General features: G+C 69.8%; 65 protein-coding genes and 1 tRNA gene. 45 read left to right on the top strand and 21 right to left on the bottom strand.

Annotated features, from left to right (window positions below; genetic code table 11):
• Positions 1-90: 90 nt before the first annotated feature.
• Together ACFOYY_RS35775 and ACFOYY_RS35770 are read left to right on the top strand one after the other, a co-directional pair.
• Positions 91-408, top strand: a complete 318-nt coding sequence (locus ACFOYY_RS35775; RefSeq protein ID WP_352015875.1) for a hypothetical protein — start codon at positions 91-93, stop codon at positions 406-408.
• 174 nt (positions 409-582) lie between these two features.
• A complete protein-coding gene (locus tag ACFOYY_RS35770) occupies positions 583-963 on the top strand; it encodes a VOC family protein (protein ID WP_352015874.1) in 381 nt (126 codons plus the stop codon).
• Between the two features lie 198 nt (positions 964-1,161).
• On the opposite strand, the gene ACFOYY_RS35765 is transcribed toward ACFOYY_RS35770, so the two are convergent.
• Positions 1,162-3,648 (bottom strand): DNA gyrase/topoisomerase IV subunit A, encoded by a 2,487-nt coding sequence (locus ACFOYY_RS35765; protein ID WP_352015873.1) that lies wholly within the window; start codon positions 3,646-3,648, stop codon positions 1,162-1,164.
• A 292-nt stretch (positions 3,649-3,940) separates the two neighbouring features.
• Complete coding sequence (locus ACFOYY_RS35760) at positions 3,941-4,564, bottom strand: GNAT family N-acetyltransferase (RefSeq protein WP_352016366.1); 624 nt, start codon at positions 4,562-4,564, stop codon at positions 3,941-3,943.
• 174 nt (positions 4,565-4,738) lie between these two features.
• On the opposite strand from ACFOYY_RS35760, the gene ACFOYY_RS35755 reads away from it, so the two are divergent.
• On the top strand, positions 4,739-6,829 hold the full coding sequence (locus tag ACFOYY_RS35755) for a RecQ family ATP-dependent DNA helicase (RefSeq protein ID WP_386195659.1): 2,091 nt from the start codon (positions 4,739-4,741) through the stop codon (positions 6,827-6,829).
• Between the two features lie 48 nt (positions 6,830-6,877).
• On the opposite strand, the gene ACFOYY_RS35750 is transcribed toward ACFOYY_RS35755, so the two are convergent.
• On the bottom strand, positions 6,878-7,771 hold the full coding sequence (locus tag ACFOYY_RS35750) for a carbohydrate kinase family protein (RefSeq protein WP_352016367.1): 894 nt from the start codon (positions 7,769-7,771) through the stop codon (positions 6,878-6,880).
• A 185-nt stretch (positions 7,772-7,956) separates the two neighbouring features.
• Here ACFOYY_RS35750 and ACFOYY_RS35745 point away from each other — a divergent pair, with 185 nt between their 5' ends.
• From ACFOYY_RS35745 to ACFOYY_RS35730, 4 genes are all read left to right on the top strand, one after another.
• Positions 7,957-10,617, top strand: a complete 2,661-nt coding sequence (locus tag ACFOYY_RS35745; protein ID WP_386195649.1) for a bifunctional acetate--CoA ligase family protein/GNAT family N-acetyltransferase — start codon at positions 7,957-7,959, stop codon at positions 10,615-10,617.
• Between the two features lie 166 nt (positions 10,618-10,783).
• The gene (locus ACFOYY_RS35740; RefSeq protein WP_352016369.1) at positions 10,784-11,374 is read left to right on the top strand and encodes a DUF5998 family protein; all 591 of its coding nucleotides are present in this window, start codon (positions 10,784-10,786) and stop codon (positions 11,372-11,374) included.
• Complete coding sequence (locus ACFOYY_RS35735) at positions 11,371-12,504, top strand: alkaline phosphatase family protein (RefSeq protein ID WP_386195646.1); 1,134 nt, start codon at positions 11,371-11,373, stop codon at positions 12,502-12,504. Before ACFOYY_RS35740 ends, ACFOYY_RS35735 begins: the two co-directional genes overlap by 4 nt.
• Positions 12,501-13,313, top strand: coding sequence for a sulfurtransferase (locus ACFOYY_RS35730; protein WP_386195644.1), 813 nt, complete (start codon positions 12,501-12,503; stop codon positions 13,311-13,313). The genes ACFOYY_RS35735 and ACFOYY_RS35730 overlap by 4 nt, the downstream gene beginning before the upstream one ends.
• On the opposite strand, the gene ACFOYY_RS35725 is transcribed toward ACFOYY_RS35730, so the two are convergent.
• From ACFOYY_RS35725 to ACFOYY_RS35710, 4 genes are all read right to left on the bottom strand, one after another.
• The gene (locus ACFOYY_RS35725) at positions 13,253-15,676 is read right to left on the bottom strand and encodes a CHAT domain-containing protein (RefSeq protein WP_386195642.1); all 2,424 of its coding nucleotides are present in this window, start codon (positions 15,674-15,676) and stop codon (positions 13,253-13,255) included. The genes ACFOYY_RS35730 and ACFOYY_RS35725 overlap by 61 nt on opposite strands.
• Positions 15,677-16,144, bottom strand: coding sequence for a hypothetical protein (locus ACFOYY_RS35720; RefSeq protein WP_362781821.1), 468 nt, complete (start codon positions 16,142-16,144; stop codon positions 15,677-15,679). It abuts the gene before it with no gap.
• Positions 16,141-16,722, bottom strand: a complete 582-nt coding sequence (locus tag ACFOYY_RS35715; RefSeq protein WP_362781824.1) for an RNA polymerase sigma factor — start codon at positions 16,720-16,722, stop codon at positions 16,141-16,143. The genes ACFOYY_RS35720 and ACFOYY_RS35715 overlap by 4 nt, the downstream gene beginning before the upstream one ends.
• Positions 16,723-16,783: 61 nt before the next feature.
• Positions 16,784-17,836, bottom strand: a complete 1,053-nt coding sequence (locus ACFOYY_RS35710) for a S8 family peptidase (RefSeq protein ID WP_386195639.1) — start codon at positions 17,834-17,836, stop codon at positions 16,784-16,786.
• Between the two features lie 201 nt (positions 17,837-18,037).
• Between ACFOYY_RS35710 and ACFOYY_RS35705 the strand changes: the two genes are divergently transcribed.
• Positions 18,038-18,532: a DUF3145 domain-containing protein gene (locus ACFOYY_RS35705; RefSeq protein WP_352016376.1), complete on the top strand. Its 495-nt coding sequence runs from the start codon at positions 18,038-18,040 to the stop codon at positions 18,530-18,532.
• 248 nt (positions 18,533-18,780) lie between these two features.
• On the opposite strand, the gene ACFOYY_RS35700 is transcribed toward ACFOYY_RS35705, so the two are convergent.
• From ACFOYY_RS35700 to ACFOYY_RS35660, 9 genes are all read right to left on the bottom strand, one after another.
• Positions 18,781-20,202: an acyl-CoA carboxylase subunit beta gene (locus tag ACFOYY_RS35700; protein WP_352016377.1), complete on the bottom strand. Its 1,422-nt coding sequence runs from the start codon at positions 20,200-20,202 to the stop codon at positions 18,781-18,783.
• 12 nt (positions 20,203-20,214) lie between these two features.
• Positions 20,215-21,447, bottom strand: a complete 1,233-nt coding sequence (gene fabF / locus ACFOYY_RS35695) for a beta-ketoacyl-ACP synthase II (RefSeq protein WP_352016378.1) — start codon at positions 21,445-21,447, stop codon at positions 20,215-20,217.
• Between the two features lie 57 nt (positions 21,448-21,504).
• Positions 21,505-21,744, bottom strand: a complete 240-nt coding sequence (locus ACFOYY_RS35690; RefSeq protein ID WP_352016379.1) for an acyl carrier protein — start codon at positions 21,742-21,744, stop codon at positions 21,505-21,507.
• 75 nt (positions 21,745-21,819) lie between these two features.
• On the bottom strand, positions 21,820-22,776 hold the full coding sequence (locus ACFOYY_RS35685) for a beta-ketoacyl-ACP synthase III (RefSeq protein ID WP_386195636.1): 957 nt from the start codon (positions 22,774-22,776) through the stop codon (positions 21,820-21,822).
• Positions 22,773-23,669, bottom strand: a complete 897-nt coding sequence (locus ACFOYY_RS35680; protein ID WP_362781831.1) for an ACP S-malonyltransferase — start codon at positions 23,667-23,669, stop codon at positions 22,773-22,775. The genes ACFOYY_RS35685 and ACFOYY_RS35680 overlap by 4 nt, the downstream gene beginning before the upstream one ends.
• A gap of 117 nt (positions 23,670-23,786) precedes the next feature.
• Entirely contained in the window at positions 23,787-24,896 is a 1,110-nt protein-coding gene (locus ACFOYY_RS35675; protein WP_352016428.1) for a PucR family transcriptional regulator, read from the bottom strand.
• 189 nt (positions 24,897-25,085) lie between these two features.
• Positions 25,086-25,562, bottom strand: coding sequence for a DUF350 domain-containing protein (locus ACFOYY_RS35670; RefSeq protein ID WP_352016382.1), 477 nt, complete (start codon positions 25,560-25,562; stop codon positions 25,086-25,088).
• A gap of 51 nt (positions 25,563-25,613) precedes the next feature.
• On the bottom strand, positions 25,614-26,774 hold the full coding sequence (locus tag ACFOYY_RS35665) for a glutathionylspermidine synthase family protein (protein WP_352016383.1): 1,161 nt from the start codon (positions 26,772-26,774) through the stop codon (positions 25,614-25,616).
• Between the two features lie 9 nt (positions 26,775-26,783).
• Positions 26,784-27,218 carry a hypothetical protein gene (locus tag ACFOYY_RS35660; RefSeq protein WP_352016384.1) on the bottom strand — a complete coding sequence of 145 codons (435 nt, stop codon included), beginning with the start codon at positions 27,216-27,218 and terminating at the stop codon, positions 26,784-26,786.
• A gap of 114 nt (positions 27,219-27,332) precedes the next feature.
• Here ACFOYY_RS35660 and ACFOYY_RS35655 point away from each other — a divergent pair, with 114 nt between their 5' ends.
• The gene (locus ACFOYY_RS35655) at positions 27,333-27,998 is read left to right on the top strand and encodes a helix-turn-helix transcriptional regulator (RefSeq protein ID WP_386195632.1); all 666 of its coding nucleotides are present in this window, start codon (positions 27,333-27,335) and stop codon (positions 27,996-27,998) included.
• Here ACFOYY_RS35655 and ACFOYY_RS35650 read toward each other — a convergent pair.
• Positions 27,984-28,517, bottom strand: a complete 534-nt coding sequence (locus tag ACFOYY_RS35650) for a MarR family winged helix-turn-helix transcriptional regulator (RefSeq protein WP_352016386.1) — start codon at positions 28,515-28,517, stop codon at positions 27,984-27,986. The two genes, ACFOYY_RS35655 and ACFOYY_RS35650, sit on opposite strands and share 15 nt — an antisense overlap.
• Before the next feature lie 76 nt (positions 28,518-28,593).
• Between ACFOYY_RS35650 and ACFOYY_RS35645 the strand changes: the two genes are divergently transcribed.
• Positions 28,594-29,856: an amidohydrolase family protein gene (locus tag ACFOYY_RS35645; protein WP_386195630.1), complete on the top strand. Its 1,263-nt coding sequence runs from the start codon at positions 28,594-28,596 to the stop codon at positions 29,854-29,856.
• A gap of 40 nt (positions 29,857-29,896) precedes the next feature.
• Here ACFOYY_RS35645 and ACFOYY_RS35640 read toward each other — a convergent pair whose 3' ends face one another.
• The 3 genes from ACFOYY_RS35640 to aceE form a co-directional block, all read right to left on the bottom strand.
• The gene (locus tag ACFOYY_RS35640; protein ID WP_352016388.1) at positions 29,897-30,205 is read right to left on the bottom strand and encodes an ArsR/SmtB family transcription factor; all 309 of its coding nucleotides are present in this window, start codon (positions 30,203-30,205) and stop codon (positions 29,897-29,899) included.
• Positions 30,206-30,339: 134 nt separating this feature from the next.
• Complete coding sequence (locus tag ACFOYY_RS35635) at positions 30,340-31,926, bottom strand: alpha/beta hydrolase (protein WP_352016389.1); 1,587 nt, start codon at positions 31,924-31,926, stop codon at positions 30,340-30,342.
• A 100-nt stretch (positions 31,927-32,026) separates the two neighbouring features.
• Positions 32,027-34,774 (bottom strand): pyruvate dehydrogenase (acetyl-transferring), homodimeric type, encoded by a 2,748-nt coding sequence (gene aceE, locus ACFOYY_RS35630; RefSeq protein WP_352016390.1) that lies wholly within the window; start codon positions 34,772-34,774, stop codon positions 32,027-32,029.
• Positions 34,775-35,107: 333 nt separating this feature from the next.
• Here aceE and ACFOYY_RS35625 point away from each other — a divergent pair, with 333 nt between their 5' ends.
• The 7 genes from ACFOYY_RS35625 (at position 35,108) to ACFOYY_RS35595 (ending at position 39,209) form a co-directional block, all read left to right on the top strand.
• Positions 35,108-35,506 (top strand): secondary thiamine-phosphate synthase enzyme YjbQ, encoded by a 399-nt coding sequence (locus ACFOYY_RS35625; RefSeq protein WP_386195657.1) that lies wholly within the window; start codon positions 35,108-35,110, stop codon positions 35,504-35,506.
• A gap of 123 nt (positions 35,507-35,629) precedes the next feature.
• Positions 35,630-36,058 carry a DUF3052 domain-containing protein gene (locus ACFOYY_RS35620; RefSeq protein WP_352016392.1) on the top strand — a complete coding sequence of 143 codons (429 nt, stop codon included), beginning with the start codon at positions 35,630-35,632 and terminating at the stop codon, positions 36,056-36,058.
• Between the two features lie 83 nt (positions 36,059-36,141).
• Positions 36,142-36,600, top strand: coding sequence for a peroxiredoxin (locus ACFOYY_RS35615; RefSeq protein ID WP_352016393.1), 459 nt, complete (start codon positions 36,142-36,144; stop codon positions 36,598-36,600).
• Between the two features lie 58 nt (positions 36,601-36,658).
• Complete coding sequence (locus ACFOYY_RS35610; protein ID WP_362781858.1) at positions 36,659-36,982, top strand: hypothetical protein; 324 nt, start codon at positions 36,659-36,661, stop codon at positions 36,980-36,982.
• A 111-nt stretch (positions 36,983-37,093) separates the two neighbouring features.
• Positions 37,094-38,041: an ROK family protein gene (locus ACFOYY_RS35605; protein WP_362917812.1), complete on the top strand. Its 948-nt coding sequence runs from the start codon at positions 37,094-37,096 to the stop codon at positions 38,039-38,041.
• A 34-nt stretch (positions 38,042-38,075) separates the two neighbouring features.
• Positions 38,076-38,147 (top strand) — tRNA-Val (locus tag ACFOYY_RS35600).
• A 120-nt stretch (positions 38,148-38,267) separates the two neighbouring features.
• Positions 38,268-39,209: a tyrosine-type recombinase/integrase gene (locus ACFOYY_RS35595; protein ID WP_386195626.1), complete on the top strand. Its 942-nt coding sequence runs from the start codon at positions 38,268-38,270 to the stop codon at positions 39,207-39,209.
• A 625-nt stretch (positions 39,210-39,834) separates the two neighbouring features.
• Here the strand turns inward: ACFOYY_RS35595 and ACFOYY_RS35590 are convergent.
• The gene (locus ACFOYY_RS35590) at positions 39,835-40,431 is read right to left on the bottom strand and encodes a hypothetical protein (RefSeq protein ID WP_352016397.1); all 597 of its coding nucleotides are present in this window, start codon (positions 40,429-40,431) and stop codon (positions 39,835-39,837) included.
• Positions 40,432-40,607: 176 nt separating this feature from the next.
• Here ACFOYY_RS35590 and ACFOYY_RS35585 point away from each other — a divergent pair, with 176 nt between their 5' ends.
• From ACFOYY_RS35585 to ACFOYY_RS35450, 28 genes are all read left to right on the top strand, one after another.
• On the top strand, positions 40,608-40,877 hold the full coding sequence (locus ACFOYY_RS35585) for a helix-turn-helix domain-containing protein (protein WP_352016398.1): 270 nt from the start codon (positions 40,608-40,610) through the stop codon (positions 40,875-40,877).
• Positions 40,874-41,149, top strand: a complete 276-nt coding sequence (locus ACFOYY_RS35580; RefSeq protein ID WP_386195624.1) for a hypothetical protein — start codon at positions 40,874-40,876, stop codon at positions 41,147-41,149. Before ACFOYY_RS35585 ends, ACFOYY_RS35580 begins: the two co-directional genes overlap by 4 nt.
• Positions 41,150-41,369: 220 nt before the next feature.
• Positions 41,370-41,516 (top strand): hypothetical protein, encoded by a 147-nt coding sequence (locus ACFOYY_RS35575; protein WP_386195622.1) that lies wholly within the window; start codon positions 41,370-41,372, stop codon positions 41,514-41,516.
• Entirely contained in the window at positions 41,513-41,812 is a 300-nt protein-coding gene (locus ACFOYY_RS35570) for a hypothetical protein (protein ID WP_386195620.1), read from the top strand. Before ACFOYY_RS35575 ends, ACFOYY_RS35570 begins: the two co-directional genes overlap by 4 nt.
• Positions 41,809-42,192, top strand: coding sequence for a hypothetical protein (locus ACFOYY_RS35565; protein WP_386195618.1), 384 nt, complete (start codon positions 41,809-41,811; stop codon positions 42,190-42,192). The genes ACFOYY_RS35570 and ACFOYY_RS35565 overlap by 4 nt, the downstream gene beginning before the upstream one ends.
• The gene (locus tag ACFOYY_RS35560; RefSeq protein ID WP_386195616.1) at positions 42,189-42,557 is read left to right on the top strand and encodes a VVA0879 family protein; all 369 of its coding nucleotides are present in this window, start codon (positions 42,189-42,191) and stop codon (positions 42,555-42,557) included. The genes ACFOYY_RS35565 and ACFOYY_RS35560 overlap by 4 nt, the downstream gene beginning before the upstream one ends.
• Positions 42,550-42,870: a hypothetical protein gene (locus ACFOYY_RS35555; protein WP_386195614.1), complete on the top strand. Its 321-nt coding sequence runs from the start codon at positions 42,550-42,552 to the stop codon at positions 42,868-42,870. The genes ACFOYY_RS35560 and ACFOYY_RS35555 overlap by 8 nt, the downstream gene beginning before the upstream one ends.
• Positions 42,863-43,231 carry a helix-turn-helix domain-containing protein gene (locus ACFOYY_RS35550; protein WP_386195612.1) on the top strand — a complete coding sequence of 123 codons (369 nt, stop codon included), beginning with the start codon at positions 42,863-42,865 and terminating at the stop codon, positions 43,229-43,231. Before ACFOYY_RS35555 ends, ACFOYY_RS35550 begins: the two co-directional genes overlap by 8 nt.
• Positions 43,228-43,557: a hypothetical protein gene (locus ACFOYY_RS35545; RefSeq protein WP_386195610.1), complete on the top strand. Its 330-nt coding sequence runs from the start codon at positions 43,228-43,230 to the stop codon at positions 43,555-43,557. The genes ACFOYY_RS35550 and ACFOYY_RS35545 overlap by 4 nt, the downstream gene beginning before the upstream one ends.
• On the top strand, positions 43,557-44,234 hold the full coding sequence (locus tag ACFOYY_RS35540) for a hypothetical protein (RefSeq protein ID WP_386195608.1): 678 nt from the start codon (positions 43,557-43,559) through the stop codon (positions 44,232-44,234). Before ACFOYY_RS35545 ends, ACFOYY_RS35540 begins: the two co-directional genes overlap by 1 nt.
• Positions 44,218-44,823 (top strand): hypothetical protein, encoded by a 606-nt coding sequence (locus ACFOYY_RS35535; RefSeq protein ID WP_386195606.1) that lies wholly within the window; start codon positions 44,218-44,220, stop codon positions 44,821-44,823. The genes ACFOYY_RS35540 and ACFOYY_RS35535 overlap by 17 nt, the downstream gene beginning before the upstream one ends.
• On the top strand, positions 44,820-45,203 hold the full coding sequence (locus ACFOYY_RS35530; protein ID WP_352016409.1) for a hypothetical protein: 384 nt from the start codon (positions 44,820-44,822) through the stop codon (positions 45,201-45,203). Before ACFOYY_RS35535 ends, ACFOYY_RS35530 begins: the two co-directional genes overlap by 4 nt.
• A gap of 47 nt (positions 45,204-45,250) precedes the next feature.
• Entirely contained in the window at positions 45,251-45,802 is a 552-nt protein-coding gene (locus tag ACFOYY_RS35525; protein ID WP_386195603.1) for an HNH endonuclease, read from the top strand.
• 157 nt (positions 45,803-45,959) lie between these two features.
• On the top strand, positions 45,960-46,211 hold the full coding sequence (locus ACFOYY_RS35520; protein ID WP_386195601.1) for a hypothetical protein: 252 nt from the start codon (positions 45,960-45,962) through the stop codon (positions 46,209-46,211).
• Entirely contained in the window at positions 46,208-47,044 is an 837-nt protein-coding gene (locus tag ACFOYY_RS35515) for an SPFH domain-containing protein (protein WP_386195599.1), read from the top strand. The genes ACFOYY_RS35520 and ACFOYY_RS35515 overlap by 4 nt, the downstream gene beginning before the upstream one ends.
• Before the next feature lie 79 nt (positions 47,045-47,123).
• Positions 47,124-47,534 (top strand): hypothetical protein, encoded by a 411-nt coding sequence (locus ACFOYY_RS35510; RefSeq protein ID WP_386195597.1) that lies wholly within the window; start codon positions 47,124-47,126, stop codon positions 47,532-47,534.
• Positions 47,531-48,280, top strand: a complete 750-nt coding sequence (locus ACFOYY_RS35505) for a phage antirepressor N-terminal domain-containing protein (RefSeq protein WP_386195595.1) — start codon at positions 47,531-47,533, stop codon at positions 48,278-48,280. Before ACFOYY_RS35510 ends, ACFOYY_RS35505 begins: the two co-directional genes overlap by 4 nt.
• Entirely contained in the window at positions 48,277-48,873 is a 597-nt protein-coding gene (locus ACFOYY_RS35500; protein WP_386195593.1) for a hypothetical protein, read from the top strand. Before ACFOYY_RS35505 ends, ACFOYY_RS35500 begins: the two co-directional genes overlap by 4 nt.
• Complete coding sequence (locus ACFOYY_RS35495; RefSeq protein ID WP_386195591.1) at positions 48,873-49,763, top strand: DUF5131 family protein; 891 nt, start codon at positions 48,873-48,875, stop codon at positions 49,761-49,763. Before ACFOYY_RS35500 ends, ACFOYY_RS35495 begins: the two co-directional genes overlap by 1 nt.
• A gap of 90 nt (positions 49,764-49,853) precedes the next feature.
• Entirely contained in the window at positions 49,854-50,336 is a 483-nt protein-coding gene (locus ACFOYY_RS35490) for a hypothetical protein (protein WP_386195589.1), read from the top strand.
• 160 nt (positions 50,337-50,496) lie between these two features.
• Positions 50,497-50,745 carry a hypothetical protein gene (locus ACFOYY_RS35485; RefSeq protein WP_386195587.1) on the top strand — a complete coding sequence of 83 codons (249 nt, stop codon included), beginning with the start codon at positions 50,497-50,499 and terminating at the stop codon, positions 50,743-50,745.
• Positions 50,742-50,921, top strand: a complete 180-nt coding sequence (locus tag ACFOYY_RS35480) for a hypothetical protein (RefSeq protein WP_386195585.1) — start codon at positions 50,742-50,744, stop codon at positions 50,919-50,921. Before ACFOYY_RS35485 ends, ACFOYY_RS35480 begins: the two co-directional genes overlap by 4 nt.
• The gene (locus tag ACFOYY_RS35475) at positions 50,918-51,061 is read left to right on the top strand and encodes a hypothetical protein (protein WP_386195583.1); all 144 of its coding nucleotides are present in this window, start codon (positions 50,918-50,920) and stop codon (positions 51,059-51,061) included. The genes ACFOYY_RS35480 and ACFOYY_RS35475 overlap by 4 nt, the downstream gene beginning before the upstream one ends.
• Positions 51,058-51,348, top strand: a complete 291-nt coding sequence (locus ACFOYY_RS35470; protein ID WP_386195581.1) for a hypothetical protein — start codon at positions 51,058-51,060, stop codon at positions 51,346-51,348. Before ACFOYY_RS35475 ends, ACFOYY_RS35470 begins: the two co-directional genes overlap by 4 nt.
• Positions 51,345-51,851 (top strand): WhiB family transcriptional regulator, encoded by a 507-nt coding sequence (locus tag ACFOYY_RS35465; protein WP_386195579.1) that lies wholly within the window; start codon positions 51,345-51,347, stop codon positions 51,849-51,851. The genes ACFOYY_RS35470 and ACFOYY_RS35465 overlap by 4 nt, the downstream gene beginning before the upstream one ends.
• A gap of 1 nt (position 51,852) precedes the next feature.
• Entirely contained in the window at positions 51,853-52,266 is a 414-nt protein-coding gene (locus ACFOYY_RS35460) for a hypothetical protein (protein ID WP_386195577.1), read from the top strand.
• Entirely contained in the window at positions 52,263-53,006 is a 744-nt protein-coding gene (locus tag ACFOYY_RS35455; RefSeq protein ID WP_386195575.1) for a hypothetical protein, read from the top strand. The genes ACFOYY_RS35460 and ACFOYY_RS35455 overlap by 4 nt, the downstream gene beginning before the upstream one ends.
• 541 nt (positions 53,007-53,547) lie before the next feature.
• Entirely contained in the window at positions 53,548-54,009 is a 462-nt protein-coding gene (locus ACFOYY_RS35450) for a hypothetical protein (protein WP_386195573.1), read from the top strand.
• Positions 54,010-54,083 lie beyond the last annotated feature (74 nt).

Genomic DNA, 54,083 nt, shown 5'->3' with positions numbered 1-54,083 from the left:
TCTTCTTCGTTCGCTCAGGGAAGACTCCGCCATCTCCGCTCACGATGGGTGATGATGTCGTGACGCAAAGTTCGGGATTTTGGGGGGATCATGAGCAGGATCGCATCGATGGCCGAATACCTGCGTGCGCAGGCCAGGCGGAGGCTGGACCGGGTGGAGACCCATGACGAGGGCCGTAACGCGCGTTCGGCGCTGGCTCTGCTCGATGCGGCGGTCTACACAGAGTCCCTCGGCGACGACGACCCGCTGGTCGAGGTGCTCGTGGCGGCGGGGTGTTTCGGTCCCCACGGCTTCGGTGAATTTCAGCCCGGCGAGCAGGTCGCGCGGCTCATCCGCTCCTGGGAGTCGGGCGAGCCCTGGCAGCTGCTGATGGCGGTCAGGTTCGCTCTGCACACCTCGTCCGTCTGAGGTCCGGAGTCCGCCGACTCCGTCTGCGCGGGGGCGCGCTTCGCCGTACGACCGGGTGGGGGCCTGGCCGTACGGCTTCGGCCGGGCTGTGGTCCGTCGGGTGCCGGTGTGGCGCCGAAGCCCGGGGGAAGGACACTGGCGTAACTTCGTCGTTGGTGTCTCCTGAGAGGGATCATGGCAATCGCGCGCATGAGGTCGGTCGTCCTCGACTGTCCGGACCCGAAGATCCTGGCCGATTTCTACGGCGCCGTCCTGGGCTGGGAGGTGTCCTCGGTCGAGGACGACTGGGTGGTTCTGACCGACGGGCGGAGCCGGCTGTGTTTCCAGCTCGCGGAGGACTACCGGCCGCCCCGCTGGCCCGGTGCGGAGATCCCTCAGCAGTTCCACCTCGACTTCACCGTGGACGACATGGACGAGGGGGAGGCCGCCGTGCTCGCGGCGGGTGCGACCAAGCACGCCCACCAGCCGAGCGAGGACGACAGTTTCCGTGTCTTCCTCGACCCGGTGGGGCATCCGTTCTGCCTCTGTGTGGGAGAGCCCTCCCGCACCGGGTGACGGCCCGCGCAGGCGGGGCCGGGAAAACGAGGGGTGAGAACGGCCCTGACGGGCCCTCCAGGCTCGCAGAGGCGTTCACCGGGGGGAAAGGTCATCTTCTGGGAGAACCCCCGCCCTGCGGGCCGTGAGGGCGGGGGAGGGTTCCCGGAGGACGGGCGCGGGGCCCTCCTCTGGGAACGGTGGACCGGGATCGGGGGCTCAGTCCCCGGCGGTTTCGTCCTCGGACGGGTCGTCCGAGGCGCCGAGAGAGCCGCCGACGGCCGCCACGGTGTGTGTGAGACGCAGGCCCGATCCGTCGCGGCGGCCCAGTTCCTCGGGGAGCGGGACGGGCTTGCCGACGGTCGAGACGGCGCGCACGGGGGCGGGGCCCGCCCAGGCGAGCAGCAGGACGTCCTCACCCTTCAGGAAACGCTGGGCCCGCACGCCGCCGGTCGCCCTTCCCTTGGGGGGATACTCGGCGTAGTCGGAGATCTTCGCGCCACCGACCTGGGTCCCCGGCAGCGCGGTCGAGGAGCCCGCGATCGTCACGACCCTGGACTCACGGGCGGGGTCGACCACGCCGAACCAGATCACCCGGGCGTCCCCGTCGAGGCGGATGCCCGCCATACCGCCCGCGGGACGGCCCTGCGGGCGGACGCTCGTCGCGGGATAGCGCAGCAGCTGGGCGTCGGAGGTGATGAAGACCAGGTCGTGGTCCTCCGAGGTCAGCTCGGCCGCTCCCACCACGGTGTCGCCCTCCTTCAGCCCGATGACCTCGAAGTCGTCACGGTTGGCGGGATAGTCGGGAACGACCCGTTTGACCACGCCCTGAGCCGTGCCCAGGGCCAGGCCGGGACCTTCGGGGTCGAGTGAACCGATGCCGACGACGGTCTCACCCTGCTCAAGGGTGACGTACTCGGACACGGGATGGCCGCCGGACAGCGACGGCGGGCTGTTCGTCGGCGGCAGCGTCGGCAGGTCCACCACCTGGATCCGGATCATCCGGCCCTGGTTGGTGACCACGCCGACCTCGCCCCTGACCGTGCTGCGCACCACGGACACCAGCACGTCGTGCGCCGCGCGTTCGCCGTCGGCGGGCAGCGGGGAGGCGTCGGCCGTACGGGCCAGCAGGCCGGTGGAGGAGAACAGCACCAGGCACGGGTCGTCGGCGACCTCCAGCGGCACCGAGACGTTCCTGGCGACGCCGGAGGACTCCAGCAGAACTGTACGGCGCGGCGTACCGAAGGTCTTGGCGACCTGCGCCAACTCGTCGGAGACGACCTTGCGGAGTTTGGTCTCGGAGGCGAGGATCTCGCTCAGCTCGGCGATCTCCGCCTCCAGGGTCGCCTTCTCCCGGTCGAGCTCCAGCTTGTCGAAGCGCGTCAGGCGGCGCAGCGGGGTGTCCAGGATGTAGACGGCCTGGGTCTCCGACAGCGCGAAGGACTCGATCAGCCGCTGGCGGGCCTGGCCGGAGTCGTCGGAGGAACGGATGACCTGGATGACCCGGTCGATGTCGAGCAGGGCGATGATCAGGCCCTCGACGAGGTGCAGGCGCTCCTCCCGCTTGCGCCTGCGGTACAGGGAGCGGCGCCTGGTGACGTCGATGCGGTGGTCGACGTAGACCTGGAGCAGCTCGCGCAGGCCCAGCGTGCGCGGCTCGCCGTCGACCAGCGCCACGTTGTTGATGCCGAAGGTCTCCTCCATCGGCGTCAGCCGGTACAGCTCCTCAAGCACGGCCTCGGGGATGAAGCCGTTCTTGATCTCGATGACCAGGCGCAGGCCCTTGTGCCGGTCGCTGAGGTCCTTCAGATCGGAGATGCCCTGGAGCTTCTTGGCGGTGACCAGCTCCTTGATCTTGGTGACCACCCGCTCGGGGCCGACGTTGAAGGGCAGCTCGGTGACGACGATGCCCTTGCGCCTGGGGCTGACCTGCTCGACGGCGCACTTGGCGCGCATCCTGAAGGTGCCGCGGCCCTTGGCGTAGGCGTCGCGGATGCCGTCCAGGCCGATGATCGTGCCGCCGGTCGGCAGGTCGGGGCCGGGGACGAAACGCATCAGGTCGTCGAGCGTCGCGTCCGGCTTCTTGATCAGGTGGCGGGCGGCGGCGACGACCTCGACCAGGTTGTGCGGCGCCATGTTGGTCGCCATGCCGACCGCGATGCCGGTGGCGCCGTTGACCAGCAGGTTCGGGAACGCCGAGGGCATGACCGTCGGCTCGGTCTCCTGCCCGTCGTAGTTGGGCTTGAAGTCGACGGTGTCCTCGTCGATCGACTGCACCATCGACATGGCCGCGGCGGCCAGTCTCGCCTCGGTGTAACGCATCGCGGCGGGCAGGTCGTCGGGGGAGCCGAAGTTGCCGTGCCCGTCGACCAGGGGCAACCGCATCGAGAACGGCTGCGCCATACGGACCAGCGCGTCGTAGATGGCGCTGTCGCCGTGTGGATGCAGCTTGCCCATCACGTCACCGACGACCCGCGACGACTTCACGTGCCCTCGGTCAGGGCGCAGGCCCATCTCGCTCATGGAGTAGAGGATGCGGCGCTGGACCGGCTTGAGGCCGTCCCTGGCGTCCGGCAGCGCACGCTGGTAGATGACCGAGTAGGCGTACTCAAGGAAGCTGGTGCGCATCTCGGCGGAGACGTCGATGTCGACGATCCGCTCCTCGAAGTCACCGTCGGTCGGGGGTGTGGTCGTCCGTCGGGCCATCTGTTTTTCCTGCGCGGGCGCCTCGGTTTTCTGCCGAGGGAGAGCGCATCCTCCTTTTAGTCCTCGTGGTGTGACGGGTGGCTGGTTCAGGCCTGCGTGCCGGGGCGGGGCCGTCCTGCGCGCCCGTGACGGGCGGCACCTTGCGGAGTGCGGTGACACGCCCCTGCCGCCCGCGTGGGGGGCGAGATCATGAAGGCGCCTCCTCGGTGGTGGCGGGACCGGTCATCGGCGGGCATCGGGGCTTCGTCCCGATCGACGTGACCGTACATCGTGTGGAGTCTCGCCACCATACTCACCGTGGCCGACACTCCCGGCGGTCGCCGTCTCGCGGGCCCTCGGTCGTGGGGGAGCGGGGACCCGCTCCGGGCCAGGGGCCGGGGGTGACCCCCTCGTCCTCGTCCCCGGGAGCGCCGTGTATGACGTCGTAGACACGGAAGCCCCGTGCCCGGTAGTTGGCCAGGGCGTGCCGGCCGTCGAGGGAACAGGTGTGCAGCCACACCCGCCGGGTCGGCTCGCGGTCCTCGTGACGGTCGGCGAGGTCCCAGGCGCGGGCCGTGCCGACCTCAAGAAGACGACCACCCAGCCCCCTGCCCGTCGCCCAGGACATGAGGCCGAAACAGGTGATCTCGACTGACGCGTCCCGGCCGGGCGTGAGTTCGACGTAGCCCGCGGGTGTGCCCCTGTGGTAGGCGACCCAGGTCTCCACACCGCCCCCGAGCAGGTCCTCCCACTCCCGCCAGGTCCAGCGCAGCCTGTCCGTCCACTGCCAGTCGCCTCCGACGGCCGTGTAGAGGAACCTGCTGAACTCAGGGGAGACGACCTCGGCGCGCACGATGCCGGCCTCGATCGCGGGCCGTCCGGCGGGGAGCAGGTCCGAGCGCGAGGTCTGTTCGAGGTACCACGTTGTGACGTCCATAGCTGAGATGCATCAAACCACGACGTGGAACCGGGTCGGCCCGTTGAACGGAGACGGAGGCCACTCCGTGGGGAAAGGAGAAGGACGCTCCCAATGCTCGCTTCGCCGGTAAGGGCGGGCGGAGTGAAACGGTCACCCCGACCTGGTACCAATAGGCCGGTGAGCGAAGAGCAGATGCTGCGCGAAGAGGCAGAGGAGCGGCTGCGGGCCCTTGCCGGTGAGCACGCCCGGCTGCGTGAGGACCAGTGGGAGGCCATCAAGGCGCTGGTCGTGGACCGGCGCCGGGTGCTCGTGGTGCAGCGGACGGGCTGGGGCAAGTCAGCGGTCTACTTCATCGCGACCGCGCTCCTGCGTGAGCTCGGCGAGGGCCCCACGGTCATCGTCTCCCCCCTGCTGGCCCTGATGCGCAACCAGATCGCCGCCGCGGAGCGGGCCGGGATCAACGCGGTCACCGTCAACTCCGCCAACCCCGAGGAGTGGGAGCAGATCTACGGGCAGGTCGCCGAGGGCCTGGTCGACGTGCTCCTGGTCAGTCCGGAACGGCTCAACAACCCCGAGTTCCGTGACCGGGTCCTGCCCGAGCTGGCCGAGAGCGCGGGCCTGGTCGTCGTGGACGAGGCGCACTGCATCTCCGACTGGGGCCACGACTTCAGGCCCGACTACCGCAGGCTGCGCACGCTGTTCCAGGAGCTGCCCGAGGGCGTGCCGGTCCTGGCGACGACGGCGACGGCCAACGCCAGGGTGACCCACGACGTCGCCGAGCAGCTCAGCGCCGACGACGCGCACTCCGGCGGCGAGACCCTCGTCCTGCGCGGCGCCCTCGAACGTGAGAGCCTCCACCTGAGCGTCGTACGGCTGCGCGGCCCGGAGCAACGCCTGGCCTGGCTCGCCCAGACGCTGCACGAGCTGCCCGGCTCCGGCATCGTCTACACCCTCACCGTCGCCGCCGCCCAGGAGGTCGCGGCCTACCTGCGCGAGCAGGGGCACGAGGTGCTGTCCTACTCGGGGCAGACCGAGCAGGCGGAACGGCTCGCCGCCGAGCAGGCCCTGCTCGACAACAAGGTCAAGGCGCTGGTCGCGACCTCGGCCCTCGGCATGGGCTACGACAAGCCCGACCTCGGCTTCGTCGTCCACGTCGGCGCGCCGCAGTCCCCGGTCGCCTACTACCAGCAGGTCGGCAGGGCCGGTCGCGGGGTCGAGCGCGCCGAGGTGATCCTGCTTCCCGGCGCCGAGGACCGGGAGATCTGGGCCTACTTCGCCTCGCTGGCCTTTCCTCCCGAGCCCGTGGTCCGGGCCGTGCTCGACGCCCTGTCGGAGGGCGGGACGCTGTCGACCGCGGCCCTGGAGAACCGGGTCGATCTCAGCCGCAGCAGGCTGGAGACGATGCTCAAGGTCCTCGACGTGGACGGCGCGGTGCGCAGGGTCAAGGGAGGCTGGGAGGCGACCGGCGAGGAGTGGGCCTACGACGCGGGCCGCTACGCCCGCGTGGCGGCCGAACGCGAGGCCGAGCAGCGGGCCATGCTCGACTACCTGGAGACCACCGAGTGCCGTGAGCGGTTCCTGAGGCGGCGGCTCGACGACGAGACCGCCACGCCGTGCGGACGCTGCGACAACTGCACCGGCGCGCACCGTTCGCCCGAGGTCGACGCGCGGGCGGTCGAGCGGGCGGCGGAGAGCCTGAACCGCCCCGGAGTCGAGATCGAGGCGCGCAAGCAGTGGCCGAGCGGGCTGAGCGACCTCAAGGGGCGCATCAAACCCGAGCTGGGAGCCGAACCGGGCAGGGCGCTGGGCAGGCTGACCGACATCGGCTGGGGCAACAGGCTGCGCGGGCTGCTGGCCGACGGCGCTCCCGACGGCCCGATCCCCGACGACGTCTTCGCCGCCGTGGTCACGGTGCTGTCCCACTGGGAGTGGCGGCACCGCCCGGCCGCGGTCGTCGCGATCCCCTCCGCGAGCCGCCCCCAGCTTGTCGGGAGCCTGGCCGAGCGGCTGGCCCAGGTGGGGCGTCTGCCCTACCTGGGAGAGCTGGGATACCGCCGGGGGACCCCCGGCCGCCAGTTCAACAGCGCCCAGCGGGTCCAGGCGGTCCGTGCCACGCTGGCCATGCCCTCCGCGCTGACCGAGGCCGTCGCGCGTACGGGCGGGCCGGTGCTGCTGGTCGACGACCGTCTCGACACCGGCTGGACCCTGACCCTCGCGGCGGCCATGCTCCGCCACGCCGGGGCCCCCGCGGTGCTTCCGCTCACCCTCGCGGTCACGGCGTAGACGAACAGGGGTACGGCCCGTGCCGGGCCGTACCCCGAGAAGAAGGCGTCAGAGGCGGGGCCGGGCGCCCAGGTGGGAGATGGCCTTGGCGGCCAGGCGGCAGCCGGCGGCGAGAGACTCGGCGGGCGGCTTGTTCTCCAGCCAGGCGGGCAGGAACCCGGCGGTGAAGGCGTCACCGGCGCCGGTCCCGTCGACCACGCGCTCGACGGCCTCGGCGGGCACCTGGACAGGCTCCGCGCGGCCGTTGGTGTACCACAGCGCGCCCTCGTCGCTGAGCTTGACGACGACCTGCGGGAACCAGGCGGTCAGCACCTTGGCTGCGGCGGCGGGGTCGTCACGGCCCGTCAGGACCTTGGCCTGGTCGGCGTTGGCGAAGAGCAGCTTGACGTTCTGCGTCCATTCGAGGAACGGCTCGGCGCCGGTCCGCTCCAGCGGGGCGGAGGAGGAGCAGTCGACCGAGACCGACATCCCGGAGCGGCGGGCCATCTCCAGGGCGGCGAGACCGGCCTCGCGGGAACCCTCGTTGATCAGGGTGTAACCGGACAGGTGCAGATGAGCGCCCTGGGTGAACAGGTCACGGGGCAGGTCCTCGGGCGAGAGGGCGGCGTTGGCACCCGGGTCGGACAGCATGGTGCGCTCGCCCTTGTGGGTGACGAGCACGACGCAGGTGCCGGTAGGCCGTTCGGGGTCCATGACAAGGCGGGCGTCGACCCCGTAGCCCATCAGCTCCATGTCGCGGTTACGACCGGTGATGTCGGCACCCCTACGCCCGATGAAGGCCACCTCGGCGCCCTCGACCGCGAGCCAGGAGGCTATGTTGGCCCCGGAGCCGCCGCCGTGCATGGTGACGATCGCCGGTGTGTCGCTGGCTCGTGCCAATGGGTAGCGAGCTCGTGCGACCGCATCGGTCATCAGATCGCCCACCACGACCACCCGCGTCATGATGTCACCGCCTTGCTGCCTTCGATGCTGACGTGCCTCTAGCCGCGAAAAACTTAACAGCTTCCGGCCAGGGTATGGGGTCCGGACCGGATAGCGCGCCATAGTCGATGCACAAGCGTTGCGTGAACAGGACGCGAACCGCCCTGCTGATCTGGCATACGCGTCTGACGTTTACTCTCAGGACTGTGGAGGCTGCTCAGTATCCCGCTCACTGGGAGGCGGACGTCGTCCTTTCCGACGGCGGCACCGCCCACGTACGACCGATCAGGCCCGCCGACGCGGAACGGCTTCGCTCGTTCTACTCCCGGCTCTCCGAGGAGTCGATCTACTTCCGGTTCTTCGGCCCCAGACCCCGTCTTTCCGAGCGTGAGGTCACCCGGTTCACCAACGTCGACTACGTCGACCGTGTCGCGCTCATCGCGACGATCGGCGCCGACATGGTGGCGGTGATCCGCTACGACCGGATCGATCCCGGGGAGGCGGAGGTCGCCTTCCTCGTCGAGGACGCGCACCAGGGACGCGGAGTGGCCTCGGTGCTGCTCGAACACCTGGCGGAGACGGCCAGGGAACGGGGCATCACCCGCTTCGTCGCCGACGTGCTGCCCGCCAACCGCAAGATGACCGCCGTGCTCCAGCAGGCCGGATACACCGCGCAGAGCCGTTTCGCCGACGGCGTCGTACGGATGATCCTCGACCTGACCCCGACCGAGACCTCCCAGGAGGTGACCGCCTCACGTGAGCACCGGGCCGAGTCCCGCTCCATCGAACGACTGCTCTCGCCGGGGTCGATCGCGGTCGTCGGCGCGGGCAGGGAACCGGGCGGCGTCGGCCAGACCGTGCTGCGCAACCTGCTGGCCGCCGACTTCACCGGCCCCGTCTACCCGGTGCACCGCCAGGCGCGGGCGGTGGCCGGGGTGCGCGCCTACCCGAGCGTGACGGCCATCGACGGGGAGGTGGACCTCGCGGTGCTGGCCGTACCGGCGGACGGGGTGATCGAGGTGGTCAAGGAGTGCGCGGAGAAGGGGGTGCGCGGGCTGGTCGTGGTCTCCTCGGGATTCGGCGAGACCGGCCAGGAGGGGCGGGATCGGCAGGACGAACTGGTCCGCATCGCCCGCGCGTACGGCCTGCGCGTCGTCGGCCCCAACTGCCTGGGCATCGCCAACACCGACCCCGCGATCAGGCTGAACGCCACGCTGGCCGCGACCGTCCCCGGCCACGGCAGGGTCGGCTTCTTCAGCCAGTCCGGCGCCCTGGGCACCGCGCTGCTGCAGCGGGTCGCCCAGCGGGGCATGGGGATCTCCTCGTTCGTCTCGGCGGGAAACCGGGCCGACGTCTCCGGCAACGACCTGCTGCAGTACTGGGAGGAGGACCCCAGGACCGATGTGATCCTGCTCTACCTGGAGTCCCTGGGAAACCCCCGCAAGTTCGCCCGCCTGGCGCGGCGCATCTCCAGGCGCAAGCCGATCGTGGTCGTCAAGAGCGGCGGCACCACCCAGAACGTGCCCAGAGGGCACGCGGCGCCGGTGCTCGGCCTGCCGGACACCGCGCTCAGCTCGCTGTTCGAGCAGGCCGGGGTGATCCGGGTCGACGACCTGATCCAGCAGTTCGACGTCGCGCAGCTGCTGGCCTACCAGCCGCTGCCCAAGGGGCCGAGGGTCGGCCTGGTCGGCAACTCCGACGCGCTCGCGCTGCTCGCCGCGGACGCCTGCGTACAGGCCGGGCTCGACCCGGCGCCGCCGGTCAACCTCGGGGCCAGGGCCGGGGCGGCCGAGTTCGGCGCCGCGCTGACCTCGGTGCTCCAGGACGTGGACGCGGTCGTCGTCATCTACATGCCGCCGATCCCCGGCCCGGCGGACGAGGTCGCGGCCGAACTGCTCAGGGCCTCCCGCGACTGCGGCAAGCCGGTGCTGGCCACCTTCGAGGGCAGGATCGGCGTGCCGCCGGGGCTGCGGACCGGCGCGGTGCCCGAACGGGGCTCGATCCCGTCCTACGCCGCTCCCGAGGAGGCGGTCCGCGCCCTGGCCCACGCCGTACGGCACGCCCGCTGGCGCAAACGGTCCCCGGGCGTGCCCGAGGAGATCGAGGGCGTCGACACGGCCGCCGCGCGACGGCTGGTGCTGTCCAGGCTGGAGCGGGCCGGGAACGGCGAGGGGCCGGAGGAGGACGTCGAGATCGACCCCTCCGAACTGCTGGCCTGCTACGGCCTGACCGTGTGGCCCGCGGAGGTGGTCGACTCCCCCGAGGAGGCCGTCGAGGCGGCCGAACGGCTCGGCTGGCCGGTGGTGCTGAAGGCGGCAGACCCGGAGGCGGCCAAACGCGCCGGGACCGTACGGCTCGGCCTGACCGGTCCGGACGGGGTGCGCGAGGCCTTCGCGGGGCTGAAGGAGCAGCTCGGCCGGGGCGCGGTGCTCGCGGTGCAACGGATGGTCCCGCAGCCCGCGGTGCCGACCGTGGTCAGCGTCATCGAGGACTCCGCCTTCGGCGCCGTCGTCTCCTTCGGGCTCGGCGAGGTCACCGCGCGCCTGCTGCGCGACGAGGCCTACCGTCTGGCGCCGCTGACCTCGCAGGACGCCGCGGCGCTGGTCAGGTCGCCACACGCGGCCCCGCTGCTGTTCGGCGAGTACGGCTACCCGCCGGTCGCGGTCGAGGCGCTTGAGGAGCTGCTGGTCCGGGTCGGGCGGCTGGCCGACGACCTTCCCGAGGTGTCGAGGCTCGACCTCGATCCGGTGCTGGTCGGGGAGTCGGAGGTGATCGTTCTCGGGGCGCGCGCCGTACTGAGCAGTCAGCACGGACCGCGGGTGGACGCGGGGCCGCGCCGTCTCGGCTGGGCGGGGCGTGGGTGGTGATGAAAACCCCGCCACCGCCTTACCAATGCAATTAACGCCAAAAAACCGAATTAACCGCTTAGCTACTTCAGGGAAACCGCATTTCGCGGGGAGCGTCTTTCCGCCGATGGCCGAACCTCACGGGCTCCAGGTGAAAGCGCCGCCCGGGACAGGGCAGGATGGACCCATGAGGGAAACCCGACTCTCGGCCGCCGGTCTGCGCGAGGCAATCGATCGCAGCGGCTATTATCCCGACCTGGTCGCCGACGCGGTCGACTCCGCCCTGGGCAAGGAGCAGGTGAGCGCCTACGTGGTGCACCACGAGGCCACCTTCGACCCCGCCATGGAGGTGCGCAGACACGTCACCGTCCTGGTGCTCACCCCCACCCGCCTGCTGGTCTGCCACACCGACGAGCACTCGCCGGTCGAGGGGGTCTCGGTCTCGCACGCCTCGACGACCACCGAGGCCGTGCGCCTGAGCAGGATCCAGTCGGTCGCCGTGACCAGGGTCGTCCCCGACCCGGCCTCCTACGTGCCGGGTGTGCCGCCGAACGAGGTCACCCTCACCATCGGCTGGGGGGCCATCTCCCACGTGGACCTCGAGCCCGCGACCTGCGGCGACGAGAACTGCGAGGCCGACCACGGATACACCGGCGCCATCACGGCCGACGACCTGTCCCTGAGGGTGAGCGAGGCGGCCGACGGCCCCGAGGCCGTCTCACACGTGCTGGCCTTCGCCAAGGCGCTCTCCGAGGCCACCGCCCACGCCGCCTCATGACCGCCCCGCTGCTCCCCGTGTACGGCACGGCCTCCCTGGCCGACCTGTCCCGCTCACTGCTGGCCGTGCTCGGGGTGGACGGCCACGGCAACCCGCTGGGGCTCGAAGCCGCCCGGCACGTCCTGGTGTTCCTCGTCGACGGCCTGGGCGCCGAACTGCTCGACGCCCACCCGGAGGCGGCCCCGTTCCTGTCCGCGCGACGGGCCAGGGTGCTCACCGCGGGCTTTCCCGCGACCACCGCGACCAGCCTCGGCACGCTGGGCACCGGCCTGCCGCCGGGCGAGCACGGCATGCTCGGCTACCAGCTCGCCATGCCCGGCACGGGCCATCTGCTCAACTGCCTGCGCTGGACCTCGGCGGGCCCGACGGTCCCGCCCGACGAGTGGCAGCCGACCCCGACCGTCTTCGAACGCGCCGCGGCGGCCGGCGTCTCCGTGAGCTACGTCGCCCCGTCCGCGTTCGGGCCGACCGCGTTCAACCGGGCCGTCTACCGGGGCACGGACTTCTTCGGCGCCGACGCACTCGACGACCGGGTCGAGGGCGCGCGCGTGGCCCTGACCCGCCCCCGCTCCCACGTGACGGTCTACTACGGCGACCTCGACGCCGCGGGCCACCGGTTCGGCTGGGGCTCCCCGCAGTGGCTCGACCGGCTCGCCGTCGTCGACCAACTCGCCGAACGGCTCGCGGGCACCCTCCCGCAGGGGGCCGCGATGTACGTCACCGCCGACCACGGCATGGTCAACGTCACCGAGTTGATCGACGTGGACGGCCCGGAGGAACGCGGCGCCGCGCTGCGCGAGGGCGTCGCCCTGCTCGGCGGCGACACCCGGGTCAGGCACATCTACACCGCCCCAGGCGCCACACAGGCCGTGCTCGGCACCTGGCGTGAGCTCCTGGCGGGCAGGGCGTGGGTCGTCTCCCGGCAGGAAGCCGTCGAGTCGGGCTGGTTCGGGCCCCAGGTGCGGCCGGACTGGCTGCTCAGGATCGGCGACGTCCTGGCTGTGCCGTACACCGACTGCGCGATCACCGCCTCGGTCAGGGAGCCGTTCGAGTCGTCGTTCGTCGGCGTCCACGGCTCCCTGACCACCGCGGAGCAGCATGTTCCCTTGCTGGAGGTAAGCACCCGATGAGCCCGCTGATCACCCCGTCCGAGCTGTCCGCCCTGACCGGGGCGACGATCCTGGACGTCCGCTGGAAGCTGGGCGGCCCTCCGGGGGTCGACTCCTACCGCGAGGGGCACATCCCCGGCGCCGTCTTCTGCGACCTGAACGCCGACCTCGCCGCCCCCGCGGGGGAGGAGGGCCGTCACCCGCTGCCCTCCGCCGAGCACTTCCAGGAGGCCATGCGCCGCCTGGGCGTCTCCGGCTCCCGTACGGTCGTGGTCTACGACGAGGCCGACTCGACCGCCGCCGCCCGGGCCTGGTGGACGCTGCGCCACTTCGGCCATCCGGACGTCCGGGTCCTGGACGGTGGCCTGCGCGCGTGGACCGCCGAGGGGCTGCCTCTCGCCGAGGGCGACCAGGAGACGGCCCAGGGCGACTTCACCGCCCGCCCCGGCGGGATGCCCGTGCTCGACGCGGACCAGGCCGCCGAACTCGCCAAGGACGGGGTTCTGCTGGACGCCCGCGCCGCGGAGCGCTACCGGGGAGAGGTCGAACCGATCGATCCCGTCGCGGGGCACATTCCCGGCGCGGTCAGCGCCCCCACCGGAGAGAACGTCGACCCCTCCGGGCGTTTCCACCTGCCCGACTTCCTGCGCGAGCGGTTCAACACGCTCGGCGCGGTCCCCGGCGTGCGGGTCGGCGCCTACTGCGGGTCAGGCGTGACGGCCGCCCACGAGGTGCTGGCGCTCGACGTCGCGGGCATCCCGGCCGCCCTCTACGTCGGCTCCTGGTCCAACTGGGTCGCTGACCCCGCGCGGCCCGTCGCCACCGGCTGATCGCCGTACCCCAGGCAGACGAAACCGGCCACCCCCGTCTTCGCGTTCGCCGTGGCGAGTGCCTGGGCGGGGCAGTGGCCCGCGGCCAGCAGTTCGTGGAAGACCGTCATCAGGTCGAGGGTCTCCTCGTCGCGTACCGGCACCAGGCTGGCCACCACGCACTGCGTCCCCAGCGACAGGAAGGCACCCGCCAGCCCCAGCGGAGCTCCGTCCGCGGGGGCATGGGCCATCCCGGCGTCACACGCCGAAAGCACGACCAGCCTGGGTGGAACGCGCAGCCGAAGCAGGTCGTAGGCCATCAGTCTGCCATCCTCAAGATCGATGCCGGACAACAGCGGGCTGCGGGAGCAGAACGTGCCGTGCGCGGCCAGGTGCGCGACCCCGGTCCCGGGCAGTGCCGTGACCACCTCGGGACGCAGCGCCGGGATCCGCTCGGCACCGGGATGACGGGCGGCGACCATCTCCGCCTCCGCCTCGGCGTGCAGCAGCCCCGGTCCGGCGGCCACCACGATCCTCCCCGCCCCCGCGGCCCGCACCCGCCCGCCGGCCAGCCAGGAAGCGGCCGAGGAGGCCACCGAGACCCGGCGCCCGGAGTTCGACGGCAGGACCGGCCACGGCAGGGTGTGCAGCGCCCCGGTCGGTACGACCACCAGCGCCCTGTCACCCAGGACTCCCGACAGGGGACCGAGCAGCAGACGTTCGAGCAGGGCCGCCTCCCCGGCGACGTCTGCCGCCCGCCCATCGCGCAGATGCGCCCTGCGCAGGCCGTACCTGAGCCGCACAACGGCCTCCGCGACGGCGGAGAAGGAGCCGAGACGGCGTAGCGAGACCCGTTCTGGCGAGACCGCGACGGCGACCAGTTCGTCGCCGTTCCTGGCGAACTCGACCAGGACCGCGTCGCCGAGCGCCGCCCGGAGCTCCGCGACGCCGGGAACCCGTGACCGTTCAGAACCACCCGCGACGGCCCGCCATCGCTCGGCCCAGGCCAGGAGCGTACGGCCCCGCCCGGTGCGCAGGGCCAGTGTGAGCCCGAATTCGGCCAGCGGTTCACCGGCCTTGGCCGCGTGGGCGCGGACCCGAGGGTCCTCCGCGGTGGCCGTACGGGCGGCGACCGCGGACAGGCCGGCCCTGACCTCGGCGAATGCCCCACGCCTGTCTCCGGCGAGCTCCCGTTTCAGCGCCGAGGCGTGCCGGGAGACCACTCCGGGACCACGGGTGAGCCGGTCGAGCTGGCCGTCGGCGGCCGAGCGGTCGCCGACCAGCAGCGCGACCTCCGCGGCGGTGAGCCTCAGCTCCCCGGCGACCTCCGCGTGCCCGGTCTCGTCGAGGTCACCGGCACAGGCGAGCAACTCGGTGAGCAACTCCCGGGTCGGTGAGCCGAGAGCCAGCCGGGCCCTCAGGGCGATCTCCGTCGTGAGCGGCACCAGGGCGGCGCGTTCCTGCGCGGTCAGGGCGGCGCCCGCGCGCTCGGCGGTCTGCAGGGCGCGGTGCGGCTCACCCGTGCGCAACTCGGCCCTGGCCAGCAGCAGAAGGGCCTCGGCCAGGGCGCCCTGCGCGCCCGCCGCGATGAGTTCGGGCACCGCCAGGTCGAGCAGCACCCGCGCCTCGCCCGGCAGATGGGCGGCGACCAGTGCCTCGGCCAGGTCGCAACGCGTCGTGGCCAGCCGCTCCGGGTAGCCGAACAGGCTGTCCTCGGCACGCCGGTAGGCGGCGAAGGCGGCGGGCAGATCGCCGCGCCGCGCGGCGAGGAAGGGCAGGTTCCCCTCGGCGAGGGCGACCACATGGTCGAGACCGGCCCGGCCGGCCAGCTCGGCGCAGCGGGCCAGGTCGGACTCCGCCGCCTCGAACTCTCCCAGGAAGACCCGCGCCAGCCCCCGGTTCAGCAGGGCCCCGGCGAGGAACCTGGGGTCCTCCTCCAGCAGGCCGACGGCCCGGTCACACTGGTCGGCGGCCTCCGCGTAGCGGCCGAGCCTGGCCAGGGCCACCGCCCGATGGACCCCGAGCTTGGCCACCTCGACCGGCCTGAGGTACGGCTCGGCCGCGGCGGCGACGGTGAGGGCCTGTGTGGGACGGCCGAGCTCGGCGTTGACGTGGACCAGGGAGAGACGGGCCTGGGCCGCCCTGTGCCGCAACCCCGCCGCCAGCGCGATGCCGACGGCCCTGCTCAGATGGCTCTCGGCCAGTGGGAGATCTCCCAGCTCCCTGGCGGCCAGCGCCAGAGCCCGATGGGCGATCGTGGCGGCCTCGTCGGGGACCGTCATCGAGCGCAGCACCTCACGTGCCAGCTCTCCGGCTCGCGCGGGGTCACTGCCGGACGTCTCCAGCGCCAGCTCCGCGGCGGCGACCGCCTCGTCCGGCACCACCTAGGGACGGATCCGGGTCCAGCTGGTGACGACCGGGCCGTGGCCGGGACGCCTGCACACCACGCTGAACCAGCCGGGCGGCAACCCGGTGACGGCGAACTGGCCCGTCGCGGACAGCTCACGCGACGCGGTGAGGTGAGGGGTGCGCACCTCGACCGTCGTGCCGGCCTCGGGGAGGGGGGAGACCTGTCCCGCCAGGTCGACCAGGCCGTCGACGGGGACGATCTCCAGCTCGACGACGAGACCGGCGGCGCTGAAGCGCAGCAGCCGTGCCCCCTCGGCGGACCGCACGCCGGCCGGGGCGGGCGTGGACACCGGGATCGCGGTCGAGGCGCCGGGCACCCGAAGGCCGAAGGCCGCCCTGGACGCCGAGAGGACGTGTGCCGGGACGGGGTCCTTACCCGCGGCCAGACGGAGCGCCGCGACCAGGGACTCGTCGTCGATCGCGGGGGGACGGCGGGTGGTCACGGTTGCGCCTCCTGGGCGGTGAGCATGGTGCGTAGCCGGTTCAGGCAGCGCCCTCTGGTGGGGCCGTAGCTGCCGCTGGGCATGCCCAGCCGTACGGCGAGCTGGTGGACCCCCGCGTCCGGCGCGGTGGCCATCAGCAGGAGCAGCGAACGGCAGGGCTCGTGCATCGTCTCGACGGTGCGCCACAGCCGGCGGCCCTCGTCGGCGGAGAGCACGGTCAACGCCGGATCGGGGTGGACGGCGTGGTCGGCCCGCGAGGGGCCGGGCTCGGCCTCGGCCCGCTCGGCGGCGGCGGGGTCGGCGACGAGCCGCTCGCCCCGGGTGCGCCTGCTCAGGAGAGAGGCCTCACGTCTGGCCGTGGTGAGCAGCCAGGAACCGATCCGCTCGGGGTCGCGTATGGTGTGCAGGCTCTCGACCAGCCGCAGCCACGTGCCCTGCACCACGTCCGCGGCGTCCGCCGCGCTGAGGCCGTGGGCGCGGGCCACCGACCAGAGCCTGCCGGAGAAGCGGGTCACCAGCGCGTCCCACGCGGCCTGGTCGCCTGCCAGCGCGGCGTCGATCGTCTGCTGGTCACTCACCGGCGCCTCCGAGACCACGGCGAACACATTTCGTGATCGCGTGAAGACTTTGGGTGAGACTTTACCTTGGCGTGGGCACGACGACCCCCAGATCCGGAATTCGCCGGTTGCGGGTGGGATCGAGAACGTGGGCCGCCGCCTCCTTCGGGGTACGCTCCCCGGTCGCTGCGGCGATCGCTCCGCTGACCACGGCCGCGGCGAAGGAGGTCCCGCTCCATCCGGCGTAGCCGCGGAACGCTCCATGGCGCAGGAAGGCGCTGTGCAGCCACTCGCCGCGTGTCCAGGCGTCCACCCACGGGCCGTGCGCGGAGAACGGGGCTCTGGCCTGCTCGGCCGCGTCGAGCGCGCCCACCGCGACCACTCCGGGCAGGGCGGCGGGCCAGAACGGGCGGGTCGAGGCCGTGTTGCCCGCGCAGGCGACGACGGCGGTCGAGGACAATCCGGCCAGCGCGGTCTCGACCAGCGGGGAGGGCCTGTCGTCGAAGGTGTGGCAGCCGAGGGAGAGGTTGAGCACCTGCGGTGGATCGTTCGCGAGCCTGCCCAGGACGCGCAGCAGCGCCGCCTCGTCTCCCAGGCCCCGGCCGTCCAGCACCCGTAGCGGGCGGATCCGTGCCCCGGGGGCCGCGCGCAACACCAGGCCGGTGACGAAGGTGCCGTGCCCCGCCTGAGGGTCCAGCAGGCCGTCGCGGTCGGTGTCGGGAACCTCGGTCTCCTGCCGTCCCTCCCCGAACCAGGTCCGTTCCCGCCACCAGGGATGCGGGGCGAGGCCGGTGTCGGCGACCGCGACGGTCACCCCGCTTCCGGGGCTTCCTCCCGGCGCGGGGACGGGGTCGACGGGGAAGGGCCGTGAGGCGGGGCCGCCGAAGAAGAGGGGCTGGCCGACCAGCACGTGGTTGGGTGACGCACTGTGACCTTGGTCACGTAGCGTGGCCACCAGTTCGCAGACGTCCACGCCGGGCGAGAGCCGTACGCGGAAGACTCCGTCGGTCTCGGCGACCGCGATCGTCCACCGCTCGGCGGCCTCCGCGCCGAGGGCGTCGGTGAGCAACTGGCCGGGCCTGATCAGGGAGATCACTCCCGCGACGGGCTCCACACGGGTGATGTCGGCGTCCATCCGGTACTCCAGGGTTGATCACCAGGTCGATGGGTGTTTTCCTTTCAGAGGATGCCGCAGACGCGTCTGCGCGTCGCAACATCTCGGTATGACCCCCCTCTGGTGCGGCGTCACAACCGACGGTAGTCTTCCTTCAGTCACTTGTGATCATCCTGGCGAGGCCGTTGGGGAAGGCGCACCTCGTACGAAACGGGAGGTCCGGTGTCTGCTCGTGGCGTGCTCTACGTCCACTCAGCTCAGCCTGCGCTGTGCCCTCATATCGAATGGGCGGTCGCAGGTGTCCTTGGCGTGCCCGTAGACCTGACCTGGACTCCACAGCCCGCCGCGCCCGGTCACGTGCGCGCCCAGGCCGAGTGGGAGGGGCGGCCGGGAACCGCGGCGGCCATCACCTCGTCCTTGATGGGCTGGCAACGGATCCGATTCGAGATCACGGAGGACGCCACACCAGGCGCCGACGGGTCACGCAATGCCTACACCCCCTCACTCGGCGCCTTCACGGCGGTGATCGGGGCCGCGGGCGACATCCTGATCCCCGAGGACCGGCTGCGCTCGGCCATGCTGATGGCCCGCCAGGGCAGGGTGGTCCTTGAGGAGGAGCTGGATCGCATGCTCGGCAAACAGTGGGACGCCGAGCTTGAGTCCTTCCGCTACGCGGGCGAGGGCGCCCCGGTCCGCTGGCTGCACGCCGCGGTGTGACCCGGCGGCCCGTCACGGACGGTGACCGCCCCGGCGTCCCCCTCCTACGGCTTCGCCCCCCGGAGAGCGCTTCCCCGAACGGGCGGTGGAGCACCCGCCCGCGCTCCCTCCCGGGGTGAGGTCCTGCGCGGGCGCGGCACCGTCCGGGGCCGCCGCGGGCCTTCCCGGAACCGGGGAAAGCACGACGCCCCCGGCGGCGTGAGCCGCGCGGGGGCGTCGCAGAAGCGTGGTGTGACGGCGGGATCAGGTCACAGCGGGATGTTGCCGTGGGCGCCCCGGGCCGGAGTCGCCTGGGCGAGCACCTTGGCGATGGCTCCCCGGGTCTCCTCGGGCTTGATGACCTCGTCGATGACGCCGATCTCGATGGCCCTCTGGAGCCCGCCCGCGAGGAGTTCGTGCTCCTCGGCGAGCCTGGTCTCAAGCGCGGCGCGCTCGTCCTCAGGGGCGGCGGCCAGTTCGCGCCGCTTCAGGATGCGTACCGCGGCGACCGCGCCCATGACCGCGATCTGGGCGGTCGGCCAGCCGAAGACCTTGGTCGCGCCCAGGGAGCGGGAGTTCATCGCGATGTAGGCGCCGCCGTACGCCTTGCGGGTTATCAGGGTGACGCGCGGGACCGAGGCCTCGGCGAAGGCGTGCAGGAGCTTGGCGCCGCGGCGGACCACACCGTCGTGCTCCTGACCGACGCCGGGCAGGTAACCGGGGACGTCGACCAGGACGACCAGCGGCACCCCGAAGGCATCGCACATACGGACGAACCGTGCGGCCTTCTCCGCCGAGGTGGCGTCGAGACAGCCGCCGAGACGCATCGGGTTGTTGGCGACGACGCCGACGGTCCGGCCGCCGAGACGGCCGAGCGTGGTGACGACGTTCGGCGCCCACTTGGCGTGCAACTCGACTCCGGGCTCGTCCAGGAGTCCCTTGACCAGCGGCTTGATGTCGTAGGCGCGGCGGGGGTTGTCCGGCAGCAGGTCGGAGAAGTCGACCTCGTCGAGGTCGGTGCGGACCCTGCCCTGGTGGCCCAGCAGCACCGCCAGGCGGCGGGCCTGCAGGTAGGCGTCGGTCTCGGTCTTGGTGACGATGTGGACCACGCCGCTGCGCTTGCTGTGCGGCTCTGGGCCGCCGAGGGCGGCCATGTCGATCTGCTCGCCGGTGACGCTGCGCACCACGTCGGGGCCGGTGACGAAGATGCGGCCCTCGTCGGCCAGGATCACGATGTCGGTCAGCGCGGGCCCGTAGGCGGCGCCGCCCGCCGCGGGGCCGACGACCACGGAGAGCTGCGGGACGACTCCGGAGGCCCGGGTCATGGCGGCGAAGACACGGCCGACCGCGTGCAGCGACTCGGCGCCCTCGGCGAGCCGAGCGCCGCCGGAGTGCCACACGCCGATGATCGGGACCCGCTCGCGGACCGCTACGTCGTAGGCGTGCACGATGTGCTCGCACCCCTGGCTGCCCATCGCGCCGCCCTGCATCCGGGCGTCGCTGACGAAGACCACGACGGGGACGCCCTCAACGCGACCCATCGCCGCCAGCGCCCCGCTGCGGTCCACAGGAGAGATCAGCCTGATCGATCCCTCGTCGAGGAGGGCGGCCAGACGCACCTGGGGGTCGCGGGGATCGTCGGCCTCCTTGTCGGAGGCGTCGTTCACCACCCTGTTGTCGAGCACAGTCATCACGGGCTCCTGTCAGATGCTGGTGAAGGCCACGGCGACGTCGTGTCCGCCGAACCCGAAGGAGTTGTTGATCGCGGCGATCTGGCCGTCGGGCAGCGCGCGCGGCTTGTCACGCACGATGTCCACCTCGACGCCCTCGTCGAGCTCGTCGATGTTGATCGTGGCGGGGGCGATCCGCTCGTGCAGCGCCAGGATGGTGAAGACCGACTCGATGCCACCGGCGCCGCCGAGCAGGTGCCCGGTCATCGACTTGGTGCTGGTGACCAGCGGGTGGTTGCCGATGACCTCGCTGATCGCAACCGTCTCGACCACGTCACCCGCGGGGGTGGAGGTCGCGTGCGCGTTGATGTGCTTGATGTCGGCACCGGTCAGGCCGGAGTTCTCCAGGACGCGGCGCATGGCCAGCATGACGCCCGCGCCGAGGGGCTCGGGCTGGGCGATGTGGTGCGCGTCGGCTGAGTAACCGACGCCCGCCGCCACCGCGTAGATCTTGGCGCCACGCGCGAGGGCGTGCTCCTCGGACTCCAGCACCACGATGCCGGCGCCCTCACCGAGCACGAATCCGTCACGGCTCTTGTCCCAGGGCCGTGAGGCGAGGTGGGGCGCGTCGTTGCGGGTGGACATCGCGCGCATGGCGGCGAAGGAACCGATGTTCAGCGGGTGGATGGCCGCCTCGGTGCCGCCCGCGACCACCACGTCGGCACGTCCGGAGCGGATCATCTCGATGCCGTATCCGATCGACTCGGCACCGGTGGCGCAGGCGCTCACGGTCGCGTGCACGCCGGCGCGGGCGCCGATCTCGATGCCGATCCAGCCTGCGGCGCCGTTGGGCATCAGCATCGGCACGGTGAAGGGCGACAGTCGCTGCCAGCCCCTCTCCTTGAAGGTGTCGTAGGCGGCCAGGACCGTGGTGATGCCGCCGATGCCGCTGCCGACGACCACGCCGAGACGCTCGGGGTCGACCTTGTCGATCGCGGCGTGCGCCCAGGCCTCACGGGCCGCGACCAGCGCGAACTGCTCCGCGCGGTCCAGCCGCCGTGCCTCCGGCCGGGGCAGAACCTCGGTCGGGTCCACGGCGGCCGCGGCTGCGAACTTCACCGGGACTGAGTCGACCCAGTCCTCGGTGAGGTTGCGAACCCCCGACTGACCGGCGAGAAGCGCCGACCAGGACGAGGCGACGTTCCCACCGAGGGGCGTGGTCGCGCCGAGCCCGGTGACGACGACGCGTACCTGGTCTGTGTTCACTGTCTTGCGCTCCTTGTGATTCGCGGGCCGAAGCCGGTAGGTGTCCAGAGACCTTTCTCAGTTCTGGATGAAACCGATGACGTCCTTGACGGTCTTGAGGTTCTTGAGCTGCTCGTCGGGGATCTCGACGCCGAACTCGTCCTGGGCGGCGACGGCGATCTCGACCATGGACAGCGAGTCGATGTCGAGGTCGTCAACGAAGCTCTTCTCCGGGCTGACCTCGGAGGCCGGAATCCCGGTGATCTCGTTGATGATCTTGCCGATACCAGCGAGGATCTCCTGCTCGGTCAGGGCCATGTCGAGTGTTCTCCTTGGGATTGGGTGGTGATGTTGGGTCTTCTTGGGTTTTGCACGGCCGGAGCCGTACAAGCTCTAGGGGATCTCGACGACCTGGCCGGCATAGGTGAGGCCGGCGCCGAAACCGAGTAGCAGGGCGAGTCCGCCCGACTGGACCTCGCCGCGCTCGACCATCCGGGACAGGGCCAGCGGGACCGAGGCGGCGGAGGTGTTGCCCGCCAGGACGATGTCCCTGGCGATGACGGCGTTCTCCGCGCCGATCTTGCGGGCGATGGCTTCGATGATGCGCAGGTTGGCCTGGTGGGGCACGAAGGCCGCGAGGTCGGCGGGGTCGACTCCGGCGGCCTCGCAGACCTGCTTGGCCACCGGGTGCAGGGCCGTGGTGGCCCAGCGGAAGACCGTCTGGCCCTCCTGTGTCAGGTGGGAGGCGCGGTCCTTGATCATGATCGCCTCGGACTTGTCGCCCGCGCTGCCCCACACGACGGGGCCGATGCCCGGTGTCTGCGAAGGGCCGACGACCGCGGCTCCCGCACCGTCGGCGAAGATCACCGCGGTGCTCCTGTCGGTCCAGTCGATCCACTGGGAGAGCTTCTCGGTGCCGATGACCAGGACGTTGGTCGCCGAGCCCGAGCGGATGGCGTCGTCGGCGACGGCCAGGGCGTAGCAGAAACCGGAGCAGGCGGTGTTCACGTCGAACGCGCCCGGAGACTCGATGCCGAGGCGGGTGGCGACCCTGGCGGCGGCGTTGGGGATCTGGGCTTCGAGCGTGCAGGTGGCGACGATCACCAGGTCGATGTCGGAGGCCGAGAGCCCGCTGGTGGCCAGGGCCTTGCCGCCCGCCTGCACGGCGAGGTCGATCTCGGACTCGGAGGCGAGAGCGATCCGGCGCTCCTTGATGCCGACCCGGCTCTGGATCCACTCGTCGTTGGTCTCCATGGTCGCCGCGAGATCGTCGTTGGTGACCACGTTGGACGGCTGGTAGTGGCCCAGTGCCAGGATCTTCGCGCCCGGAGCGCCCTGCCGTACTTTCACTTGAGGGCCTCTCGTGCCGCGTCCAGGTCGTCGGGGGTCTTCAGGGGGACGGCCTTCACGCCGCGCAGGGCGCGCTTGGCCAGGCCGGTCAGGGTGCCGCCGGGGGTCAGCTCGATCATCGTGGTGACGCCCATGTCGGCCATGGTCGTCATGCAGGCGTTCCAGCGGACCGGGTTGGCGATCTGGTTGACCAGGCGCTCGACGAACTCGGCGCCGCCGGCGACCGCGGCGCCGTCGGCGTTGGACAGCAGCGTGACGGCGGGGTCGTTCGGGGTGATGGCGGCGGCGGCCGTACGCAGACGGTCGACGGCGGGGGCCATGTGCTCGGTGTGGAAGGCGCCCGCGACCGACAGGGCGATCAGCCTGGCACGGGCGGGCGGGTCGGCCTTGAACTCCTCGATCTGGGCCAGGGTGCCGCCCGCGACGATCTGCCCGGCACCGTTGACGTTGGCGGGGGTGAGACCGTGCTTGTCGATGGCGGCGAGCACGTCCTCCTCCTCGCCGCCGAGGACGGCGATCATGCCGGTCTCGGTGACCGCGGCGGCCTCGGCCATGGCCAGGCCGCGCTCGCGCACGAGGGTCAGGGACTGCTCGGGGGTCAGCACCCCGGCCAGCGCGGCGGCGGTCAGCTCGCCCACGCTGTGCCCGGCGACGACGTCGGGGGAGGCCCCGAGGACCTCGGCGACGGCCAGCCCGGCGGCTACGAGCAGTGGCTGAGCCACCGCGGTGTCACGGATCTCGTCCGCTCCCGCGGTGGTCCCGTAGGAGATCAGGTCGAGACCGATCAGGTCGGACCACGCGGACAGGCGGTCCGCCAGACCCGGTAGCTCAAGCCACGGGGTCAGGAAGCCTGGAGTCTGGGCGCCTTGGCCCGGCGCGACGAGTACGAGCACGAACCCCAGCGTGCCCTGTAGAACTTCGCTACACGGATAGGGATTCTGACGAACTTTGTGTTCACTCTCTTGTAGGAAGCCTACAACGGAGGTTTCTTGGAGATTACCGGCAAACCACTATGTGACGTCCGTCTCGGACAAGCGGCCGAGAATGAGCCCGACCTGCAGCGTGAAGGCAGAGCGGCCCTCGGTCGGCTGGTAGCCCGTCAGCTCGGTGATCTTCCGCAGGCGGTAGCGAACCGTGTTCGGGTGCACGAACAGTAACCGGGCCGTGGCTTCCAGGGAAGTGCCCTGCTCCAGATAGGTCGCCAGGGTGTCGAGGAGGGGCGTGCCCGCGAGCGGGACGTAGACGTTCTCGATCAGCTGGCCCCTCGCGTCGGCGTCACCGTCGATGGCCCGCTCGGCCAGCAGGTCCTCCGCGTGGACGGGCCGGGGGGCGTCCGGCCAGCCGGCCGCCGCCCGCAGCCCGGCTATCGCGGCCCTGGCCGAACTGGCGGCCGCCTGCAGGTCGTTCACCTCGGGGCCGATCACGACGGGGCCGGGGCCGAAACGCGGCACCACGTGCCTGGCCGCCGCGCCGACGCTGTCCGCGCCGCCGACGATCACGATCAGGCGGCCGCCCTGGACACCGGCCAGCATGTCGAGGCCGGATCTGCGGCCCCGGTCGCGCAGCCCGTCGATCACCGCCTGCGGGTCGTCGTCCGGCGTCTGCCCGGCCAGCACGACGACGGGGGAGGAGGTCCAGCCGAGCGCCGCGGCCCACGAGTGCAGGCCGTCGTCGACCTCGCCCCTGACCAGGGCGTCCACGATCAACGCCTCAAGGCGCGCGTCCCAGGCGCCGCGCGCCTCCGCCTCGCGCGCGTAGACCTGCGCGGCGGCGAAGGCGACGTCACGGGTGTAGCGGAGCATCGCCTGCTGGAGCTGCGCCTCCCCGCCCGGCGCGGCCAGCTCCCCGGTCTGCGCCTCGACGACCTCGACGACCATGCGGACGATGTCGACCGTCTGCTGCAGCGAGATGGAGCGCTTCAGCTCTCTCGGCGCGGTGCCGAAGAACTCGATGCTGGGGGTCAGGCGGCCCTCTCCGGCGTGCTGGAACCACTCGACGAACGCGGCGATGCCCGCCTGGGCGACCAGCCCGACCCACGACCTGTCCTCGGCGGACAGGGCGCGGAACCACATCAGCCGCTCGTCCATCCTCGACATGGCGGCCGTTCCCAGCGTTCCCATGGCCCGCTCCAGCCTGCGGGTGGTGTCCTGCCGTATCCGGTCCGAGGCGAGATCCCCCTGCCCGGCCCCTGCCACGGCGTCGCTGTGTCTGCTGGCTCTCTCGCTCCGCTCCCTCACGTGATAAGAGTGCCAGGTCGCGAGGGATGCGCCAGCCGCGGCCGGAGGCCCGGGCGCCGATCCCGGGGGCGGTCAGATGACGGCGACGGCCGTGATCAGCCCGATGACCACGTGGGTAACCGCGAGAAGACGTGTGCCCGGCTGCAGGTCGGACTCCGTGACGAGTTCGCGGACGGAGATCCCGACCACCCTGTCGAAGGCGAGCATCGCCACCGTCTGCACGGCGATGCCGGCCAGCCCGAAGACCAGGGTGGCCAGCAGTCCCTCGTGCAGGGCTCCGCCGGAGGACCAGATGGAGGCCGCGACGATCAGTCCGACGGCGGTCAGGCCGGAGGCGGTGAGCATCGTGGCGTTGGGATTGCGGTCGACCCTGATCAACCTGCTGAGCTTGCCGGGGATGGCGAGGTCGATCACATAGAAGCCGATGATCAGCAGGATCACGCCGAGCACGGCGTAGGAGGCGATGGCGAGGGCGCCGCGGCCGAGGGTCTCGGCGAGCGAGACGGTCTCCGTGCCCGCGATGGCGAGCGGCTGAGGGGTGGGGATCATGGTTCTCTCTTTTCGGGCTCTTCTGGGCTTTCAGGCGGAGCCGAGGGGGCCTCAGAGTTCGATGCGGTGCGGGACGAAGGATGAGGTGTCGTCGGTGACGAGCCCGGATGTCTCGCGGATGCCGACCCCGGCCGCCTCGTCGTGGACGACCCAGGCGCCGAGCACCGGACGCCAGCCGTCGAAGAGCGGCAGCGCCTGGAACTCCTGGTGGACGTGCCCCTCGGCGCCGTAGTCGCCCGGGGTCTCGACGCTCGTGCCGGGGGTGACGATCCGCATGCCCGCGCCCTCCCTGCCGAGCAGTGGCTTGACGATGTAGGAGGTCAGGTCGCGGGGGCCGTCGAGGTAGGCGGGCAGCAGGTTGGGATGGCCGGGGTACAGCTCCCAGAGCACCGCGAGCAGCGCCTTGTTCGACAGCAGCATCTTCCACAGCGGCTCGATCCAGGTCGAGGAGACCTGCTGGCGCACCGCCCTGGCGCCGAAGGGGTCGGCGACGGCCCACTCCCAGGGGTACAGCTTGCACAGGGAGCGGATCACCCGGCGTTCCATGTCGACGAAGCGCAGGTTGAGGCCGTCCCAGCCGATGTCCTCCATGGCCACGGCGATCGTGCTCAGCCCCGCCTGCTCGGCGGTCTCCTGGAGGTAGGCGATCGTCATCGCCTCCTCACCGGTCTCGTCCATCCTGGTCCAGGCGAAGTGTGAGGGCCCGGTCGGCAGCCCCTCGGCTATCTGCCGCCACCGGTCGATGAGCCGTTCGTGGATGGAGTTCCACTGGTCGTCGCCCGGATGGCGGTCACGCAGCCAGAACCACTGCACGACCGAGCTCTCCAGCAGGCTGGTCGGGGTGTCGGCGTTGTACTCGAGCAGCTTGGCCGGGCCGGTTCCGTCGTAACGCAGGTCGAAGCGGCCGAACAGGTGGGGGTCGCCGCGCCGCCAGGAGTCGGCGATCTCCTGCCCCGCCCACTCCGGCACGGCGAAGTCGGCGTAGCGGCCCCGCTCGACGACGTGCTCGACGACGTGCAGGCACATCCGGTGCAGTTCCTCCACCTGGGCCTCAAGGCTGAGCACCTCGTCCATGGAGAAGACGTAGTGCGCGCCCTCGTCCCAGTAGGGGCGATCCAGGCCGCCGGGATGGGCCGTGCGGTGATAGGCCAGCCCCTGGCTCTCGATGATGGCCTCCCAGCCGTCGCGGGGAGGCGAGGTCTCGCGTCTCATCCGCCCGGGTCAGCTTCCGCCGCTGCCCCAGCGGCTCCCGAAGCCGCCTCGCTGGATGACCGTTCCCTTGCGGGTCGTGATCCGCACGTCGGAGGGACGCACCGTGGTGCCGTGGCCGATCCGGGTCCCCGTCCTCACGCCGCCGTAGTACCACCGGTAGGCACCGTGGGAGCCGTGGTAGCTGCTCTCGTCGTCATCGTCGCAGTAGTCCTCGTCGACGACCGTGTACGAGCCGTCCGGCTGGTAGCTGTTGAGGTCGACGCACTCGGCCCCGACCTCCTCGTAGTCGTCCTGCGCCGAGCAGTAGCCGATCAGGAGCAGCGAGACGACACCGATCCCGGTGAGGGTGATGACCTTCGTCGCCTTGGACCCCGAGGGGGTGACGTCGTGCTTTCCGCCGGAGTTCCGGCCGGCGGCCAGGGGGTGTTTCGGACTTGCGGCCATCGGGCTCCAATGAGATACGTCGACACAGGGTATCGGTGCTGTTTTGTGTGTTCAACTGCCCAACTGGGGCGGGAAAAGTGGGGAGTGTCGGTATCGACGCGTAACGTGACAAGTGTGAACCGTACCGACCGGCTGCACGCTCTGCTCGGGGAACTCCGCGCCGCCTCGCCCGAGGCCCTGTCGGTGGGCGAGCTCGCCGCCAGGCTCGGGGTGAGCGCCCGTACGGTCGAACGTGACGTCTCCGACCTGCGAAGATCCGGTGTGCCGGTGCGCGCGCGGACGGACGGGGACGGTGGCTACCTTCTCGGTGAGGGCATGACCCTGGGTCCGCTCGGCCTGACCCGGGAGGAGGCGGCGGCGGTCGTGGCCGCGCTCTCCCGGGAGGAGGAGGGGCCGGCCCGGGACGCCCTGCGCAAGCTGGAGGCCGCGCTGCCCGCGCAGGGGGCGCGGGAGCCGGCCGTACGGCCGGGCACGGCCGCCGAGGCGGAGCCGTATCCCCGGGTTTCGGCGGTGGTCGAGCGGGCGCTGCTGCACGGGCGGGTGCTCAGGATCGAGTACGAGGACCGGCGTGGACGGGTGAGCGTCCGCGAGGTCGAACCGACGGTCCTGGTCGGCGGGCGTGGCGGGCACTGGTATCTCGTGGGTGTGTGCAGGCTCAGGCAGGACGTCCGCGCCTTCAGGCTCGACCGGGTCGGCAGGGCCGAGGAGACCGGTGAGGCGGCGCCCGGGCACCCGGCCGACTGGGCCGAGGGTCTGGGATGGGGGTCAGCCCCGGCGTGAGGCGCCCGCCCGGTCGCCGAGCGTGAGAAGCACCTCGCGCAGCAGGTCGGCCAGGGTCCGCGCGCTCTCCTCGGAGACGCCCGCCAGGAGGTTGTCGTGCGCCTCGGTCGTGGCCAGGGCGAGCTCCTCGGCCCGCCGGACGCCCAGCGGCGTCAGGCACACCCAGGAGCTGCGGCCGTCCGCCGGGTCCGGCTCGCGCTCGACGAGCCCGGCGGCGGTCAGCCGCTGCAGAATGTTGCTCGTCCCGCCGGTGGTCAGCGAGGAACGGGAGGCGAGCATGCTGGGCTTGAGGCGATGGGGGGCGCCCGCCCGGCGCAACGTCGCCAGCACGTCGAACTCGGCGTAGGTCAGGCCGTACTCGCCGAGCACGGTCTGGGTGACCTCCTCGACCATGGACTTCAGCCGCCCGACACGCTTGACGATCTCCAGTTGGACGGTCGCGGCCTCGGGCAGCTCCGCTCGCCACCCCTCCATCATCTCGTCGACGTGGTCCCGTCCGGCGCTGTCTCCCGGTGCCATGGATTGAGGATAGCTCTCTCCCCTGATAGCTTTTGAGAAAGCTTTTCCGATTGCTTTCTTGGTAGGGAGATGTTCCATGCGCATGCTCATCGCCGGCGGAACCGTCGTCGACACCGACCCCGAGGTGCGCGTCCTGCCGGACGCGGACGTCCTCATCGAGGACGGGGTGATAGCCGCCGTCGGGGCGAACCTGGCAGCGGAGGACGCCCAGGTCCTCGACGCGACGGGCATGATCGTGCTGCCCGGCCTCGTCGACACGCACCGGCACATGTGGCAGAGCGTCCTGCGTTCGATCGCGGCCGACACCACGCTGGGGGACTACCTCGACCTCGTGCTGGGCAGGCTCGGCCCCGTGTTCCTGGCCGAGGACGTCCACGCGGCCAACCTGTGGGGCGCGCTTGAGGCGCTCGACTCCGGGACCACCACCGTCTACGACTGGTCGCACATCCAGATCACCCCCGGTCACACCGACGCCGCGCTCGACGCCCTGGCCGGGTCGGGAATCCGCTGCGTCTTCGGCTACGCCCCTCCCGGAGCCGGGAGCGACCCGCGCCGGCGGGCGGAGGTGCGGCGGATCGCCGGGCTGAGCCTGCCCGCCCTGGTGACCCCGGCCCTGGCGGCGCTCGGGCCCGTCTACGGCCCCGCGGAGGCGGCCAGGGCCGACTGGCTGCTGGCCCGCGAACTCGGCCTCCAGATCAGTGTGCACGCCACCGGGACCGGGACCGTCGAGTGGCTGCACCGCGAGGGGCTCCTCGGGCCCGACGTGATGTTCGTGCACGGCAACGGCTTCACCGACGAGGCGATGGGGCTCATCGCGGACAGCGGCGGCGTCGCCTCCGTCGCCCCGGCCGTCGAGTCCCAGATGGGGCACGGCCTGCCGGAGACAGGCAGGTTCCGCGGCTTCGGCGTCACGACCGGGCTGGGCGTCGACACGGTCACCGCAACGCCGGGCGACATGTTCGCCGTGATGCGCGCCGCGTTCGCCGCCGAGCGGGCCAGGGGAGGATCGCTCACCGCCGCCGAGGTGCTGCGGATGGCCACCGTCGAGGGGGCCGCCGTACTCGGCATGGACGGCCTGATCGGCTCGCTGCGGCCGGGGAGGCAGGCCGACGTCGTCATGCTCCGCGCCGGGGACCTCGGCCTCGCGCCGGTCCACGACCCGGTCGGCGCCGTGGTGACCGCCGCGGGGCCGGCCAACGTGGACACCGTGATCGTGGCGGGCCGCGTCGTGAAGCGGGACGGGCGGCTGCTGCGCGCCGGCACGCGCGGGGCGCTCGACGCGGTGTCCCGCTCGGCGGCGCGGATCGCGCGGGCCGCGGGCACCCCGACCCCGGCCTGAAACGCTTCCGGCCTGGGACCCCGGGCGCCCGGCCGACCGCTCAGCGCAGCGCGTTCAGCACCGAGTCGAGCAGGCCGGGGAAGCGCGTGTTCAGGTCGTCACGCCGCAACCTGACCAGGCGTGAGCGGCCGTCCATGGTGGTCAGGGTGACCCCGGCCTCCCGCAGGACCCGATAGTGGTGGGACATCGTGGACTTGTGCACGTCGATGCCACTGCCGATCTCCCCGCAGTTCTCACCCTCGCTCCTGGCGAGTCTCGCCAGGATCTCAAGCCGCACCGGATCGGCCAGCGCGTGCATGACCTCGGCCAGCTTGATGTCATCCGCAGCGGGATGCCATGGCTCGCGCATCAGTTCACCCGCACCTTCACGGATCCATCCTAGTGCCGAGATAGCACAGTTGAGGGAATGTCAAACCATTTGTCACCTACAGAATCCTTCCGGTAACTCCGTAGGGGTTTTCCCGGTCGATGTCCCTTCTGGGATCACGAAGAGGGGCAGGTGGTGCCGTTCTCGGGGACCTTCCCGTCGAGCAGGTAGCCGTCGGTGACCCGCTTGACGCACGAGTCGCCGGACAGGTAGGCGCCGTGCCCCTCGCCCTTGTAGGTGACCAGCACACCGGTCTTGAGCTGGGAGACCAGCTTCGGTGCCCACTCGTACGGCGTCGCGGGGTCCCCGGTGCCGCCGACGACCACGATCGGGGCCGAGCCCGTGGCGTCCACCCGCCTGGCCTCGTCGCTGCCGGGCACGGGCCACGCCGCGCACAGGGCGCCCATTCCCGAGCCGCCGAACAGCGGGGAGATCTCCAGGGAGGCCTTCTCGGTCCTGTCGAGCTGCTCCCGGGTCGGCCGCTCGGAGGTGTCCACGCAGGTGATGGCGGGGAAGCTGCTCATGATCGTCGAGTAGGAGCCGTCGGGCATGCGGGCGTTGTAGGCGTCCGCCAGATACAGCAGGATCCGGCCGTCGCCCTTGAAGCCACGGCCGAATCCCTGTTCGAGCAGCGGCCAGGTCAGGTCGGAGTACAGCGCCGCGGCGATGCCGGTCACGGCCAGGCCCTGGGTGAGCTTGCGGTCGCCGACGGGCAGCGGGTTGATCCGCAGGTCGTCGAGGAAGGCCTTGACGTTCTTGTTCGCGCCCGCGACGTCCGGCCCCGCCTCGCATTCGCCGGGTCCCTTGATGCAGTTCCTCAGGAAGGAGTCGTAGGAGTGCTGGAAGGCGGTCGTCTGGGCCAGTGAGCGCTGTTCCAGGGTGACGCTCGGGTCGAGCGGCCCGTCGAGGATGAAGCGGTGCACCTTCTTGGGGAACAGCGTCGCGTAGACCGCGCCGAGCTGCGTGCCGTACGAGATGCCGAAGTAGTCGAGTTGCCTCTCGCCGAGGGCCGCGCGGAGCCTGTCCATGTCGCGGGCGGCGTTGACCGTGCCGACGTACGGCAGAACCTTGCCCGAGGTCCGTTCGCAGGCGTTCACGAAGGCCTTGATGGTCTCGTTCTGCCTGGTCCGCTCCGCCTGGTTGGTGGCCACGGTGTCCATGGCCAGGTAGTGGTCCATGTCCCTGTCGGTGCCGCACCTGACGCCCCCGGTGCGCTCGACCCCCCGTGGGTCGAAGCTGACCAGGTCGTATCTGGTGTTCAGGCTGCTGAAGATCTTGTACGACTGGGCCATGGTGTCGATGCCGGACGCGCCGGGACCACCGAAGTTGAACACCAGGGAGCCGAGCCGCCTGCCGGGTTCGGTCGCCTGGACGCGGATCACCGCCATGTCCAGCTTGTCGCCGTCCGGTTTGCCATAGTCCAGCGGGATCTGCAGCCGTCCGCACTGGAACCTGGGGTCGGGCCGGGGGGTCGCGCCGTCCGGGCGCCTGATGTCGGTGCAGGGGCCCCAGGCGATTCCGGTGGGGTTCGCCGTGCCGGACGGTGAGCTCGTGCCGGGCGACCAGGGCGGGACCGGGCTGGGACTCGGGTCGGAGATGTTCGCCACGGCCCCGTAGCCGCCGGGCCCGTTGGCGCTGCCGCAGGCGGTCAGCGCGGCGGAAAGGGCCGTCGCCGCAGTGGCGGCGGTCAGAATTCTTCGCATTGGGCGCCCCCCTCGGGTCAGATCGTTCGCCGGGGGAAGCGATTCCACCCTAACCGGGCGAGGCCCTCCGAAGAAGGACCCGCCCGGCGGGGTGATCAGGTCACAGTCCCATGGACTGCGTGTCGTTGCTCTCGACGCCACCGGCCTCGGTGACGCCGTTCCTCAGGTGGTACTTGGCGACGGCCTCCTTCAGCACCCGCCCGTCGAGCTCGCCACGCTTGACCAGCTGGGTGAGAACGGCCAGCGTGATCGAGGCGGCGTCCACGTGGAAGTGGCGGCGCAGCGCGGAACGGGTGTCCGACAGGCCGAAGCCGTCGGTGCCGAGCGAGGCCCAGTCACCGGGGACCCACTGGGCGATCTGGTCGGGCACCGCCCGCATGTAGTCGCTGACGCCGACGAACGGCCCCTCGACCGCGGAGAGCACCTTGGTGACGTACGGCACGCGCTGCTCGGAGTCGGGGTTGAGCAGGTTGTGCTCCTCGACGGACAGCGCCTCGCGGCGCAGCTCCGTCCAGGAGGTCGCGGACCAGACCTCGGCCGCGACGCCCCACTCCTCGGCCAGCATCCGCTGGGCCTCCAGCGCCCACGGGCCCGCGACACCGGAGGCCAGGATGTTGGCCTTCGGGCCGTTGGAGGCCGGGGCCGGGGCGAAGCGGTACAGACCCTTGAGCAGACCCTGGACGTCCACCCCCGCGGGCTCCGCGGGCTGGGCGTAGGGCTCGTTGTAGACGGTCAGGTAGTAGAAGATGTTCTCCGGCTGCTCGCCGTACATCCTGCGCAGGCCGTCCTGGACGATGTGGGCGACCTCGAAGGCCCACGACGGGTCGTAGGAGACCGCAGCCGGGTTCGTCGAGGCGGTCAGCGGGGTGTGGCCGTCCTCGTGCTGCAGGCCCTCGCCGTTCAGGGTGGTACGGCCCGCGGTCGCGCCGAGCAGGAAGCCCCGGCCCATCTGGTCGCCCAGCTGCCACATCTGGTCGGCGGTGCGCTGCCAGCCGAACATCGAGTAGAAGATGTAGATCGGGATCATGTGCTCGCCGTGCGTGGCGTACGCCGTGCTGACGGCGAGGGTCGAGGCCATCGACCCCGACTCGCTGATGCCCTCGTGCAGGATCTGACCCTCGGTCGACTCCTTGTAGGACAGCAGCAGCTCGCGGTCGACCGGGTCGTAGGTCTGGCCGTGCGGCGAGTAGATCTTGGCGGTCGGGAAGATCGCGTCGAGACCGAAGGTGCGGGCCTCGTCCGGGATGATCGGCACGAACCGGTGGCCGATCTCCTTGTCGCGCATCAGGTCCTTGAGCAGCCGGACGAACGCCATGGTCGTGGCGACGTTCTGTTTGCCGGAGCCCTTCTTGAGCTGCGCGTAGGCCGCGTCGCCCGGCAGGGTGATCGGCTTGGCGCGGACGACGCGCTTGGGCAGGAAGCCGCCCAGGGCCGCGCGCCGCTCCATCATGTACTGGATCTCGGGGTCGTTCTCGCCCGGGTGGAAGTAGGGCGGAAGGTCGCCTTCGAGCGCGGAGTCCGGGATCGGCAGGTAGAGCCGGTCGCGGAACTCCTTCAGGTCGGCCTTGGACATCTTCTTCATCTGGTGCGTGGCGTTACGCGCCTCGAAGTCCTTGCCGAGCGTCCAGCCCTTGATGGTCTGGGCGAGGATGACCGTCGGCTGGCCGACGTGCTCACGCGCCGCCTTGTAGGCCGCGTACACCTTGCGGTAGTCGTGGCCGCCGCGGGACAGCTTGCGGATGTCCTCGTCGGACAGGTGCTCGACCATCTTGCGCAGGCGCGGGTCGCCGCCGAAGAAGTCCTCGCGGATGTACTCGCCGCTCTCGACGGAGTAGGTCTGGAACTGGCCGTCGGGGACGGTGTTCATCTTGTTGACCAGCACGCCGTCGACGTCGGCGGCCAGCAGCGGGTCCCAGTCACGGCCCCACACGACCTTGATGACGTTCCAGCCGGCGCCCCTGAAGTAGGACTCCAGCTCCTGGATGATCTTGCCGTTGCCGCGTACCGGGCCGTCGAGGCGCTGCAGGTTGCAGTTGATGACGAAGGTGAGGTTGTCCAGCTCCTCACGGGCGGCCAGACCGATCGCGCCGAGCGACTCGGGCTCGTCCATCTCGCCGTCGCCGAGATAACACCACACGTGGCTGCGGCTGGTGTCCTTGATCTTCCGGTTCAGAAGATAGCGGTTGAACCGGGCCTGGTAGATCGCGGCGATCGGGCCGAGACCCATGGAGACCGTCGGGAACTCCCAGAAGTCCGGCATCAGGCGCGGATGAGGATAGGAGGGCAGGCCCCTGAAGCCGTGCGAGCGCTCCTGCCTGAAGGCGTCGAGCTGGGCCTCGTTGAGGCGGCCCTCAAGGAAGGCGCGGGCGTAGATGCCGGGCGCGGCGTGGCCCTGGATGAAGACCTGGTCGCCGGACTCGCCGTGGTCCTTGCCACGGAAGAAGTGGTTGAAGCCCACCTCGTACAGCGAGGCCGCGGAGGCGTAGGTGGCGATGTGCCCGCCGACGTTGGTCCGGGCGTTCGCGCGCGTCACCATGACGGCCGCGTTCCATCGGATGTATGCGCGGATTCTGCGCTCGACGTACTCGTCGCCGGGGAACCACGGCTCCCGCTCGGGAGGAATGGTGTTGATGTAGTCGGTGCTGCGCAGGCCGGGCACCCCGACCTGATGTTCGCGGGCCCGCTCCAGTAGGCGAAGCATCAGATAACGGGCACGAGTGCGACCTTCCGTCTTGACGACGTTGTCGAGCGACTCGAGCCACTCCTGGGTCTCGCTTGGGTCGACATCAGGGAGCTGGCTGGGTAGGCCGTCGCTGATAACCGAGAAACGCTGGCGTCCGGAAGCCACTGGGTCTCGCCTTCCGAGGATGGACTTTTGTCTGGTGTAGGTCGTCTTCCATCCTGGTCGCTTACCCCGGAAAGTGCATCTCTACTGACCGGTAACCAGGAAGACCCTGCTGGCAGGGGCCCATAAGTGGAGTAGACCACCGATGGTAGGACGAATTGTCCCCAAAGGGTACATGGGCCTGGGGCCGCCGTAACGGTCCGGGAGACGCGGAACACACCGTTCTTTCGAGGGATGGGCAGACGGGGACGTTCGCGCTAGGCGATACGCCCCCTTCCCGGGCGTTCGACCGTCGTCGCAGCTCAGCGTGGATCGTAGGATCGGTATGTGAGATCCATGACGATCGAGGTGGTGACGGGTTCCCGGCAGAGGGTGCACGACATCACCCAGGAATGCGAGGGCTTCGTCCGCTCGTGCGGGGGTGACGGGCTGCTGCACGTCTTCGTCCCGCACGCGACCGCCGGTGTCGCGCTGATCGAGCTCGGCTCCGGCAGCGACGACGACCTGCTCGCCGCGTTGGAGGACCTGCTCCCCGCCGACGACAGGTGGAGGCATGCGCACGGCTCGAAGGGGCATGGACGTTCACATGTCATGCCCGCTCTCATTCCGCCGTACGCGACCGTCCCGGTCCTGGCCGGACGGCTCGCGCTGGGCACCTGGCAGTCCATCGCTCTGGTGGACCTCAACGTCGACAATCGGGAACGCCAGGTCCGTTTGTCATTTTTGTCGGACTAATTCATACGTAGCCCAGTCGTTGCCGTGGCGACCGTTGACGACCGAGGGTCACAGCGTGTGGACTGTGCCGAAGCACTCTGAGCGCCGTGTAGCTGCGGGGCCATTCAAGTAGGAGGGAAAAACGTGAGCGCGACCGCTGGTCAGGCGCAGGGCGAACGCAGCCTGGCCGAACGGCTCGGTCTCAAGCAGGGTCAGGTGGTGCAGGAGGTCGGCTGGGACGAGGACGCCGACGACGATCTGCGCGACTCCATCGAGGAGCTGACCGGCAACGAGCTGGTTGATGAAGACTTCGAGGACGTCGTCGACGTCGTGCTGCTGTGGTGGCGCGACGGTGACGGCGATCTGTTCGACGCCCTGAGCGGTGTGGTGACCAATCTGAGCGACGGCGGCCAGATCTGGCTGCTCACTCCCAAAGCCGGTCGTGACGGGCATGTGGAGCCCAGCGACATCGGGGAGGACGCCACGACGGCGGGCCTGTCGCAGACGAGCAGCATCAGCGCTGCTCCCGACTGGTCGGGGACGAGGCTGGTCACACCGAAGGCGCGTCGATAGGGTTCGCCCTGCCGTACGGCTCGCGGCGAGCCGTACGGCAGGATGATGGTCCTGATTGTCATCCGATGAAAGGACCTTTGGCCATGACGGTGGATGTGGGCTCCCCGGCTCCGGACTTCGAGCTGAAGGACCAGCACGGCACCCCGGTCAAGCTTTCGGATCACCGGGGTAAAAAGGTCGTGCTGATCTTCTACCCCCTCGCGTTCAGCGGTGTCTGCCACGGCGAGCTCTGCGCCCTCCGTGACGAGTTCATCGCCAACGCGCCCGAGGACGTCCAGGTGCTCACGATCTCGGTCGACTCCGTGTTCACCCACCGGGCCTGGGCCGACCAGGAGGGGTACACCTTCCCGCTGCTCTCCGATTTCTGGCCGCACGGGCAGGTCGCGCAGGCGTACGGTGTGTTCGACGAGGAGAAGGGCATCGCGACGCGTGGCACCTTCGTCATCGACGGCGAGGGCGTGGTCCGCTGGAGCGTCGTGAACCCCATCCCTCAGGCGCGAGACATCGCCGAGTACCTCAGGGTGCTCGCCGACCTTTCCTAAGCGGTGAGCCCGCGGGCGTCCATGTGGCGCCCGCGGTCCACGACCCTCGGAGGCGATCATGCCCTGCTTCTCCTGCGGGGCCAGGCAGACCGACCCCGTCCGCGGCGCCAGTCCGTGGAAGCGCGGGGTGCGCGGGGAGGCCCAGGTCCTCGTCTGCCCGGACTGTCAGCGTACGCACGACCTCGAACTCGACACGTGCTCCTCATGTGGCTCCGCCGCGCTCATCTGCAGGCTCGGCGAGGTCGAGTGCCGCTCCTGCGGGGCGGTGCGTCCGGCCGCGGCCGGGGAAGGAGCGCTCCCGCCCCGCCCGTCCGGCCTGTCGAAGGAACTGGCCGACGAGGTCGAGGCCGCGCTCAACCGGGTCCTGGGGCGAGTTCATTAGTGCTCATAAATCTGCTTTAAGCGCATTTGTGGGCATCTGTAGTCATGTGGCGTTATTGCCATGCACTATGGTCAGGCTCGGACCCCTTCCTTCGACCTGCTGGATGCGCGCATGAGCTCCTTCGTTGTGGCCCTTGACGTCGGTGGCACGTCCATGAAGGGAGGCGTCGTCACCCGCTCGGGCGAGATCGCCTTCAGCGAGCGGCGTGACACCCCGCGTGAGAGGGGCCCGGCGGCGGTCGTCCAGTCGATCCGCTCCTTCATCGACGACCTCGCCGTCGCGGGCGGCGGCGAGCCCGCCGGGGTCGGCCTGGCCGTACCGGGGCTGGTCACCCCGCAGAAGGCGCTCTACTCGGCGAACATCGGCTGGCGCGACGTCAGCGCCGAGGACTTCGTCCCGCTCGACGTGCCGGTGATGCTCGGGCACGACGTGCGCACCGGTGGCCTCGGGGAGAGCGTTCTCGGCGCGGGCCGTGAGATCTCCGACTTCCTGTTCCTGCCCATCGGGACCGGCATCGCGGGAGCGGTCGTCCTGCACGGCGAGCCGTACGGCGGCAGCGTGGGGTGGGGCGGCGAGATCGGGCACATCCCGGTCTTCCCCGACGGGGAGCCCTGCGCCTGCGGCCAGATCGGCTGCCTGGAGACCTACGCCTCCGCCTCGGCCATCGGCCGCCGCTACTCGGCCAGGTCCGGTTCGCAGACGACCGCCAAGCAGGTGGCCGCGCTGATCGCCTCGGGCGACCCGGTGGCGGTCGCGGTGTGGGACGACGCCGTCGAGGCGCTGTCCCTGGCCCTGGCCACCTACACCCTCCTGCTCGACCCCGAGGCGATCGTCCTCGGCGGCGGCCTGGCCGAATCCGGGGACCTGCTGGCCGTACCGCTGGCCGAACGGCTCGGCAAACGCCTGGCCTTCCGCGCCGCGCCCCCGCTGCGCTCGGCCACCCTCGGGGTCAACGCGGGCATGCTCGGCGCGGCCCTGCTCGGCTGGCGCGCGGCCGGGTGGGCTGAGGCGGGCACCACGTGGTCGCTTGATGTGCTGAAGTCCCCTCCGGTGGCGTAAGGTGTTATCCCGTCCATCCGGACGGGATTTCCCGGGGCGCTTAGCTCAGCGGTAGAGCGCTCGCCTTACAAGCGAGATGTCACTGGTTCGAACCCAGTAGTGCCCACAACAAGCCCCTGACCTGCAATAACAGGTCAGGGGCTTCCTGTTGCGCCGACTAACGCTTTGGCTACATTGCTCAGACACACCTCGCCTGGACGATGTCGCTTCTCTATGGTGAGCCGCCATGGCCACCTTGACCCCCGGCGCCGCCGACGCCTTCGGATCGGAGATCACCTCGTTCCGTCGAGCCCTGAAGGCGGAGAACAAGTCGGACAACACTGTCCGGATCTACACGGATGCGGCCGAACGGTTTGCCAACTGGGTGATTGACCTGCCCGGGGACGCCGAAGGCGATGGTGCCGACCCTGCCGAGGCATGGGACGAGGTCACTAAGCGGCACATCCAAGCATGGATGATCCATCTGCTGAGTGAGGGGGCGGCGGGGTACGCCAACAACCAGTACCGGGCCCTGCAGCAGTTCTTCAAGTGGTGGGCGGCCGAAGAGGAGGTCTACAGCCCAATGCTCACCCTGAAGCCTCCTACGGTGCCTGAGAAGCTCGTGGACGTCCTCCGGGCCGAGCAGCTCGGCCTGCTGCTGAAGAACTGTCAGGGGCGCGACTTCCTGTCCCGGCGCGACCTTGCGATCTTCTACGTTTTCATGGACTCCGGGGTGCGCCGTGCGGAGTGTGCGGGCCTCGAAGTCGAGCACTTGGATCTGGACATGCGGGAGATCACCGTCCTGGGCAAAGGGCGGCGCAACCGAGTGGTCACCATCGGCCGCAAGGCGACGATCACACTGGACCGATACCTGCGTGCGCGAGCCAAGCACGCCCAAGCGCACCTGCCGGCCCTGTGGCTGGGAGAGAAGGGCAAGGGGCCGCTAACAGGAAACGGGATCTACCAGATGATCGAGCGCCGCGGCGACGAGGCGGGCATCCAGGGGCTGCATCCACACCAGCTGCGGCACACGTGGGCGCACTTCGCGAAGCAGAACATGTCGGAGGAGGAGCTCATGCGACTGGCGGGCTGGCGGTCGCGGCAGATGGTAGACCGGTATGCCGCGTCTACTGCTGATGAGCGGGCGCGTGAGGCCGGGAAGCGCAAGGCGTTGGGGGACGGCCTGTAACCCGGTTGCCGGGCAGGTATAAAAGGCTGCCCTAAGTAAGGGTTGGCTATGTCGACCAGTTCGGACATTTGGTGTCGAACTGGTGTTTGTGCGACTACTCAGAGTTGATGATCGGCTACTGTCTGCGCCTTCTCTGGAATGTGCAACAAAGTTAAAATTTCACACCTTATAGTCCCTTTCCTTCTACCTCTCGTCCCGCATAGAGTGAAACAAATTTCGCCCGGGGGAGACGGGTCGCACGGTACAAGGGGGCACAATGGCGTGCCCCTGGGAGGTATGAATGGGGCTGTACGCGCGGCGCGCAATCCAGGCTGTAGCCCTGATTCTCGCAGGAGTAAGTATCTACTTCGCCAAAGCCGAGGTTGGGTCGGACCGGGCTTTTCAGGTCCTGCTCTGCGCGGCCGTTGTCGCAGGTCTATGGGCCATAGGGGCGGAACTGTCTCGGGGTGACAAAGTGATCATGGCTGCGACCCGTCTGCTTGCCGAAGCCATGCAAGAAAAGCGGGAACGTGGAGAGGGCGACGCAGACGAGTAGTGCCCTGGGTGCTGATTGAGGAAACGCTGCGATAGTGCGTCTCGCAAGTGCGGGGCGCACTATGCGTATGCCCGATTTGCCCTTCTTGAATTATATAAGATTCAGGGCCTCTCGTAGCTTCTTGAGGCTTGTAATCAAGTCCCGTTTCTGGCCTCGTGAGAGATTCGGGTCGTCCATGATCTGCTTCACCTGCGCCTCGTAGCGTTCTGTAGGTGACGCCGCCCTCCGGATGGCAAGGTCCGCCACTGTGGCGAGGCCGGCCTCCACAAGGGTCTCTCCGAGTGTGTAGCCCGACCGGCGCCCCAGTTCTCGTAGTGCTTCGATCAGGGGGCGGAAGTTGTCGACGCTGCTTCCCTCGCCTTCCAATGCTGTCGTGATCCATGGGGCTGCGAGGTTGTCGGCGGGAGCTTCGGGCGCCCTCGCAGATGGCGGCACCTCTTCTGGGGTGCCGCCAGCCAGGATCGCGTCAACGCTTCCTTGCTGCCAAGCAAGGGCGACTTCGATGCCCCCCTTGGTGAGGGGCATGATCTTGCGAGTTCCTGTCCGTACGGTTCGCAGGCCTTCTTTGGTGAGGTTTGCCCGGTCGGCTACTTGATTCCAAGTCAGCCCCAGCTGTACGCGACGCTCGTCCATCAGCTGGGCGAGGCGGCTGCGCGCCGCCGCATCGGTCTCTCGTGTGGGGTGCACGCACGCATCATGCCTGACAAGTGAAGGCAGGTCTAGGCAGATCGAAGCAAGGTTTTGCTGTTCAGCGCCAATTTTTGGCCTGACTGTTGGCCCGACTAGGACGGATTTGGGAAGTTAAAGGCAGAACATCGGGCAGATGCCTTGCGATCTGCCTCTATCTGCCCTAAGTTCTGTCCATGGCGCAACTCACACAGGCCGACGGACTCAAGATCCGACGCGAACGTGAGCGGCAGGAGCTCACGGTTGACGAGCTCGTCGCCCGCCTCGCCGCCGAGGAGGACATCCGTCGGCACCCCGACTACATCCGCAACATCGAACTGGGCTACAAGCAGCCCTCGCCGAGACTTCTGGGTTCCATCGCCCGGGTGCTTGGCGTGGAACGTGACACCCTGCTCGGCCCAGAAAACCCCCGCCTCACCCGCCGGCGTCGGGTGGTCAAGAAATGAACGTCCATCAGACGAACGGCCGCATCGGCGCCCTGGAGTCGTGGGCCCGCACCATCGATCGGACCGCGCGTACCAAGCCTGCGCACTCCAAGTCCCCTGCCTCGCTTGATTATTGGCGGGCGACCGTGGACCCCAAGGGTGAGATGAGCATCCCTGACCGGGAGAAGGCGGCGGATAACGCTCACCGGGCTCACATGCTCAGGCTCGCCAAGGCGTCCGCCGATGCGCGTCGCATCAGGAAGGCCCTCAAGAAGCCGAGACCGGCAGCGTGAAAGGCCTCATCCCCGGCCGGGTCTACCCCCTGACTCCGCAGCTGTACGTGGAGGTCGGTTTTCTCCGGCAACTCGCCCTTGCGGCGGCGACGGACAGGCGCCGCGCTGGCGGCGTCGCGCCGACCTGCACCCCCAACTAAGTGCGGGCCCAGCCGCTGGAACGGCCGGGACCCGCTGACCCACCCGCTCCGAGATCTCACAAGAGAGAGCAGGCAAGCCAATGACCAAGAGTAAGCCCAGCGTCGCCGACGAGGCGAACGCCTGGCAGGCCGTCAAGGCCGAGTACCCCGAGACGACCCGAGCGGTCCTCGACGAGATCGAGCTGGGCGCCCGCGCGGCTGACGCCCTGAACGGGGGCCAGAAGTGACCGTCGTTGTCGAGCAGGCCGCACCCCAGACCACCCCGATCGCTGACGCGCTGCGTATGGCGGCCGACACCATCGAGGCGTTGCCGTACGCCCGCGTCACCGGCCAGGTGACCGTGCTGCCCGCCCTGCAGGCCCACGCTGGGTCGTTCGCGGGGTTCGCCCTGGACCTGCTGGTCGCCCACCTGCGTTCCATCGGCCAGGACCCGGTCGTGCTGTACCGGTGGTCTACCCCGCTGGCTACCGCCCAGGTGGCTGAGTGGCTGCGCGACGCGGCCGGTCAGGCGGTGGAGTCGTGACGACCATGACGCTCGCCTCCCTGGTGGAGGCCCGCCCCAGCGCTACCGAGGTCGCCGTCGTCTTCGTCCCGGCCGGGTGCGTGGTGCGTGTGCACCATCCGGCCGGGGTGCGGGAGTACGTCCCGCCGACGACGGGGGATTCCTGGTACGTGGCCGTCCCGGGAGACCGGGACGCGATCGGGTGGGGTGCGTCCCCGTGCTGGTACGGGTCCCTGGCCGGGATCCGCAACAAGAAGCACGCGCTGGACCGGGAGGCATGGCACGCCACCGCACGGGAGCTGGCCACCGCTGACGTGGCCTACGTCCAGTTCGAGCAGCGCGACCACTTCGGCGCCCAGCGGTGGACCGCCGTCGCACACCGGGCGGAGGTGCTGGCGTGAGCGCTGCCCTGACCAACGCGGAGTGGCGAACCGAAGGCTCCCGGATCTTCGGCACCGAAGACATCATGCAGTGGCGCTTCGGCTGCGTCTCCTGCGGAAACGTCGCCAGTCCGGCCGACTTCGAGGCGCTCGGCGCCAACCCGCGCCGCGCCCCGCACGAGTGCATCGGCCGCGTCCACAAGGAACAGGGCGCCGACACGGTGATCGACGGCAACAGCAAGCCCTGCAACTGGACGGCGGGCGGCATGTTCCGCCTCTCCACGCTGATCGAGGTCGAGAGCGTCAACGGCGAGCCGACCCTGGTCTTCCCCTTCGCTGAGGCTGCTCTGTCCTCTCCCACTCCGGGAGGTGAGGGCCGTGACTGAGACCCCGATGGAGCCGGTCTTCCAGGACCCTCCTCCGGTCCGTCAGCGGGGGGATGAGTGGCAGCCGACCGTGGACGCGCTGATCCGCCGCACCGGCCAGTGGGCGCTCATCATGGACGCGCCCGCCGACCAGGCAGGAGCGGGCGTCCTCTCCGGACGCATCCGCGAGCGCCGCGGCGTGTGGGCTGGCGAGCACTGGGAGGTGGCGACCCGCACGGTCAGGTCGGGACCCGAGAAGCGCACCCACGTCTATGCTCGCCACCTCATTCCTGAAGCAGCTGCTGCTTCGCTGGGAGGTGAGGGCCGTGACTGAACTGCCGGACCTCCTCACCTCCCGCGAGGCCGCCGACGCGTTGGGCATCACCCTGGACGCGGTGCTCGCCAGGATCGAGGAGGACCGCCTTGACGCGGTGCGCCTTCCCAGCGGCCGATACCGCATCCAGCGCGACTGCCTGAAGGGGCGCCCGCCCGTGCGGGTGTCCCTGGCTGGTTTGCCCGACTGGTTGAGGCCCGGCCAGGTCGCGGAGCTGTGCCGTGTGAATCGCGGCACCCCTTCCGAGTGGGCCAAGGCCGGGCTGGTGCCCCACGCAGTCACCCCCAAGGGAGGCCATGTCCGCATCTCCCGATTGGTCGTGGAGCGGCTGCTTAACGGCGAGTTGGGTGGTGACCGGTGACTCCCATCACCTGGTTGGCGCCCTCCGTCGCTGCGGCCCGGCTTCACACGTCGATCGCCGAGGTTCAGCGGCTGGTCGACGCGGGGCGGCTAACCGGTCGGCTCCTGCACGACCACAACGTGATCTCCGAGGAGTCGGTGGAGGCCTTCCTGAAGGCCGCAGACGAGGAAGACGCCATGTCCGCCCACCTGTCCCGCCTCCCCTTCTGGGAGCCCCACACCCGAGCTGACGACCCCGAGTACTGGGCCGAACGGGACGACCACGTCGCAGGCGAAGACCGGCCCGTCGAGGGCGACGAAGACGAGCACCAAGGAGAGACCACCTGATGGGGCGCAACCCTGCTGACGATGGCTACAACGAGGTAGCTGCACGAATCGTTGAGGCCCGAAAGAAGTACCCCGACGGCATCCTGCAGCCCCTCAACCCGGACGAGCCGTACAAGGTCGAAACGATCGGCGACAAGACGTTCATCGTCTACGCGGCGGCGTTCTACCGCACCCCCGACGACCCCCGGCCGGGTATCGGCGTCGCGTGGGAGCCCTTCCCCGGCGCCACGAACTTCACCCGTAACTCCGAGCTGATGAACGCCGAGACCTCGGCATGGGGTCGCGCCCTGGTGGCGGCGTTCGCTGCGGACGCAAAGAAGGGCATCGCGACCTCTTTGGAGGTGCGTAACCGCAACGCCGAACGGCAGCAGGCCGACCCGAGCGAGCAGCGGTGGCCGGAGCCGGGCGAGCAGCTCGTCACGAAGGCCCTCCTGACTCGGCTCGCCGCCCAGTTCGCCACGCTCGGCGTTGCCGGCCGGGACGAAGGGCTGATGACGATCGCCGCCCTGATCGGCGTACGGGTGTCCAGCACCAAGGAGCTGACCAACGCTCAGGCGTCCCAGCTCATCGAGGCCCTGGCGCCGCTGACGCAGGCCACCGACCCTGTTGCCGCCCTCGACGGGGCACTGCGTCAGGCCATGGCCGGCGAGGAGGACAGCGATGGCCACGCCGCGTGAAGCCGCTTTCAAGGTCGCTGTCCTGGACGCACTCTCCAAGAGGGTGAACAAGGCGCTCGCCGACGCCCGCGGCGAAGCTGAGCCGCTGTTCGCTGACGCCCGAAAGGCAGGGTCGACTCAGATCGAGGTGGCTCTCCCGGCGGGGACCGCAGTTGGCAAGGTCTCGATCAAGGCGGGCCAGGAAACGACCCGCGTGGACGAGGACGCGCTGCTGGCCTGGGTGCTGGCGAACACGCCCGAGGAGATCGAGCCTGCGATCTCCCCGGCCGCCCTGTCCAGGCCAGATGTAGTTGCGTACATCCGCAAACTCCACCCGGACCTGGTCGGCCAGAAGGTCCGGCCCGCCTACCGGGCCAAGCTTCTCGCCGAAGCTGGCGAGGCCGGTGAGCTCATCAACGAGACGACCGGCGAGGTCGTGAAGGTCTCCGAAACGGTCACGGGCGAGCCGACCGGTGCGTTCGCCTTGACGTTCGAAGCGGCGAAGAAGGGCAAGCCGAACGGCCGCGACCGGATCGCCGCCGCTTGGCAGTCCGGCGAGATCTCCATCACCGATCTGATCCGCCCTGCCCTTGAGGCGGGTGAGTCATGACCGACCACTGGGACAGCGTCCACCCGGCAGTTGACCTCAGCATCGGCCAGGTCAACGGGATCCTCATCGCCCTCAGCCGTGAGGGCCGAGACCGGATCAAGGAGTTGAAGGCCCTCAACAAGCAGGCCGCCGAGGCGAAAGCGAACGCCGAGGTCACCTTCGCCCGGGCGTTCATGAACGCCGAAGGCCGACCCATGGACGAGCGCAGGCAGATCGCGATGCTCGCCGCGGCCGATGCCCGCTTCCAGGCGGATTTGGCTGAGCGTGAGGTGGCCGCCTTCAAGAAGGCCATCGACGCCGCCCGGGACGACCTGGAGGTCGCCCGCACGATCTCAGCGAACGTCCGTGACGAACTGAAGACGCTCGGGGGGCAGCCGTGAACCCTGGCCGACTCCGCCGCACCGCGGAACTGAAGACGAAGACGCCCATGAAGCGGAGCACGCTGAAGTCCAGCGGGACGACCCGCAAGACGGTAACCAAGTCGTCGTCCACCGGCCCCACCCCGGCGGTGCGGCACACGGTCCGTGAGCGGGACCGGAACACCTGTGTCGTGTGCGGCGTCATCGTGACCGGTCGGCCGGCGTCGATCCATCACCGCCGCAACCGCGGCATGGGCGGGTCGTCGGACCCGCGCATCAACGACGTCACCAACCTCGTAATTGCATGTGGTGACGGGACGAGCGGCTGTCACGGCATCCTCACGAACCGGCCCTGGGAGATCGACGCCGAAAAGCACGGCTGGATCATCGGCCGCAACTCCGTCGCCGACCCCGCCCTCGTGCCGGTCCTGGTGGCGTGGCTCGGCTGGTGCCTGCCCACCCCAGACGGCCGATGGGAGCCCACCGACTCGCCCCTGCTGCCTGCGTGCCTCCAGCCGAAGGACGACGGCGGCCGGTGCGGCATCTGCCGCGTAGACCTCGCTCTGCAGGCGGCTGACCCGCGGTACGGGTCGCCGTCGGATCTGTGGGAGAGCCCGTGAACGACAGCAACTTCCTCCTGGTCCTGGGCGCGGTCTTCCTCGGCCTGATGGTCCTCCTGCTTCTGCTCTGACCTTCCCCTGGTGTCTTTCTCAGCCCGCTGTATCGGGGGCGGGCTGAGAGAGACACCACCTCACCCCCTGAAAGGAGGCGAGCCCCATGAGGGCGCTGATCATCCTCGGCGTAGTCGCCCTGATCGTCCTCGGCCTCGTCGCCCTATCCCTGATCCACAAGCGCGCCGACCGGGCCCGCGCTAACCGGCTACGAGCCCACCTGCACGAGTCGAAACTCCACGAACTCCACCGCATCGCCATCGAGCACCAGGGCGCCGGCAACCCGCTGGCTGACCTGTTTGAGCTGGAGATCCGCGCCTACCTCACCGAAACCATCGCCAAGGAGCACAACCGATGATGCCCCGCAAGTTCGCCCCGGCCGGTCTGCTGGCCGTCGTTGTGCTCGTCACTGGCTGCTCGATCACCACGGACACCAACGAGCGCGGCCTGGACTACGACTACGACTCCTGGTCGGGCGAGAAGTCCCTCGAAGGGTGCGTGGAGCCCGGCCAGCGCGCCTGGCAGGACATCAACGACCCCGGCGTGGTCCTGCCCGCCGACCAGCGGTCGTTCGAGTTCACCAACGGCGCCACCGCCGAGTCCAAGCCGATCACCGTGGTTTCGAAGGACAACCTGGAAATGTCCGTCGAAGGAGTCGCCACGTTCTACCTGACGGGCGACTGCAAGACCCTCGACGACTTCTACCGCAAGATCGGCCAGAAGTTCCGGGCCGACACCGAAGAAGGCTGGGCGCGGATGCTTGGCGTCTACGTCAAGCAGCCCCTCGACCGGGCCATGGACGCCGCAGCGAAGAAGTACCCGTGGAAGGACCTGTTCGCTAACCCTCAGGTGAAGCAGACCTGGGAGAACGAGGTCGCCTCACTGGCGTCGCAGTTCATCAAGGAGCAGGCCGGCGCCGACTACTTCACCGGCTTCAAGTTCACCCTGCAGCAGCCTCAGCCGCCGCAGAAGGTGCGTGACGCCCTGGCTGAAGCGCAGGAGGCGATCGAGCAGAACGCGGCGCAGAAGAACAAGAACGAGCAGGTGAAGACCGAGCTGGAGTCCATCAAGGACCTCGTGAAGGTCCTCGGCCCGAACGGCTACGTGCTGTACGAGGCGCTGAAGCGAGGCCAGATCACGGTCGTCCCGGTGCCAGCGGATGGCGCGGTCAACATCGCGCCGAAGAGCTGACCTTCTCCCCGTCCCGTCTTGTGCTCGACCTCGGGGGCGAGCACAAGACGGGCCCCTCAACCCACTGATCGGAGAGACCATGACCGAGCAGATCGGCTCGATCGAGGAGATCGCCCCTTACCCGGAGCGGGCGGAGGACGTCACCGCTGAGGTGATGGCGAAGCACTTCGCAGCGTTCGCCCAACTGCATTTTCGGCTCGGCCAGGACGACCCGGACCGAGACAAGGCCGCAGAGTCGTCCCGCACGTTCGTGTCCTTCTACGCTCTCGCGTTCCTGTTCCGGGAGATCGAGGCTGCTGGGGTCCGCGTCGCGGACCGGGTGGCCAGGGTCCTTTGGGAGGCGTGGCAGCACCCGCACACGCTCGGCCCAGACATTTGGGGCTGGCTGGAGGAGCACGACATCGACCCGGAGGCGGTCAACAAGATCGCCGCCGATCTGGTCGCTGACGCCGCCGAATCTCGGCGCGCACCCCAGGGCGGTGCCCGGTGAGCGAGATCGTCCCCAGCTCTTTCAACTTCGACGGCGAGCAGTTTCCTGTCGTGCGGATGCCCAACGGAGACATCGGGCTTCCGCTTCGACGCCTGACGGTGCCTATCGGCCTCGACCCTGATGGCCAACGAAAGCTCATCGAGCGTTCTGCCTGGTCGAAGGGCCGTACGGACAACATGTCCGTGCGGCTTCCGGGTGACACGCAGGCACGAACCCACTTCGTAATCAGCTACCGGATCATCCCGATGTGGATCGCGAACATCGAGACCGGGCGGATGAAGGATCAGGACGCCCGGAAGCGTATTGAGCGGTGGCAGGTCGAGTTCGCTGACGCGCTGTACGACTACGTCTTCAACGGCGGCGCGCGTAATCCCCGGGCTGTCGCTGCCGAACCGGTCGCGCAGCTTCCTGCGCCGGAACCGTTCACGCCGAAGACGTTTCCGCTTGCCGAGGTCGTGGTGCTGATCAAGCAGAGGTTCGGGGTTCGAATCTCTGTCGCTGACCTCAAGGAGAAGCTCAGGCAGGCCGGAGCGATGCGCCAGGACGACAGGCCCCGGTCGGGCTACGAGGCACTGTTCTGGCACACAGGGGAGGCTGGCAAGGCCTACGAGGTGTTCGGCCACCAGATCGAGGCCGTCTACCGCTTGTACGAGTCCACCAAGCTCCGCTTGGAGATGGCTGCGCAGAAGCAGCTTCCTCTTGACCCTCCTGGCTGGCCTGAGCTTCCCCTTGGGGAGGCGTCGTGATGCGCTCCGAGGACATCCCGCAGAGCGTCGAGGTCGTCGAGTCCACCGCAGAGAAGCCGGTTGAGCGGGACGACTACAACAACGGCAATCTCCGCACGTTCGAGGTGACGTGGGAGAACGGAACGGTCGAGCACGTGGCCGCCCACTGGGTGTTTCACCCCGCCCCTGATTTCAGCCTCACCCGCTCCAAGGGGGAGCACATCCAGTTCACCGGCTGGTACGACGGCAAGCACCGGACCGCCCTGTCGATCCGCCCGGACCGGGTCCGTTCCATCCGGGACCTGGGTGTCCTGCCGCCGTCACCGGACAAGGATTCGCCGCAGGCCAGCGACTTCGGCGTGAGGATCCCGATCCCGCCGGAGCCGGTCCGTATCGACCACGTCGAGGCGGACGAGGTCGTTACCACTCCTGCCTGGAACGGAGGCCGACCGGTGCGCTTGGCCGCCGTGCTTGGAGACTGCGAGGACGGCGTCCCAGTTGACCACGTGCAGGTTCGTTGGGAGTCCCTCGACGGCTGCCGCCGCGGTGTTATCGACGTTCCGCAGGACTTTCAGGTCACCCCGTGGAGCGTCACCCCCTGGGGCGGTGCGTGATGGCCGACAAGTCCAAGATCCAGCGGACAGAGTCGACGTGGAACGTCGTCACCGGCTGCACGAAGATCTCTGACGGCTGCGTGAACTGCTACATCACTGGAACGCCGCCTTTCCGGATGGCGGGCCGCAAGTTCGACGGGCCCGGCATCGGAGCTTCGACCGGTGTGACGCTGCACCCGGACCGGCTGGAGATGCCGTTGCGCTGGAAGCAGCCCCGCATGGTGTTCGTCAACAGCCTCGCCGACCTGTTCCACGAGGACGTTCCGACCGAGTACATCGCCCAGGTCTTCGCTGTGATGGCGCTCGCGTCCCGGCATACGTTTCAGGTCCTCACGAAGCGCCACGCCCGCCTCCGTGCGCTTCTGAACAGCCGACACTTCCATCTCGCAGTACTGGCGCGAACCCTGCACTTGCAGGACGACAACCATCTGCCGCCCTGGAACCCGGCAACCCGAACGCTCACGAAATGGCCCCTGCCGAATGTCCACGTCGGTGTGTCTGTCGAGACCCAGCAGTGGGCGGACATCCGCATCCCGGCCCTGCTGGACACCCTGGCCGCCGTCCGCTGGATTTCCGCTGAGCCGCTGCTCGGGCCGGTGCAGCTCCGTAGCGAATGGGTCGGAGACGGGCCTTCACTGAGCTGGGCCGTCGTCGGAGGCGAATCCGGTGTCGGCGCCCGCCCGATGGACCTCGCTTGGGCGCGTTCCCTGGTGAGGCAGTGCCAGCTCACCAAGACCCCCGCGTTCGTCAAGCAGTTGGGCTCCGTGTACGCCAAGGACCTCTTCGTCGGTGGCCGGTCGCTTTACGCCCAAGGGGACCGCAAAGGCGGCGACTGGACGCACTGGCCTACAGATCTCCGGGTGCGGGAGCACCCCCTCACCGACGGCTGAGCCACGATCCCGCACCTCCCTCGTGATGCCAGGGAGGTGCGAGACCCACCCCCATAAAACCACCCGTTCCGCCCTTTAAGGGAGACCGAAATGAGCAACACTCAGAACCCGATCCAGCCCCTCGTCGCCGAGGCCCCCGAGCGGCTTACCTACAACCCGGCCATCGTCGCGATGTTCCGGGGTGCAGCCGAGCCGGAGCTGAACAAGGCCGCTGCCGCCATCGCTGAGCGTAAGGCGGAGATCAGCAAACTGCAGGGCGAGATCGCCGCGTGGGAGAGGCACGCCGCTGGGATCCGCCAGGCGGTGCGCGAGGTCGAAGCCAACTCCACCCCCGCGCCGGTCACCCCTACCCGGTGCGGGGCCTGCCAGGAACTGATCGTGCTGGGCGAGTACGGGTGGGTCCACGCCGGCAGGGAGCTGAAGTCGGACGGCCACCTGTGCAACCCGGAACGAGCGGACTCGCCGTCCGCGAAACCCGTCGCGCCGGGGGAGCTATCAGCGGATCCGGACGCGTTAGTCGCCGCATTCGAAGCCAACCACGACGAGTTCGCCGCTGGTGGGGGGCGTCGCTGATGCGGATCTTCGCTCGCCGTAAAGGCCGCCACGGCCTGTCGGGCTCCTACAGCGGCTGGTCGGCGGTGGCCCGGCAAGTCGCCGAGAAGGAGCCGCCCAGGCGTGCCGACTTCCGTCCCGCCGCTACTCGCTCCCCGTACCCCACTGCGGGGGAGGGCAGATGACGGTCCCCTGGTGGCCGCTGATCCCCGGCATCCCGCTGGCGCTCATCGGCTCCCTGGTCGTCGCGTTCGTGGCGTCGATGCTGGTCGACGAGATCCGCCTAGACCGCCGCCGCCGTCGGCAGCGGCCTGTCGTGGCCCGGCCCACGTTGGCGGTCCTGGCGAACCCTGACCACAACCCGGACCTTGACGAGGACCCGTTCGACGGCCTTGTCGTGGATCCCCGTGACCGGTGGCGGTGGCGATGACCGGCCTGATGTACGGCGCCGTGCTGTTGGTGGGCGGCCTCCTAGCCGCCCACCAGGGCCTCGCTGAGGACGACCCCAACGACGTGTTCACAGACAAAGACCTCGTGCTCGGCGGACGGTTGATCGCTGCCCTCCACGACGAGGCGGAGCGACTCACAACAGGAGGGACCGAATGACCCGCCCAGAGATCCCCGTCCCGGCCGAGGGCGACGCCGAGTGCCCCCTGGAAGACGCCGCGGTAGAGCTCAGCGAGCCGGACGACGGCGGATTGTTCGAGCGCCCCGCTCGGCCTCGGCCGGGAAGGACGCTCCTGTGACCACGACCCATATCGATTGCGATGAGGTCGCCCGCCTCGTGAGCGCGGAGATCGCCGTGATCGAGCGGTCCTTCGCCCGTCGGGTCGCTGAGACGCTGACCGAGATGCGTCCTTCCGCAGACGACCCGACAGGCCAGGGAGTCGCCCGCGGTGTGGAGATGGCTATCCGCACGGTCCTGGCCCTCGCTGGGGTGCCTGCCGGACACCGAACGGGCGTGAACACTGGTGAACGCCCCGGAACGTTCCTGAACGCTTCTGGGGAGTTCGTTACGGCGGTAGACAGGTGACCGCCGTCGCGGGCATCGCCCGTATCGCCCGCCTACTGCGGCCTCCGTCCGCCGAGTGGCAACGCCGCGCCGCCTGCAAAACCGCAGACTTCGCGCTGTTCTTCCCCGCGAACAAGGAGCAGCAAGAAGACCGGGAACGCCGCGAGCGGAAGGCCAAGGCGATCTGCGCCCAGTGTCCGGTCCGTGCGGAGTGCTTGAACTACGCGCTGTCCCGCCCGGAGAAGTACGGCACCTGGGGCGGCCTGAACGAAGAGGAGCGGAAGAACGAGCGTCGCCGCCTCTTCAGACGGTCCCGCACCGACGCCATGTCCGAACATGACTGGGCCCTGTACACGGACAGCGTCCAGCTCATAGAGATCCGCGGGCTGCCCCTGGCGGAAGCCGCCGCCCACCTTGGTGTGGACGTGATCACCCTGCGCCGCGTCCGCCGGCAGGGGATCCAGCAGGCGGAAGACGCGGCGCCGATCCCATCGAAAAACCTCGCTCCAACTTCAAGGACCTGACATGCCGAAACGACGCCCCCAGGAGTACAGCCCCGAAGAGTTCGACGCTGTCGTGGCGCTGATCCGCGCCGACGAGGGGCTGCAGCAGGACATCGAGAAGATCACCGGCCAGTCTCTGGCGGACAAGACGCCGCGGGAGCTGTTCGACCTGTTCCGCACCCTCCAGTCTGCGGTGGACGTGCAGGCGACGGTCGTGCGCTACGGCCGCGCTCGAACGGCGGTCCGCCGTACCCGCATCGAGATGGACCTCGACCCGGCGAACCTGCCGCCCGCGACCGCCCAGTACGTGGAGGACTTGCAGGCGAAGGTCGACGACGAACGGCGGCAGCGCCTCAAGGCGGAAGCGGCGTTGAAGGCGATGCAGTCCCGCAACGTCCTGTCGCTGCCGGCCGGAACCCGGAAGGCGGCCATATGAGCGCCTTGGACGTGTTCGGGGCCGAGACCAGCGTCGCCCGCTACTGGGTGCAGCTGCAGGTCCGCGACAAGCTCGTAGGCGGGGTGCCGTCGTCGGCGTCGGTCATCAAGGGCTGGTTGAAGTCCCGCATGGAGATCGGCGACCGGGACCTGCAGGAACTGACCCAGAAGACTCTCGCGGAGCGGTTCCCCGACCGGCAGCCGTCTGCGGACGAACTGGCACAGGCGCTACTGGAGTCGGACGCGGCGCCCAGCATCAACGGTTTCAAACGCATTCCGGACACCGGGGAGTTGGCCTTCGAGGGGCGGTGTGTGAAGGCCGCGCTCAAGGAGTGGGCCAACAGCGCGTACCCCGGCACGGACTGGGACGGCAAGACCACCACCAAGCCGCAGGTCGGCCGACCGTTGCCGAAGGGGTTCCGCAAGGGCCTGATGAGCACCCTGGCTGAACGCGTGTTCATCCCCGAGGTCTACATCGGCCTCGGCGTGAAAGAGCCGTCCGGCGTCGAAGAGCGCATCAAGCACGTCATGACCGCCCAGGGGCCTCGGTCCTCGATCAGCCGCGTCGAGTACGTCGACCGCCCCGTCCTCACCTTCGAGGTCCGTGTCCACGACGACTTCCTTCCCCTGCAGGCGTGGGCCCGTATCTGGGAGCGGGGGGAAGACATCGGCATCGGCTCCGACCGCGGCCGAAGTGACGGCAAGTTCGAGCTCCTCGCGTTCGACCGGATCACCTCATGATCAGCGGCTCATGCCTGACCCGCGACGCCGTGCCTTCACCGGCAGATACGGCTAGCCCCTCCATGGCGACAAACCGAACCACAACTATCCCTATCTCGGCGACAAGCCTTCCCACGCCTTCACGAGAACACGGCCGACACCCCACGCCACTTCTCCCAGCCCGCCCGCACTTCCCGGACCGAACCGACACGCCAAGCCGAGCCGCCCTACGCCAGGCCTCGCTACGTCAGACGCTTCCCGCACCGACAAGCCCAGACCCGCCTCCTCACGGCAAACCGACACTTCAGGCCACACCTCATCCCGCTTTCCCCGCCAACACGACTTATCGAGCCCACTCAATGCTCGCCATTCCGACAAGCCCTTCCGACAAGCCCTCTCATCGGCACCGACAACCCAGCCCGAGCCGAATCGGACCGACGTACCCATCCGGCCCGGCCCGCCCCTACTCGAATGACTCGTCGTACCTGACCACTACCGGCCGCTGACCCCCGGGGCGGGTTCCACGAACCCGCCCCCCAACCCCGAAAAAGGAGGCGAAGGCGTGATCTATCGAGTGCTCATCACAGGCTCACGGTCCTTCGCTGACATCACTGCTTTGGAGCACGCCATGGTCGACACTTGGCACGACGCCACACAGCTTGGCGGGGAACTCCTGGTCGTCCACGGGGCCTGCTACCCGCCCAAGCGGCGCGATGGGAAAAGGCCGAACCGTTCCGCGGACTGGCTGGCCCACATCGTGTGCCTCGCCTACGGCATCCCCGAGGAGCCCCACCCAGCCGACTGGGACTCCTGCAGCCGCCTATGCCCGCCTAAGCCGCACCGCCGCACCCGGCAGGACGGCACCACCTACTGCCCGATCGCTGGACTAGCCCGCAACCAGGACATGGTCGACGAGGGAGCCCACCTGTGTATCGCAGCCCCTCAAGGCCCCTCATACGGCACCCGGGACTGTATGCGCCGAGCCGCCGAGGCTGGCGTCGAAGTGCTGGAGGTGGCGGCATGACCGGCCCGCGACTCGGCCGAGGCCGGGCGGGAGGCCTGTACGCCAACCTCGGCGTCCGGCCACTTACCCCCATA

It is taken from the genome of Streptosporangium jomthongense (assembly GCF_042650425.1).
Lineage (GTDB): Bacteria > Actinomycetota > Actinomycetes > Streptosporangiales > Streptosporangiaceae > Streptosporangium.
This window is presented reverse-complemented; position numbering and strand designations above follow the sequence as displayed.

Bases quoted from the DNA above. Each gene is read 5' to 3' on its own strand.
- ACFOYY_RS35460 (WP_386195577.1), top strand. From the start codon at position 51,853: ATGCCGAAACGACGCCCCCAGGAGTACAGCCCCGAAGAGTTCGACGCT.
- ACFOYY_RS35510 (WP_386195597.1), top strand. From the start codon at position 47,124: ATGACCGAGCAGATCGGCTCGATCGAGGAGATCGCCCCTTACCCGGAG.
- ACFOYY_RS35480 (WP_386195585.1), top strand. From the start codon at position 50,742: ATGACCGGCCTGATGTACGGCGCCGTGCTGTTGGTGGGCGGCCTCCTA.
- ACFOYY_RS35585 (WP_352016398.1), top strand. From the start codon at position 40,608: ATGGCGCAACTCACACAGGCCGACGGACTCAAGATCCGACGCGAACGT.
- ACFOYY_RS35735 (WP_386195646.1), top strand. From the start codon at position 11,371: ATGACCGCCCCGCTGCTCCCCGTGTACGGCACGGCCTCCCTGGCCGAC.
- ACFOYY_RS35525 (WP_386195603.1), top strand. From the start codon at position 45,251: ATGAAGCGGAGCACGCTGAAGTCCAGCGGGACGACCCGCAAGACGGTA.
- ACFOYY_RS35700 (WP_352016377.1), bottom strand. From the start codon at position 20,202: ATGACTGTGCTCGACAACAGGGTGGTGAACGACGCCTCCGACAAGGAG.
- ACFOYY_RS35610 (WP_362781858.1), top strand. From the start codon at position 36,659: ATGCCCTGCTTCTCCTGCGGGGCCAGGCAGACCGACCCCGTCCGCGGC.
- ACFOYY_RS35640 (WP_352016388.1), bottom strand. From the start codon at position 30,205: ATGCGCGAGCCATGGCATCCCGCTGCGGATGACATCAAGCTGGCCGAG.
- ACFOYY_RS35520 (WP_386195601.1), top strand. From the start codon at position 45,960: ATGAGGGCGCTGATCATCCTCGGCGTAGTCGCCCTGATCGTCCTCGGC.
- ACFOYY_RS35755 (WP_386195659.1), top strand. From the start codon at position 4,739: ATGCTGCGCGAAGAGGCAGAGGAGCGGCTGCGGGCCCTTGCCGGTGAG.
- ACFOYY_RS35485 (WP_386195587.1), top strand. From the start codon at position 50,497: ATGACGGTCCCCTGGTGGCCGCTGATCCCCGGCATCCCGCTGGCGCTC.
- ACFOYY_RS35760 (WP_352016366.1), bottom strand. From the start codon at position 4,564: ATGGACGTCACAACGTGGTACCTCGAACAGACCTCGCGCTCGGACCTG.
- ACFOYY_RS35665 (WP_352016383.1), bottom strand. From the start codon at position 26,774: ATGAGACGCGAGACCTCGCCTCCCCGCGACGGCTGGGAGGCCATCATC.
- ACFOYY_RS35625 (WP_386195657.1), top strand. From the start codon at position 35,108: ATGACGATCGAGGTGGTGACGGGTTCCCGGCAGAGGGTGCACGACATC.
- ACFOYY_RS35675 (WP_352016428.1), bottom strand. From the start codon at position 24,896: ATGGGAACGCTGGGAACGGCCGCCATGTCGAGGATGGACGAGCGGCTG.
- ACFOYY_RS35580 (WP_386195624.1), top strand. From the start codon at position 40,874: ATGAACGTCCATCAGACGAACGGCCGCATCGGCGCCCTGGAGTCGTGG.
- ACFOYY_RS35490 (WP_386195589.1), top strand. From the start codon at position 49,854: ATGAGCAACACTCAGAACCCGATCCAGCCCCTCGTCGCCGAGGCCCCC.
- ACFOYY_RS35615 (WP_352016393.1), top strand. From the start codon at position 36,142: ATGACGGTGGATGTGGGCTCCCCGGCTCCGGACTTCGAGCTGAAGGAC.
- ACFOYY_RS35765 (WP_352015873.1), bottom strand. From the start codon at position 3,648: ATGGCCCGACGGACGACCACACCCCCGACCGACGGTGACTTCGAGGAG.
- ACFOYY_RS35575 (WP_386195622.1), top strand. From the start codon at position 41,370: ATGACCAAGAGTAAGCCCAGCGTCGCCGACGAGGCGAACGCCTGGCAG.
- ACFOYY_RS35455 (WP_386195575.1), top strand. From the start codon at position 52,263: ATGAGCGCCTTGGACGTGTTCGGGGCCGAGACCAGCGTCGCCCGCTAC.
- ACFOYY_RS35775 (WP_352015875.1), top strand. From the start codon at position 91: ATGAGCAGGATCGCATCGATGGCCGAATACCTGCGTGCGCAGGCCAGG.
- ACFOYY_RS35605 (WP_362917812.1), top strand. From the start codon at position 37,094: ATGAGCTCCTTCGTTGTGGCCCTTGACGTCGGTGGCACGTCCATGAAG.
- ACFOYY_RS35650 (WP_352016386.1), bottom strand. From the start codon at position 28,517: ATGGCACCGGGAGACAGCGCCGGACGGGACCACGTCGACGAGATGATG.
- ACFOYY_RS35535 (WP_386195606.1), top strand. From the start codon at position 44,218: ATGGCCACGCCGCGTGAAGCCGCTTTCAAGGTCGCTGTCCTGGACGCA.
- ACFOYY_RS35660 (WP_352016384.1), bottom strand. From the start codon at position 27,218: ATGGCCGCAAGTCCGAAACACCCCCTGGCCGCCGGCCGGAACTCCGGC.
- ACFOYY_RS35540 (WP_386195608.1), top strand. From the start codon at position 43,557: ATGGGGCGCAACCCTGCTGACGATGGCTACAACGAGGTAGCTGCACGA.
- ACFOYY_RS35740 (WP_352016369.1), top strand. From the start codon at position 10,784: ATGAGGGAAACCCGACTCTCGGCCGCCGGTCTGCGCGAGGCAATCGAT.
- ACFOYY_RS35475 (WP_386195583.1), top strand. From the start codon at position 50,918: ATGACCCGCCCAGAGATCCCCGTCCCGGCCGAGGGCGACGCCGAGTGC.
- ACFOYY_RS35710 (WP_386195639.1), bottom strand. From the start codon at position 17,836: ATGGACGCCGACATCACCCGTGTGGAGCCCGTCGCGGGAGTGATCTCC.
- ACFOYY_RS35770 (WP_352015874.1), top strand. From the start codon at position 583: ATGGCAATCGCGCGCATGAGGTCGGTCGTCCTCGACTGTCCGGACCCG.
- ACFOYY_RS35670 (WP_352016382.1), bottom strand. From the start codon at position 25,562: ATGATCCCCACCCCTCAGCCGCTCGCCATCGCGGGCACGGAGACCGTC.
- ACFOYY_RS35690 (WP_352016379.1), bottom strand. From the start codon at position 21,744: ATGGCCCTGACCGAGCAGGAGATCCTCGCTGGTATCGGCAAGATCATC.
- ACFOYY_RS35515 (WP_386195599.1), top strand. From the start codon at position 46,208: ATGATGCCCCGCAAGTTCGCCCCGGCCGGTCTGCTGGCCGTCGTTGTG.
- ACFOYY_RS35530 (WP_352016409.1), top strand. From the start codon at position 44,820: ATGACCGACCACTGGGACAGCGTCCACCCGGCAGTTGACCTCAGCATC.
- ACFOYY_RS35495 (WP_386195591.1), top strand. From the start codon at position 48,873: ATGGCCGACAAGTCCAAGATCCAGCGGACAGAGTCGACGTGGAACGTC.
- ACFOYY_RS35635 (WP_352016389.1), bottom strand. From the start codon at position 31,926: ATGCGAAGAATTCTGACCGCCGCCACTGCGGCGACGGCCCTTTCCGCC.
- ACFOYY_RS35750 (WP_352016367.1), bottom strand. From the start codon at position 7,771: ATGACGCGGGTGGTCGTGGTGGGCGATCTGATGACCGATGCGGTCGCA.
- ACFOYY_RS35730 (WP_386195644.1), top strand. From the start codon at position 12,501: ATGAGCCCGCTGATCACCCCGTCCGAGCTGTCCGCCCTGACCGGGGCG.
- ACFOYY_RS35645 (WP_386195630.1), top strand. From the start codon at position 28,594: ATGCGCATGCTCATCGCCGGCGGAACCGTCGTCGACACCGACCCCGAG.
- ACFOYY_RS35595 (WP_386195626.1), top strand. From the start codon at position 38,268: ATGGCCACCTTGACCCCCGGCGCCGCCGACGCCTTCGGATCGGAGATC.